Below are 56405 nucleotides of genomic sequence, written 5' to 3'. Positions count from 1 at the left end.
CCAGCCAGCGGGCAGGATGGCACTGAAATTGCCGTTGAAACTGTAATCGCTTTTCGCCGTCGGCAAGACCGATGGGCCGCTCATGCTGATGCTGCCCAGGTTGCTGCCATTGGCGGCGGTCGCATTCAAGGTCACTGCCGGGCTGGCCTGGCCCGCTTGCGCGGCCAGCACGGACACGCGCACGGCGGCTGGCTTGCCGCGCGTCAGGCGCAAGGCCGTATTGCTGGCGTTCAAATTCAGTACTTGCGCGAAATCAATGCTGCCCAGGGTAAAGGCCGACACCGTGCCCGCATTGACGGCGATGCGCGACGCGGCCGACAGCATCACGTTGCCCGTTGCCGCAGCTGGCGCGGACAGCAGCAGTTGGCTGGCACTGGCACTGACGATGACAGCCGGCGTATTGCCCACCGAGGCCGAGCTGACCTGGTCGAGATTGCTGCCCTGCACCGTCACCGACAAGGTCCCGCCGTTGACGGCCGAGCTGATCGACGTCACCGCCACGCTCGCCAAGACCGTATAGGTGTCGCTGCTGGCCACATCGTTGTAGGGACCGCGCACCATCAGCGCGCCTGTCGCTGCGCCCGCAGGCACCACCACGGTCACGCTGCTGGCCGTCTGGCTTTGCGGCGTTGCCGCCGCGCCATTGCCAAACTGCACCGCCGTCACGGCGCCCATGCCGCCGCCCGTGATCGTCACGCTGGAACCGGCACCGCCCGTCAATGGCGCAACGCTGCCCACGCTCAAGGGCAAGTACACATTGACGTTATAGCTGGTGGCCATCGTGCCGCTGGCGCTGACCAGGCTCAAGGCGCCCGTCACGGGCACGCCAGGCATGGCCAGGGTAACGCTGGTCTCGCTGACGGCACTGGTGGCAACGGTCACGCCCCCAACCTGGAAGGCCGTCACGCGGCCCAGGTTCGTGCCCGTGAGCACCAGGCTGCCACCAACAACGACATTCGCTGCCGAAACGGCTGTCACGGCAGGAATCAGGACGGGAGTACCCGAAGTGGTCGCCACCACCGTGTCGCTACCACCACCGCCACCACCGCCGCAGGCGGACAGGCCCAGCATGACAAACAATGCGACAAGCAGATAGTTTTTCATGGCTGACAACCAGGTTGATGCAGCGCGGTGCCGGGGAGGACACAAGATAAATGTGACATATTGGTGACTTTTGGTGAGAATTTAATTTCTAAGAACCAATATTATGGGTTAATTCGATTCCCAAATACAACTATTAATGCTTTTGATTCAATTGGTTTTGATAATAATGAAGATATCTGCTTGGCAAACTTTATTCTGAGAATTATTCCTCTCACTCTGCACTGGCTGAAATCGAATTTATTTTCCTTTGCAGCTATTGCCATTCAACTCATTAAAAATTGGCTGAAATCGCATAAATAATGTGGAAATTTTTCCACAGCCTAGAGGGCATATCTTCCCGCCAACCTTGGCGGAAGAATTAACGTTTCGAGTAAGATTTTCAGAAATGTAATTTTCAGGAGCAGGCGCGGCGGAAGGCGATGTGTTGCAAGAAGGCCTGCCGTGGGGCGAACGAGGGCTTTTGCTTAAAACCAAAGCAGCCTGATGCCGTATAATTTTAGACCCGGTGAAATCAGGCGATTGCCACCTTCTGCCTGCCCTACCCGGCCGGCAACTCCCCGTCAGCTGATCCTGCTGGCCCGCATCCGCCTCGTAAAGTCTTGTCGCCGCGCCGCCGCCCGTTTGCCTATTGAAAGCATGAAATGAACGATACCGTGATCCCCGCCATGTCCCCGACCGAAGCCACCTTGCGCGCCATTCTGGCGCAGCGGATCATGATCCTCGACGGCGCCATGGGCACGATCATCCAGCAATACAAGCTCGACGAGGAAGCCTACCGCGGTGGTCCCGCTGGCCGCTTCATCGATTTCGCCGCCCCGGCCGACAGTGGCGCGCGCGAACTGTTCGTCAAGGGCAATAACGAGCTGCTGACCCTGACGCAACCGCACATCATCCAGGAAATCCACGAGCGCTACCTGGCGGCCGGCGCCGACTTGATCGAAACGAATACCTTCGGCGCCACGACGATCGCCCAGGACGATTACCACATGGCCCACCTGGCCTATGAAATGAACGTGCAAGCTGCCAGGCTGGCGCGCGCCGCCTGCGACAAGTATTCCACGCCGGACAAGCCGCGCTTCGTCGCCGGCGCCCTGGGTCCCACGCCGAAGACGGCGTCGATCTCGCCCGACGTCAACGACCCGGCCGCGCGCAACGTCAGTTTCGACCAGCTGGTGGCCGCCTACCTGCAGCAGACGCAAGGCCTGGTGGAGGGCGGCGCCGACGTGCTGCTGGTGGAAACCATCTTCGACACCTTGAACTGCAAGGCGGCCCTGTTCGCCATCGACCTGTTCTACGAACAGAATCCGGACGTCGTGCGCCTGCCGCTGATGATTTCCGGTACCGTCACGGACGCCTCGGGACGCATTTTGTCGGGCCAGACCGTGCCCGCCTTCTGGAATTCCGTGCGCCATGCGAAACCGCTGACCATCGGCCTGAACTGCGCGCTGGGCGCCGCACTGATGCGTCCGTACGCGGAAGAGCTGGCCAAGATCGCCGACACCTTCGTGTGCATCTACCCGAACGCGGGCTTGCCCAACCCCATGAGCGACACGGGCTTTGACGAGTTGCCAGCCGACACGTCCGCCCTGCTGCGCGAATTTGCCGACGCGGGCTTTTTGAACATGGCGGGCGGCTGCTGCGGCACCACGCCCGAACACATCGCCGCCATCGGTGAATTGCTGTCGAAAAACACGCCGCGCACCGTGCCGGCCCCGTCGCACGACTTGCGCCTGGCCGGCCTGGAACCGTTCGTCGTCAATGACGAGTCGCTGTTCGTCAACGTGGGCGAGCGCACCAACGTCACGGGGTCGAAAGCGTTCGCGCGCATGATTCTCAACGAGCAATATGACGAGGCGCTGTCGGTGGCGCGCCAGCAAGTGGAAAACGGCGCGCAAGTGATCGACATCAACATGGACGAGGCGATGCTCGATTCGCTGGCGGCCATGACGCGCTTTCTGAACCTGATCGCCTCGGAACCCGATATTTCACGCGTGCCCATCATGGTCGACTCTTCGAAATGGTCGGTCATCGAAGCTGGCCTGAAGTGCGTGCAGGGCAAGGCCATCGTCAATTCCATCTCGATGAAGGAAGGCGAGGAAGAATTCCTGCGCCAGGCGAAACTGTGCCGCCGCTATGGCGCGGCCGTGATCGTCATGGCTTTCGATGAAAAAGGCCAGGCCGATACCTTCGAGCGCAAGATCGAGATTTGCGCCCGCGCCTACCATTTATTGATCGATGCGCTGGACTTCCCGCCGGAAGACATCATTTTCGATCCGAACATCTTTGCCGTCGCGACCGGCATCGAAGAGCACAACAACTACGCCGTCGACTTCATCAATGCCACGCGCTGGATCAAGGAAAACTTGCCGTACGCGAAGATATCAGGCGGCGTGTCAAACGTGTCCTTCAGTTTCCGCGGCAACGATCCAGCCCGCGAAGCCATCCATACCGTCTTCCTGTACCACGCCATCAAGGCCGGCATGACCATGGGCATCGTCAACGCCGGCATGGTGGGCGTGTACGACAACCTGGACCCGGAATTGCGCGAGCGCGTGGAAGACGTGGTGCTGAACCGCCGCGAAGACTCGACCGAGCGCATGATCGAATTTGCCGGCACCCTGAAGGCGGGTGGCAAGGCCGAGGCGCAAACCCTGGCCTGGCGCGAAGGTAGCGTGCAGGCGCGCCTGTCGCACGCGCTGGTGCACGGCATCACGCAGTTCATCGTGGAAGACACGGAAGAAGCGCGCCAGGAACTGCTGCACAATGGCGGACGCCCCATCCACGTGATCGAGGGCCCGCTGATGGCCGGCATGGACGTGGTCGGCGACCTGTTTGGCCAAGGTAAAATGTTCTTGCCGCAAGTGGTGAAATCGGCGCGCGTCATGAAACAGGCCGTGGCCCACTTGATTCCGTATATCGAGGAAGAAAAGCTGCTGGAAGAAAAGCGCACGGGCATCGTCGCCAAGCCCAAAGGCAAGATCATCATGGCCACCGTCAAAGGCGACGTGCATGACATCGGCAAGAACATCGTCACCGTCGTTCTGCAGTGCAATAACTTCGAAGTGGTGAACATGGGCGTGATGGTGCCGTGCTCGGAAATCCTCGCCCGCGCCAAGGTGGAAAACGCGGACATCATCGGCCTGTCGGGCCTGATCACGCCGTCGCTGGAAGAAATGGCGTATGTCGCCAAGGAAATGCAGCGCGACGAACATTTCCGCATGCTCAAGATTCCCCTCCTGATCGGCGGCGCCACCACCAGCCGCGCCCACACGGCCGTGAAGATCGCCCACAACTACGAGGGGCCCGTGATCTACGTGCCGGACGCCTCGCGTTCCGTTTCCGTGGCGCAATCTCTGCTGACGCCGGAGCAGCGCGACAAATACGTGGAAGACATCGAACTCGACTACGCCCGCATCCGCGAGCAGCATGCCAACAAGAAAGCGCTGCCCATCCTGCCGCTGGCGCAGGCGCGCGCCAACAAGATGATCGTGCCGTTCGACGGCCCGTGCACACCCGTGAAACCGAAGTTCATCGGCCGCCGCGTCTTTAAAAATGTCGACCTTGCCACCCTGGCCAACTATATCGACTGGGGCCCGTTCTTCCAGACCTGGGACCTGGCTGGCCCCTTCCCCGCCATTTTGACGGATGACGTGGTGGGCGACGCGGCCACCAAGGTGTATGCGGAAGGCCAGGCCTTGCTGAAAAAACTCATCGACGGGCGCTGGCTGACGGCCAATGGTGTCGTGTCCCTGCTGCCGGCAAATAGCGTCAATGACGACGATATCGAGGTGTACACGGACGATACGCGCAGTATCGTGGCGTTCACTTACTACGGCATGCGCCAGCAGGGCGTGAAACCCGTGGTCGATGGCGTGCAGCGTCCGAACCAGTGCCTGGCCGACTTCATTGCGCCGAAGGCATCGGGCGTGAAGGATTACATCGGCATGTTTGCCGTCACGTCCGGCCTGGGCATCGAAAAATACGAAAAACGCTTCGAAGATGCGCACGACGATTACTCGTCCATCATGCTCAAATCCCTGGCGGATCGCCTGGCCGAGGCCTTCGCCGAATACCTGCACGAGCGCGTGCGCAAGGATTTGTGGGGTTATGTGCCGGACGAGCACTTGAGCAATGACGACATGATCGGCGAGAAATACATGGGCATCCGCCCGGCGCCAGGCTACCCTGCCTGCCCCGAGCACACGGTCAAGAAAGAGATGTTCGAGGTCATGCAGGCCGAGGAAATCGGCATGCAGCTGACGGAATCGTATGCCATGTTCCCCGGCGCGGCCGTGTCCGGCTTCTATTTTGCCCACCCGGAGTCGAAATACTTCGTCGTCGGCAAGATCGGCATGGACCAGGTGGAAGACATGGCCAAGCGCCGTGGCGCCAGCATCGAGAACGTGGAACGCTGGCTGGCACCCAATCTGTCATGATATGCACAAGGCGCGCGGAACTTATCGCGCGCCGAAGCGCACTAACGCAGTATGCCGGTCGGCATGCTGCATGCCCGCTCCGGCCCGTTCCCCAACTGGCAAGGAGGATATATGGCAAACAATTTCAAACTCAAACGCTGGCAGGATCAAGTGATCCTGCTGCTGGGCCTGTGGCTCGTCGTCTCGCCCTGGGCATTTTCCTACCCGGAAGGCTCGCCGCAGATGCTCAACGCCTTTGTCTCGGGCCTCGTGATCGCCGTGCTGGCAGCCTTCGACCTGTACAAGACCTATTTCTGGGCCGTCGTCGTCAACCTGCTGGTCGGCGTCTGGGTGGCGGCCTCGCCATGGCTACTGCGGCTGGCCGATCAGCGCGCCGTCATGTGGAACGAGCTGCTCGTCGGTGTCGCCGTCGTCGTGCTGGCCCTGTGGGAACTGCGCACCGACCCCGAGCTGCACAAGCACTGGCCCGGTGCCGCCGTATAGCGGCGTTAAAAAACCCTGCCACGGCGACGCCGTGCAGGGTTTTTTAACGTTACGGGAGGCGTCAGTTACAGCGCATACCTCACCACATTGTCGCTCCATTCGTAGGCGGCCATTTCCAGCTCCACCAGGTCGTCCGGCGACATGGCCAGGTCGCGCAAGGTTGGCACGATCTCGCCTTCCATGTCTTCGATGCGCTCGATGCATTCGGCCAGGCGCAACAGGTCGCCGTAGAAGCCCTCGCGCGACAACAGCGCTTCGGCCACTTCATCGATGACTTCGATCTGGCTGAGGATTTCCGACATCGGCACACCGAACAGGGTATCCATCAGGGACATGATGCCCACCGTAAAGGCGATATCGGCCGAATGGGCATGGTTAGGGCGCAGTTTATGCGCCAGCAGCTCCAGCAAACGACCGCGCGTGGTGGCCAACATCAGCAGCGGCGTCATGCTATGGCCACGCTTGCTTGGTTCCGCGTACAGCATGATTTGCAGCCAGCGCTGCAACTGGCGGCGGCCCAGTACAGTCACGGCCTGACTCAGCGAATCGATGCGCTGGCGCGCGCCCACGGCCGGGGTATTGACCAGGCGCAGCAGGTTCAGGGCCAGCGACACGTCGCGCTTGATGGCCCGCTCGATATCCATATTGTCGGCTTCCGACGTCACCAGGGTCATCAGTTCCATGACGGCCAGTTGCGACGGAGACAGCTTCTTGCCCGTCATGATGGCAGGCTTGGCGAAATAATAGCCCTGGAAATAATCGAAGCCCAGGTCCAGGCCCGACTTGAATTCTTCGCGCGTCTCGACCTTTTCCGCCACCAGTTTCTTTTGTTCCCGCTTGAAACGGGGCGCCAGCGCAGCCAGCACTGTCGGGTCGACCGTGCTCATGTCCATCTTGACGTATTGCACCAGTGGCAACAGTTCCTGCACTTGCGACGTATCCGCGACGACATTTTCCAGCGCGAAAGTAAAACCATGGCCCACCAGTTCGCTGATGCGCGCACGCACTTCCGGCGTGACGGGCATCGATTCGACGATTTCCAGCACGACTTTTTCACGCGGCAGGAACACGAAGATGTCGCTCATGATCACGTCGGCATCGACGTTGACGAAACCGAGCGCGTCGCCGATGACCTTTTCCATGCCCAGTTGGGAAGCGTGGGCGATGACGGACGCCGTGGCGGACAGGTCGCTGGTGATGTTGGCGGGGCCGACCGGAGCGTTGCGGAATAGCAACTCATAGCCAAACAGGGCTTGATTACGGTCAAGAATAGGTTGTCGCCCCAGATAGAACTCGCGCACGCGCAAGGGCTTCGGGGTGATGTCATTACTGGAAATATCGATCATTAACTCTTCATCAATCACGTCGAGTGACACCGGCCGCGCCGCGCCCGCATCAAGGTTCACTATTGACAATACTTTAGCTGAATTCCGCCCGCGCTGTGGGTATTTTGGCAGCAATCAAGCATATTGTCGTCAACAAATTAGGCCACTGGCGTGTCTTGCACCATCCCGTCGACAAATAATTTCAATTCGCCCGGCGCAAACGCCGTCCATTGCTCATTCGTCGTCAGCGGCTGGGTAACGATCACGGCCACTCTGTCCTGGGGCGTCGTCACCTGGGAAAAGTCCACGCTCAGGTCTTCATCGGAGAGTTTAGCAGTTGGAAAAGGATGTTGTCGCACCAGATAGTGCAAGCTGGTCGAGCAATGGGCAAACAGCGCCTCGCCGCTCGACAGCATCATGTTGAAGGTGCCGTGGGCCGCGATGCTGGGCAACAACTCCGCCAAGGCGGCATGCAGTTGCGGCAACGCCGGCGGGGCATCGCCAAAGCGCGCGTGCAGTTCCTGCAGCAGGTAGCAGAAAGCCAGCTCACTGTCCGTGCAGCCGACGGGGCGGTAACTGCCCGTCAGCACGGGGTTGAATTCCTTCAAATCGCCATTGTGGGCAAAGACCCAGTAGCGTCCCCACAGTTCGCGCACGAAGGGGTGGCAGTTTTCCAGCGCCACCTGGCCTTGCGTGGCCTTGCGGATATGCGCGATGACATTGCGCGACTTGATGGGATAGCGTTTGATCAGCTCGGCCACGGGCGAGGCGATGGCCGCCTGGTGGTCGACGAAATGGCGCACGCCGGCGCCCTCGAAAAAGGCGATGCCCCAGCCGTCATGGTGGGTATCGGTATGGCCGCCGCGCATGGCGAAGCCAGTAAAACTAAAGACAATGTCCGTGGGGACATTGCAATTCATTCCGAGAAGTTGGCACATGGTCTGTTTGCAGCTGGATAACACAACCACCATACCATGCCGTCAGACGGATTGGTATGGTGGCGATAGCCATCAGACTAGTGCAACAGGACAGGCTGGCTCATGAGGGAATCATAGCTGCCCAAAAATTCATCGATCTCTTCCATGCTGGGTTCGCTGGCGATCAGTTCCGTGACGTCGCGGCGGAAGTTTTGGGCAAGGATGCCGGCGATAAACGTTTCCCGCTTGCCGCCCTTGTCGACGATTTCATAGCCGCCAAAGCGCAGGGCTTCCAGGTCGACGTCGGCGCCGAATTCCACGACGCTATATTGTTCGCTGTTATAGATCAGGTTCATTTTGCATCCTTCGCTCAAGCAGGAGAAGCTCCTGCGGTGTCAGAACAGAGGTGGGGTTCACACAGCGCCATTTCAAGCGGCCATGCCACCCTGCGGGCTACAGAGTTGTAACGAGATGCAAACTGCTATTGCCGTAAGTCGAACGAGAAATTGTCAGGCAAGCACTATGTCTGCTTGCAGCGCCAGCAGGGCATCGTAGGGACTGGCGGTGAGCCAGGTGCGCAGTTGTTCGATGTGCGAGGCGTCAGCCAGGCTGATGAACAAGTGTGCGGGTGGATGGCGCAGCAGACGATTCAATGTTACACGCAATACGAGATTGCCGCTGCAGCACAGGCAACCGGGCGCGATGCGCAACAGTTGCAATGGAAATGGTGGAGTAATGGAAACTTGCTCGGCCAGGTCGGCCAGGATGGCGTTGCCGTCAGCGAGGCCCTCAAGAATCACGGCGACCGGCTGGCCAGACGGCAAGGCTTGCGCGATAGCCGCTTCGCGCCCGGCGGCGCGTCCACCGCTGACCAAAGTCAGCGGCGTCGGACGCCGCACGGCTGCCGTCACAGGCTTTTCTTGGCCAGCTTGCCCGGTTCGACGCCCAGCTGTTTCAGCTTGCGGTACAAATGGGTGCGCTCGAGGCCCGTTTTTTCCGCCACGCGGGTCATGCTGCCGCCTTCGCGTCCCAGGTGGTGTTCGAAATACATGCGCTCGAACGCGTCGCGCGCCTCGCGCAGGGGCAAGTCGAACGACAGGTTGTAGCCATGGCCTTCGGCCACCGCCGGTACCGCGATGCCTGGGCGCACCATCAGCTGTTGCGGAGCACTGCCGCCAAAGCTGGGCACAGGATGGTTGCTTTCCTCGGCTATCACGGGTGCCACGGGACGCGGCGCCACACTCGGCGCTCGCACGGTTTCCTGTGCCCGCGTCAAGCCTTGCTGGACTGCCTTCAGCAGTTTTTGCAGGGCAATCGGTTTTTCCAGGAAGTTCATGGCGCCGATGCGCGTCGCCTCGACCGCCGTATCGATGGTGGCGTGGCCCGACATCATGATCACCGGCATGGTCAGCAAGCCGTCGCGCTGCCATTCCTTGAGCAAGGTGACGCCATCGGTGTCGGGCATCCAGATATCCAGCAATACCAGATCCGGCGCACCGGCGGCACGCGCTTCACGCGCCTGCTGCGCATTTTCGGCCAGCTGGATAGCATGTCCTTCGTCGCCCAAAATTTCCGAGAGCAACTCACGGATACCCATTTCATCATCCACTACGAGTATGTTTGCCATTCGTGTCTTGCCTTCCTCATTTCGCCGGCCCTCGCGCACAAGATGCACACGGCGGACAGCTATGATTTTATTAGTGTTTTAAATACTAAACCAGACCCTCACGCCAGGAATTCCTGGGCAGGAGTGTCGGGAGCTAACTTTAACAGCAAAATGACCACCGAAGCGCCATTGCCGTCGACCCGGTTCTCGATATCGATGCGTCCGCCGTGTTCATCGATAATTTTCTTTACCATCGCCAGGCCCAAGCCCGTGCCGCGCGCCTTCGAGGTCACATAGGGCTCGAAGGCGCGCGCCAGGATTTTTGGCGCAAAACCGGGACCATTGTCGCTGATGGCCAGCCGCACGGCGATATTCACGCCGCCGTCCGCACTGCGATAATGAATTGCTTCCGTCCTTACGTCAATCCGCGGATGCGCCGAGTCCGGCGGCAAGTCAGCCATGGCGTCCTGCGCGTTCTGCAGCAAGTTATGAATCACCTGGCGCAACTGGGTCGGATCGCCCATCACCATCGGCAGATTCGGCGCCAGCAGCGGGTGGATGATGTCGCCATCGTCGCCGCGCAGGTACAGGTTCAGTATCTCTTCGATCAGCTCGTTCAGGCGCAGCGGCGTGAGCACGGCCGGCGGCGTGCGCGCATAGTCGCGGAAGTCGTCGACCATGCGCTTCATCGCATCGACCTGCTTGACGATGGTGGTGGTGGCGCGGCTGAGCAGGTCGGCATCGGGCTGCTCCAGTTTGCCTTCGAGCTTCATCTGCAGGCGCTCGGCCGACAGCTGGATCGGCGTGAGCGGATTCTTGATTTCATGCGCCAGGCGGCGCGCCACCTCGCCCCAGGCGATCGAGCGCTGTGCGGAAATCACATCGGAAATATCATCGAACACGACGATGTAGCCGCTGCCGGACTCCAGCGGCAGGCGCGAACCGCGCGCCAGCAAGGTGATGTCATGCTCGTCGGCACTACTGCCCAGGCGGCGCGGAATTTCGATCTGGCGCTGCCAGTGCAGGCGCTGCTGGTTGCGGCCCGATGCCGATTGCGCGCTTTGCGCCGTGAAGGCGCTGATGATGGCGCCGCCAAACTCTTCCATTCCAACAATATTGGCCAGCGGCTGGCCCACCATGCTCATGCCCGAATGCTGCAAGATGCGCTCGACCGATTCATTGCAGGTCACCAGCTTGAAATCGCCGTCGAGCACCATCACGCCGGCCGACATGTTCGCCAGCACCGATTCCAGGTGGGCCTTGGCGTTTTGCAAGGCGGCGCGGTTGCTTTCCACGGCCGTGCGCGCATCGAGCAACTGGCGCGTCATGATATTGAACGACTGCGTCAGGGTGCCCAGCTCATCCTTGGTGGCGACGATGGGGCGCGGCGACAAATCGCCCTCGGCCACGGCGCGCGTGCCTTCGGCCAGCAGCAGCAGGGGCTGGGCCAGGTTGCCCGCAATCAGGAAAGCGCTGCCGATGGCGCCAAAAATGGCCAGTAGCAAGGTCAAGGTGAGGATTTCCATGTACATCTTGCGCAAGCCCACGCGCGCGACGAAACGTTCCTTGTATTCACTGTAGGCGGCGCGCAGCACTTCGCCATTCGTCGCCAGCTTGGGCGGCACCGATTGCAGCAGTTGCAGGTAGCGGGGCGAGACGGAAGGCCCCGGCACTGCCACCAGCACGCGCAGGCGCAGGCTGGCCGCCGTTTCCAGCGACGCTGGCAGGCCCGAGCGGAAACCGCCGCCGCCCGACTCCGTGCCATCGTCGTGCAACTCCAGGCCCCCTTCCGCGGAGGCATAGCCGGCCGGCGAGGCCGCCTGCACCAGCATGGCAGCCGTTGGCACGTCGGCCGCGCTATGCGGCCCGGCGCTGGCCAGCAGCACGCCGTCACTGCTGACAATCATGACATTTTGCATGCCCTCTTCGCGCAGCAGGCTGGTCAGCACGGCGGGGCCGGCCACCGGATCGGCGCCCAGTTCTTCGACGGCCTTGTGGCCCCGGTGGTCGAGCTCGACCAGCGCCGCATCGAGGCCGGCACGGCCCAGCTCAATCCCCGATTCCAGCGCCGCTTCGATCTTGACGTTGAACCAGGATTCGATGGAGTGGGAAACGAATTGCACTGACACGAGGAAAATCACCAGGCCCGGCAGGATGCCGACGGCGGCGAACAGCATCACCAGGCGCGTCATCAGCTTGGAGCCGAACTTGCCGCTCTTGTAGCGTGCGTACAGGCGGGCCAGGGAAATGCCCACCAGCGCCAGCAGGGACACGGCCACGGCCGCATTCAGGCCCAGCAGCCAGGTGTAGTAACGGTCGAAAAAGCCGGAATTGTCGGAAGCCGACGCCAGCAGGAACAGCAGGATACTGACAATGCCGCCGCCCACCACCAGCAGATAGCGCAATGCTTGACTCACTACTCCGCCGTATACAAGAAGGTTTTTTTATTCGAAGCCAGGCGCCAGTCGCTGTTATTGAAGGCATTGACCTGTATCGGCTTGGGCAGGTAATCGCGGTCCATACCCATGCGCAAGGTGACGTTATACGTCTGCCCCACTTTCAGCTCGCCGCGCCGCGCCACCAGCCAGCGGCTGGGACGGCGGATCAGGAACAGCGCGTCGTCGAGGGTGGGGAAGCTTTGCTGCAAGCCACCACCCGACACATGATACTGGCGCGTGAGCACGTTGTACGACAGCTTGCTGGTCTGGCGCGCCACGATGGCTTTTTCATCGAACCAGTACCAGCGGGGCCGGGTCAGTTCGATTTCCGTCGTGAAATACAGCGGCACGCCATGCTGTACCGCATCATCAAGGTCGTGATTGAGCTCGAAGGAATACGTGGCGGCCAGCTTGTAGCCCTCTTCGCTCGACTCGATGTAGGCACGGGTGATCTCGACCATATCGGCGGCATGCGCGCGTGGCATGGTACACGCCAGCATCAGCAGCAGGGCCAGGAGTCGGAAGAGTCGTGTTGTCACAAGTGTGCCGGTCGTGTCCGTAGGAAAAGGTTCGACGAATCGCTCAAGCCGCATTTTTTTGGAATAGCGCATAGAACAAACCGTCGTGGTCCTGCTCCGCGCTGCCGGTCGGCAACAGCTGGCCAGGCGCTGTCAATCGGGTCGCATTATTGCGCACCGCAAATGCCGCCGCCTGTGCCTCGGACTCTTGCGGCCACAATGAACATGTCACGAATAGCAATTTACCATCGGGGCGCAGCATCTGCCACAGGTTGTCCAGAATTTTGGAGGAAAGTGTTGCAAGTTGGAACGCGTCACCCTTGCGGCGCAACCAGCGGATGTCGGGATGGCGACGCACGATACCCGAGGCCGTGCACGGCACGTCGGCCAGGATGCGGTCGTACTGCTGGCCGTCCCACCACGCGCTCGATTGCGCATCCTGCGCCTTCAGGGTGGCGTCCAGGCCCAGGCGCTCGAGGTTTTCCGCGATGCGCGGCAGGCGCTTGGCATCCGCATCGATGGCCGTCACCTGCACGTCGGCCAGCTCGAGGATGTGGCAGGTCTTGCCGCCGGGCGCCGCGCAAGCGTCCAGCACGCGCATGCCGTCCTGCAGATCGAGCAACGGCGCGGCCAATTGCGCGCCAGCATCCTGCACGGAGACGACGCCCTGCTCGAAGCCGGGGATCAGCGCCACGCCGATCGGCTTGTCCAGGCGCACGGCGAATGGTCCCACCTGGCGCGCGGCAATGCCCGCCTCGGCCAGCACGGCCAGGTACGCTTCAACCGTGCTCTTGCGGCGATTCACGCGCAAGGTCAATGGCGGCACGGCATTGCCGGCCGTCAAAATGGCTTGCCAGTCGCGGGGATAGGCCAGGCGCAGCGAGTCGATCCACCACTGCGGATAATTCCATTGCGCCAAAGGTTGCTGCAGGGCCGCTTCCAGCAAGGACTTGCGCTCGCGCAAGAAGCGGCGCAGGACGGCATTGACCATGCCCTTGGCGTGCGCCAGGTCAGGGTGCGAGGTGGCCACCGTGACGGCCTGGTCGACCACCGTGAATTCTTCGTACGGCTGTTCGCCCGGCTCGGCCGACATCAGGGACAGCGCGCAGCACAGCAGCGCGGCCAGCATCGGCGGCTCGGGCGCCTTCGACGTCATCAGGCCAACCAGAGTTTCGCTGCGGCCCAGCTGGCGCATGGTACGGTAGGAAATATCCTGGATGGCGCCGCGCGCCTGCGGGCTGGCGTTCGATTGCGTAAACACCTTGGCCAGCGCCTGCGGCAGGGCCGTGCCCGTGCGCACTTGCGCCACGGCATTGGCCGCGCCCAGCAGGCAAAACGCCAGCGAGTCGGCGCGCAAATCGGGTTGGAAGCCTGGCTGCAAGACCGGTTTCAGGTCGGGATGGTAGCTGGGACGCAATTTCGGTGCGGCAGGAGCCTGGCCTGGCGCCGGCTTGGTTTTCAATTTCAGCGTGGGGCGCTTGTTCATAGTTATCCGGTGTGGCTGCGCGCGGCGGGCTGCATGGTGGCAAAGGCGCGGCCGCGCGTCATCAATAAAGGGTCGATTGTAGCGTTTGTGGCGCCCTCTGGCCCAAGCGATTGCAGCGATACCTGTAAATTGCGGCAAAAAACTGCATATATACAAGCAGAATGCGCCATGCTGATGTTTTCATGCACCAACATAAGCATGCTGTCCTGATAATATCGTGAAATGCGCCGGCACGGGAACACTGCCGGCCAGCGTATTGTTCCCGGCAGCAAACCAGTATAATTAAGCCAGTGTGGGCGGCTTGGGTACTTGCCGTCCGTTTTGCTTTTTGATTCATTCTATTCATTCTTAACGCGGTTCCGCCGCCATCCTGCTCATGCTCGCCCAACAGAAACAAGAAATCATCGCCCTGTTCCAGGCCGCCCTCGCTCCCGTCCTGGCCGGCACTTCGCTTGAGCCTACCGTGGTGCTCGAGCGACCACGCGATGCATCGCATGGCGACGTCGCCTGCAATATCGCCATGCAACTGGCCAAGCAGCTGAAACAGAATCCCCGCGAACTGGCGCAAACCATCGTCAGCGCCGTGCTGGCCAACCCGGCCGGCAAGGGCCTGGTCGAGGCAGTGGAAATTGCCGGTCCCGGCTTCATCAACGTGCGCGTGTCCGCCGCCGCCAAGCAGGCCGTGGTGAAAACCATCCTGAGCCAGGCCGACAGCTATGGCCGCAGCACGGCAGGCGCCGGCAAGCAAGTCATCCTGGAATTCGTCTCGGCCAACCCGACCGGTCCGCTGCACGTGGGCCACGGCCGCCAGGCAGCCTTGGGCGACGCCCTGTCTTCGCTGTTCGACGCGCAAGGCTACCAAGTGACGCGCGAGTTTTACTATAACGACGCGGGCGTGCAGATCCAGACCCTGGCCAACTCCGTGCAGGCGCGTGCGCGCGGCTTCAAGCCGGGCGACGCCGAATGGCCCGAGTCCGCCTACAACGGCGACTACATCGCCGATATCGCCAACGACTTCAAGGCCGGCAAGACGGTCTCGGCCAGCGATGGCCAGCCAGCTTCGGCGAATGGTAACGTGGAAGACATCGATTCGATCCGCCCGTTCGCCGTCACCTACCTGCGCAACGAGCAAGATATCGACTTGCAAGCCTTCGGCGTGAAGTTCGACAATTACTATCTGGAATCGTCGCTGTATGCGGACGGCAAGGTCAATAGCGCGGTCGAAACCTTGATCAAGGCGGGCCACACCTACGAGCAGGATGGCGCGCTGTGGCTGCGCACCACCGACTTCGGCGACGACAAGGACCGCGTCATGCGCAAGACGGACGGCACCTACACGTATTTCGTGCCGGACGTCGCCTATCACCTGGTGAAATGGCAGCGCGGCTTCGTGCAGGCCATCAATATCCAGGGCAGTGACCACCACGGCACCATCGCGCGCGTGCGCGCCGGCCTGCAAGCGGTCGACATGGGCATCCCGCAAGGCTACCCCGACTATGTGCTGCACAAGATGGTCACCGTCATGAAGGACGGCGAAGAAGTCAAGATTTCGAAGCGCGCCGGCTCCTACGTGACCGTGCGCGACCTGATCGAATGGTCGGGCGGCGGCGACATCGCCAAGGGCCGCGACGCCGTGCGCTTCTTCCTGATCTCGCGCAAGGCCGACACGGAATTCGTCTTCGACGTCGACGTGGCGCTGAAAACCACCGATGAAAACCCGGTCTATTACGTGCAGTACGCGCATGCGCGCATCTGCCGCATCCTGGAAAACTGGGGTGGCGATGCAAGCACGGTCGCCAACGTCGATCTGTCCCCACTGACGGCACCGACCGAAGCGACCCTGCTGGCGACCCTGGCCGCCTACCCGGAAATGCTGGCGCGCGCGCAAGCGGAACTGGGACCGCATCAAGTCGCCTTCTACCTGCGCGACCTGGCCGCCAACCTGCACAGCTTCTACTTCGCCGAAAAAGTGCTGGTCGAGGACGAAGCCGTCAAGATGGCCCGCCTGGCCCTCGTCATCGCCGCGCGCCAGGTGCTGCGCAACGGTCTGGCACTGATCGGCGTGTCCGCGCCAAACAAAATGTAATCGCGAAGGTCTAACAGTCAATGAATCACGCCTCCCGTTTCTCTTCGACCCGGCGCCAGCAGGGCAATACCCTGGTCGGCATCATCATCGGCCTGGTCATCGGCCTGGGCATCGCCGTGGTGGTCGCCCTGGTGATCACCAAGGGTGCCTCGCCCTTTACCGACAAATCGGGCAAGGCCGGCAAATCGGCCGAACCGACGGCCGGCCAGATCGCCGACCCGAACAAGCCGATGTACGGCAACAAGGAAGCTGCCAAGGAAGCGGCGCGCGACTTCTCCAAGGAGCCACGCGAGATCGTCACGCCGACGCAGCCTGCTGCGCCGGCACCTGCTCCTGCGCAGCAGCCGAAGGCGCCGCCGCCGGACGCGCTGCAGGAACTGATCGGTACATTGAAGGACAAGCCGGCGCCGAAAACGCCAGCGGCAGCACCGGCAGCACCCGCGCCGCAAGCCAAGGCCGACGTGAAAGAGGCGAAGGCCGATGCAGCCAGCGACAAATGGATTTATTATCTGCAGGCCGGCGCCTTCCATGACATGTCGGACGCCGAAAGCACGCGCGGCAAACTGGCGCTGCTCGGCTTCGAAGCGGCCATCAGTGACCGCAGCACCGACGCCGGCGTGCTGCACCGCGTGCGCATCGGACCGTTCAACCAGCTCGAAGCGATGAACCGCGCGCGCACCAAACTGTCTGAAAACGGCATCGATGTCGCCGTCGTCCGCAACCAAAAATAAGGAACCAGCATGCGTTTTCTGAAGAAAATCCTGTTCGCCGCCGCCCTGTGCACTGCCGCCATGGGCGCATCGGCCTCGCCGGCCGAGCCGAAGAACGGCGTCGAGTACGAAACCCTGGCCACGCCGCAGGCGACGGAATCGGGCAAGAAAATCGAAGTGACGGAATTCTTCGCTTATTACTGCCCGCATTGCAACGTACTTGAACCGCAACTGGCGGCCTGGGTCAAGAAACAGGGCGACAACATCGTCTTCAAGCGCGTGCACGTGTCGCGCGATGACAGCGTGGCGCCGCAGCAGCGGCTGTTCTTCACCCTGCAAGCCATGGGCCTGGTCGACAAGCTGCACACCGGCGTCTTCCACGCCATGCACGTGGAACGCAACCGCCTGAACACCGACGACGCCGTCTTCGATTTCGTCGCCAAGCAGGGCGTGGACCGCCAGAAATTTATCGACACCTACCGTTCGATGGGCGTCTCGGCCCGCGTGCGCCGGGCGGATGCCATGATGCAGGGCTATAACGTGACGTTCTGGCCCATGATCGCCATCGATGGCCGCTACATCACCTCGCCTTCGCAGGCCGATCAGGGCAGCAAGTCGGCCAAGAACGAAGAGCAGCTGAACGCCCAGGCTTTGAGCGTGATGGACGTGCTGGTCGCGAAAGCCAAAGCGGAAAAGAAATAAGCATGGCCACTTCCCTGGCGCGCCCGGGCATCGCCTGATGCAACGCGTTTTCATCACGGGCGCGTCGAGCGGACTGGGCGCCGCCCTGGCGCTGCAGTACGCGCGCCAGGGCGCCCAACTAGGCTTGCTGGCCCGCCGCGGCGACACCTTGCAGCAACTGATCGCTTCCCTGCCCCACCCTGAACTCCACCGCGCCTACGCCGTCGATGTGTGCGACCACGCCGCCCTGAAAAGCGCGGCCGATGACTTTATCGCCGGCGCCGGCGGCATCGACGTCGTCATCGCCAGCGCCGGCGTGTCGTACGGCACCTTGAGTGAACACGCGGAAGACCTCGACGCCTTCGCGCGCCTGATGGCCATCAACGTCACGGCCACCGTCGCCACCTTCGCGCCCTTCATCGCAGCCATGAAAAGCCAGGCCAACGGACGCCTGGTGGGCATCGGCAGCGTGGCCGGCATCCGTGGCCTGCCCGGCGCCGAAGCCTACAGCGCCTCGAAGGCGGCCGTCATCAGCTACTGCGAATCGCTGCGCCTGGAACTCAAACCGGCAGGCGTCAAGGTCGTCACCATCACGCCCGGCTACATCGACACGCCGATGACGCGCCACAACGCCTACCGCATGCCTTTCCTGATGCCGGCCGAAAAATTCGCCGTGCGCGCCGCGCGCGCCATCGCCGATGGCGACAGCTACCGCGTGATCCCGTGGCAGATGGGCGTCGTCGCCAAGCTGCTGCGCGCGCTGCCCAATGCCATCTACGACCTGGCCTTCGCCAACGCGCCGCACAAGGCGCGCAGCAAGCCATCCGGCGACAGCCAGTAAAACCAAGCTCTCCCCATGACGAAGCACTCAGACCTGAACAGCGCGGCCATCGCCGCCCATTGCGCCACGGGCGCCTCCCACGTGACCATCGAAGTGGTCGACGAAACGGGATCGACCAACGCCGACCTGCTGGCGCGCTGCGCCACACTGGCCGGCCCCACCCTGCGCATCGCCGGCCAGCAGACGGCCGGACGGGGACGTGCCGGGCGGCCCTGGGTGTCGCAGCCGGACGCCAGCCTGATGTTCTCGCTGGCCTGGCGCTTCAAGGGACCGCTGCATCAGCTGGTCGGCCTGCCGCTGGCCGTCGGCGTGGCGCTGGCCGAAAGCATGACGGCGCTGGGCGTGCCGGTGCAGCTGAAGTGGCCGAACGACCTGCTCAAGGATGGCCACAAACTGGCTGGCATCCTCGTCGAGACGCAGCAGGCGACCGACGGCGGCGTGTGGGCCGTCATCGGCTGCGGCATCAATCTGCTGATGCCCGATGCGCTGGAACGGCAGATCGGCCGCAGCGTCTCTGCCGTGCCCTGGCTGGCGCAGATGGAGCGCAATACCCTGGTGGCGGCCTTGCTCAGCCGCCTGGCCGGCGTGCTGGCCGAATTCGACGATACGGGCTTTGCGCCATTTACGGAGCGCTGGAACACGCTGCATGCGTGGCAGGGGCAGCACGTGAAAATTCTCGACAACGGCCAGTTGCTGCAGCAAGGCGTGGCGGCCGGCGTGGACCAGCTGGGCCGCCTGCTGCTGCGCACCGATGGCGGCCAGCAGGAAATCATGTCCGGCGATGTGTCCTTGCGCCTGACCGGGGAGTAAGCGCATGCTACTGCTGATCGACGCCGGCAATACGCGCATCAAATGGGCGCTCGTGACCGCCGATAGCCCCCTCGGCGGCTGGCTGGCCAGCGGCACCGTCACGCACGCGCAGATCGATACGCTGGCTGCGCAGTGGGAGACACTCGCCATCAATGAGGCGCTGCTGTCGAACGTGGCAGGTACCGTCATCGGCACGCGCCTGCGCGCCATGCTGCCGGTAATGCCCCATGACTTCGTCTCGCTGCCGCAGCTGGCCGGACTGACGAACGCCTACCGCGTGCCGTCGCAACTGGGCTGCGACCGCTTTGCCGCCGCCATCGGCGCGCAGGCGCTGGCGCCTGGCCAGGCCGTCATCGTCGCCAATTGCGGCACAGCCACCACCATCGACGCCATCACGGCCGATGGCGTTTTCCTCGGCGGGATGATCTTGCCAGGACTGGGATTGATGGCCAGCTCGCTGGCGCGCAACACGGCGCAACTGCCGCAAATCGCCAGCGACGCCGTGCTGCCGGCCGGCTTTGCCGACAACACGGACGACGCCATCCTCTCCGGCTGCCTGGCGGCGCAGGCGGGCGCCATCGAACGGGCCGTGCGCATGCACGGCGCCAGCGCCTGCCTGCTGTCGGGCGGCGCCGCACCGCGTATCGCACCGGCCCTGGCGCTGGCGGTGCCGCTGCAACTGGTGGACAATATCGTCATGCTCGGCCTGCAGGCGGCCGCGCGCGCCGGGGCCGCAGGAACACAAGGAAACCACGTATGCTGAAATTCGTCTTCTGGCTGCTGGCCGGCGTCAACCTGCTGGTGCTGGCCATCGGCCAGGGCTATCTGGGCAGTTTTCGCACCGAGACGCGCGAACCGGCGCGTCTGAAAAACCAGCTGCAGGCGGGCAAGCTCACCTTGCTGACGCAGGAGCAGGCCACGGCGCCCGCCGCGCCGGCTGCTGCCGACGAGGGCGCGACGCCGGCGGCGGCCGCACCGGCGACGGCGCCATCGTATGCCTGCACGGAAGTGGGCAATTTCCTGCTGGCTGACGGGCGCCGCTTTGAAGCGCAAGTGGCGGCGCTGGACCTGGGCGACCGCCAATCGCGTCGCAACGTAGCCGGCCAGGAGGTTTCCAGCTATATGGTGTACATCCCGCCGCAGGGCAGCAAGGAAGGCGCCGACCGCAAGGCCGGCGAATTGAAGCAGCTGGGCGTGACGAATTACTTCATCATGAACGAAAGCAGCCCGCTGCGCTGGGGCATTTCACTGGGCGTATTCAAGTCGGAAACCAGCGCGCAAAGCCAGCTGGCATCGCTCAACAAACAGGGCGTGCACAGCGCCCGCGTCGCGCCGCGCTACAGCGCCGGCAAGCAGCTCGCCTACCAGTTCCGCGACCTCGACGCCACCACACGCGCGCGTCTCGAGAAGATCAAAACGCAATTCCCTGAACAGGAACTGCGCAACTGCAAATAAGCACCTGACTAAACCTACTGCGCGTCGCGCTTTGCGGCCTGCGATGCTCGCTGTGCTCCAGCACAGCTGCGCTTCTTAGCCACAAATCGCTGCCGCTCGCTACGGTTTTATCAGGCGCTTTGCGCCGTCAGGCGCGCCTATCGCTGGATCACGATGGGCTTGATACCAGTCGATTCCGGTAAATTCGCCGCCGCGCGCGCCGCATCGGCGCGGCTGGAGAATGGTCCGCCGTACAGGCGGAACAGGTTACCAGCCTGCACCACGCCCAGGGTCCCCAGGGCTGCCGCGTACGGCGCCAGGCGCGAACGTCCCGATTCCGCATTGTCGGCGCGCGTGTAAGCGCCCAGCTGCAAATAGAAGCCGCTGGCCAGCGCCGCCGGGGCCGGCATGGCGACCGTCGCATCGACGGGCAGCATCTGCGTCGACACTTCCGGCTGCACTACGGCGCCCGTTTCCACGGGCGTGTCGATGGAGATCGCCACCACGGAAGGCACCGGTTTTGGCGCCGCACGGGCCGCCAGGATGGCATCGATATCGGCTGGCAGCAGCCGTTCGACCACCACCTGGTGGCTGCCCTTGCCCAGGAAGCCCAGTTTCAGCGCCGCCGTGTAGGACACGTCGATGACGCGCGTGGCGTGGAAGGGACCGCGGTCATTGATGCGCACGATCACCTGCTCGCCGCTGTCGATGCTCGTCACGCGCGCATACGACGGAATCGGCAAGGTCGGATGGGCCGCCGTCATCTTGTACATATCGTAGATTTCACCCGACGAGGTGCGCTGGCCATGGAATTTCTTGCCATACCAAGTGCCCGTGCCCTTCTGCTTGAATGGTTCATTGTCGGTAATCGGCGTATACGTCTTGCCGAATACGACATACGGACGGTTCGAGCGCGTGGAATATGGCTCGTTGCGCACTTCCGCGTCGGGCACGTCGCGCAGGTTGGCCGGCGGATTGTCGCCCGGACCATCGTCCTTGTAGTAGCCGCCGCGCCCGGAGCCGGCCGCCGGCAATACCGGCAAGGTGGGATCCTGGCGCACGGGCACCTTGACCTTGCCGCCGGATGGCAGCGGCACATTATTCGATGCGGGCTTTTGCGGCGTGGTGCCGCAAGCGGCCAGGGTCAGCAAAGCGGCCAGGCTCAGCCCGCGCATGGCGAAGGTATCGAAAGGCGCGCGCATCAGGTCTGCACCAATTTGCGATGGCGCTGAATGCTCATCAGGATACCGGTGGCCACGCCCAGGGTCAGCAGCGCGGTGCCGCCATAGCTGAGGAATGGCAAGGGAACGCCGACCACCGGCACGATGCCGCTGACCATGCCCATGTTGACGAAGGCGTAAGTAAAGAAAATCATAGTGATCGCTCCTGCCAGCAAACGAGTGAAAAAACTGGGGGCGTTGGCGGCGATCATCAGCCCCCGTCCCACCAGCAGCAAATACATCAGCATCAGGATCAAGTTACCGACCAGGCCGAATTCCTCGGAATACACGGCAAAAATAAAATCGGTCGTGCGTTCCGGAACAAACTCCAGGTGGGCTTGCGTGCCGTGTGTCCAGCCCTTGCCCGTCATGCCGCCGGAACCGATGGCGATGATGGACTGGATGATATGGAAGCCCTTGCCTAGCGGGTCCTTGGTCGGGTCGATCAGCATCATCACCCGGTCGCGCTGGTAATCATGCAGATGCGACCAGGCGATCGGCAGGCAGGAAACAAAGGTGATCAGCAAGCCGGCCAGCACCTTCCACGACAGGCCTGCCAGGAAAATGACGGTAAAGCCGGCCGCCACCACCAGCAGCGCCGTGCCAAGATCGGGCTGGCGCGCGATCAGATAGACGGGCGCCAGCAACAGCACGGCCGCCATCAGGAACGATTTCCAGCGCAGGGCGCCCGCATTGTGCTGGAAGAACCAGGCCAGCATCAGCGGCGTGGCGATCTTCAGGAATTCGGAGGGCTGGATGTCGATCACGCCGATATGCAGCCAGCGCCGCGCACCGAGCTTGATGGTGCCGAACAGCGCCACGGCCACCAGCAAGATCACCGACACCGTATATGCGGGCACGGCGATGCGCATCATCATCTGCGGCGTGACATTGGCCGCCACCCACATGACGAAAAAGCACAGCAGGATGTTGCGCAGGTGGTCTTCGATCTTGCCCGGGATGCCGATGCTGGCCGAATACAGGGTCAGCAGGCTGGTGCTGAGCAGCATCAGGATGATGATCATCAGCGGCGGATCGAACACCGCCAGATAGGGTTTGGCGCGCCGCCACAGCGAGCGCCTCTCGTTAATGGGCATGTGCTTCCTTATTGCCTGGCAGGTACCGCCGGGGCGGCCTGCTCGTCAGTGATTTCTTCCAGGGTGCGCACTTCGTCGACATCTTCCTTGGGCACCTTGGTGGTGTCCTTTTCCTTGTCGCTCGGGCGCTTACCCAGCAAGTAGTAGTCGAGCGCCTTGCGTGCGATCGGCGCGGCCACGCCGGCGCCGAAGCCCGCGTTTTCCACCACGATGGCAATCGCGATGCGCGGCTTGTCGGCCGGCGCAAAGGCCGTAAACAAGGCGTTGTCGCGCAGGCGTTCGGCCAGCAGCTTGGCATTGTACTTCTCGTTTTTCTTGATGCCCACCACCTGCGCCGTACCCGTCTTGCCACCCACCGTGTACTGCACGCCGGTGAAGATGCGCGCGGCAGTGCCGCCCTGCTCGCTGGTCACGCCCACCATGGCGCGCTTGATGGTGTCGATGTTTTCCTGCTTGAGCGCGATGCGGTAGCTTTCCTTGGGCACCGTCAGGGTGCGCGCGCGCGTGGCGGCGTCTTCGATGATCTTCACCAGATGCGGTTTCATCACCACGCCGTTGTTGGCCAGGTTGGCCGTCGCGTGGGCGATCTGCAGCGGCGTGTAGGAATTGTAGCCAGAGCCGTTACTCACCGAAATCGTATCGCCGCCCACCCATTTTTTCTGCTGCGGCGTCTTGAAGCGGTTGCGCTTCCATTCCGTCGACGGCAGCACGCCCGTCTTTTCGTTATTCAGGTCGATGCCCGTCAACTGGCCGAAACCGAACGGTTTCATGAAGTCGTGAATGGCGTCGATGCCCATGTCGCGGCCCAGTTGGTAGTAATAGGTATTGCACGAAACGACGATGGACTTGTGCATGTCCACCGTGCCATGGCCGCCCACCTTGTCGTCGCGGAAGGTGTGGCCACCGAGGATGAAGAAACCGGGATCGGAAATCGACTGGCTCGGCGTGCGCTTGCCCAATTCGAGCGCGGCCAGCGCCATGAAGGGCTTGAAGGTCGAGCCGGGCGCGTAGGTGCCGGACAGGGGACGGTTGACCATCGGCCGGTCCAGCGAGGTATTGAGTTCGTTCCAGCTTTGCTGGTCGATACCGTCGACGAACAGGTTGGGGTCGTAGCCTGGCTTGGACACGTAAGCGAGGATGTCGCCCGTGGCCGGGTCGATGGCCACGGCCGCGCCGCGCCATTCGCCGAACGCTTCCTCGACCACTTTTTGCAGTTCGATGTCGATCGACAGGATCAGGTTATTGCCAGGGGTGGCCGCCGTGCGCGACAAGGTGCGCATGGCGCGACCGCCGGCCGATACTTCCACTTCTTCGTAGCCGGTGGTGCCATGCAGCTGCTTTTCGTAGCTTTTTTCCAGGCCTTCCTTGCCGATATGGTCGGTGCCGTTGTAGTTGGCCGCGTCCTCGCCCTCTTCCAGCGCCTTGGCTTCACTACGGTTGATGCGGCCGATGAAGCCCACCACGTGCGATGCTACCTCGCCCATCGGATACTGGCGGAACAAGCGCGCCTGCACCTCGACGCCGGGGAAGCGGAAGCGCTGCGCCGTGAAGCGCGCCACTTCCTCGTCCGTCAGGCGCGTGCGCAGCGGTACGCTGACGAAGTTCTTCGACTCTTCAAGCAGCTTCTTGAAGCGGCGGCGGTCCTTGATGTCGATCTGCACCAGGGTCGACAGCTCGTCGATCACGGAATCGAGGCTGGCGCTCAATTTCGATGGCGTGATTTCCAGGGTATAGGCCGAATAATTGCGCGCCAATACCACGCCGTTGCGGTCGAGGATCAGGCCGCGCGTGGGCACGATGGGTACCACGGCGATGCGGTTGTCCTCGGCCTTGGTCGCGTAGTCCTCGTGCTTGATCACCTGCAGCCAGATGAAACGCGCCAGCAGCAGCGAAAAGCAGACGAAGACGAGCGCGCCCAGGATGGTCAGGCGCATGCGGAAGAAATGCAGTTCGCGCTCGGTGTTCTTAAGTTCAGTCATGGCAGGCGCTCGTCAGATCGGCCGGTTATGGTCGCGGTCCACGGCGCGGCGCTGCGGTGCCAGCAAGACCCACGTGACGACGGGCCACAGGGCGACGGCGACGAAGCTCTCGATGAAATTGAGCCAGCCGGGGAAGCGGCCCGAGACGATCAAACGCGTCAGCAATTGCAACGCCTGCGTCAGCAGCAGCAGCGGCAGCACGTGCAGCGCCTGCGTCAGGATGGGGAACCACAGCACGCGACGGTGCATCATGATGGCGAAATACGACAGCAAGGTATAGGCCAGCGCATTCTCGCCCAGCAGGGTCGAATCGTGCACGTCCATCATCAGGCCCATGAAGAACGCCACGCCGATGCCGACCTTGCGCGGCTGGTGTATGCCCCAGAAAACCAGCACCAGGGCGACGAAATCGGGCACGCCGACGAACTGCCCCCATGGCAGCAGATTCAGCAGGAAAGCGCACAGCAGTGAAAACCCGATGAACAGGGGGCTGACCGGCAACAGGATGTAATGCGGGCGGTTCATCGTGTCGCTTCCTTCGGTGGCACGGCGGCAGGTGTTGGTACGGCGGCAGGCGCAGCCGGTTTCGGCGCGGGGCCGGCAGGCGGTTTCGCGGCCGGCGCGGCGGCCGTATTGGTGGCCGGTGGTGTCGCAGCGGCGGCGGCAGGCTCCTTGGCCGGATCCTTGATCGGCGCCATCTTGCCGGCGATCTTGCGGCCCGTCTTGACATCTTCAGCGGGCGGGCGCGGTGGGATCTCGGGTGACGTCATCAAGATGAGCAGCTGGGTATTGCGTTCGATGCCAGCCAGCGGCTGGCACACGACACGGCCGAACGGGCCATGCGCATTGCGCTCGACCAGAGTCACGCGCGCCACAGCCAGGCCGGCCGGGTACAGGCCGTCGAGGCCCGAGGTAATGACGATATCGCCGATCTGGATGTCGGCGCTGGGGGCCGTAAAGCGCAGCTCCATGGTGCCGGACTTGCCGCGGCCGATGGCCACGCTGCGCACGCCATTGCGCAGCAGCTGCACGGGAATGGCCTGCTCTTCATCGGTCAGGAGCGTCACTTCGGAGGTGAATGGGAACACGCGCGTGACCTGTCCCACCACACCCAGGTTGTCGATCACGGGGCGGCCCAGTTCGACGCCATGCTGAATGCCCCGGTCCAGCACGATCTTGCGCGTGGCCGAATCGCGCGTGTCATACAGCACTTCGGCCATCATGGTCTTGACGGGGACGCGCTCGCGCGCTTCCATCAACTTGCGCAAGTGATTGTTTTCAACGATGTTGAGCTGCGCCTGCTGCATGATCTGCGCCGAGGCGATCTGTTCGTGCTTCAGGTCGCGCACCTGTTTTTCCAGGGCGGACAGCGAAGAGAAGTAATTACCGACACCGAACGCCACATCGCGCGGCACCAGGGCCGCCATCTGCACCGGATACAGCACGGTGCCGACGGCCTGGCGCACGGCCGTCAGCGCGTGCATGCGCGAATCGACCAGCAGCAGGGCGATAGAAATGCCGGCGAACACCATCATCTTGACGCGGGCAGAGGCGCCTTGTTTGAAAAGTGGCGGAGGACTGTATTCCATGACTTCCAATAATCAGGCCAGGCGCAGTGCGCCAACGTGCAGGCCCCGGTCAGACGCCGGCGCCAAAACCAAAAAAAGGCCGGAGATGGTTTCCGGCCCTTCTGTCAGATTATTCGTAGGAGAAGATCGAGCCGAGCTTGTCCATACGTTCCAGGGCCATCCCGGAACCACGCACCACGCAGGTGAGCGGATCCTCGGCCACCAGCACAGGCAGGCCGGTTTCCTCCATCAGCAGGCGGTCCAGGTCGCGCAGCAGTGCGCCGCCGCCCGTCAGCATCATGCCTTTTTCGGCAATATCGGCGCCCAGTTCCGGCGGCGTCTGTTCCAGCGCGTTCTTCACGGCCGAGACGATGTTGTTCAGCGGGTCGGTCAGCGCTTCGAGGATCTCGTTGCTGGAGATGGTGAACGAGCGCGGGATGCCTTCGGACAGGTTGCGGCCCTTGACTTCCATTTCCTTCACTTCCGAACCAGGAAAAGCCGAACCGATGGCCTTCTTGATGGCTTCAGCCGTCTGTTCGCCGATCAGCATGCCGTAGTTGCGGCGGATGTAGTTGACGATGGCTTCATCGAACTTGTCGCCGCCCACGCGCACGGAACCCTTGTAGACCATGCCGCCCAGCGAAATGATGCCCACTTCCGTGGTGCCGCCGCCGATGTCGACCACCATCGAGCCGGTCGCTTCCGACACGGGCAAGCCCGCGCCGATGGCCGCCGCCATCGGTTCTTCGATCAGGTACACCTGCGAGGCGCCGGCGCCCAGGGCCGATTCGCGGATCGCGCGGCGTTCGACCTGGGTCGAACCGCACGGCACGCAAATGATGATGCGCGGCGAAGGACGGAAGAATTTCGAGTCGTGCACCATGCGGATGAATTGCTTGAGCATCTGCTCGGTCACGGTGAAGTCGGCGATCACGCCATCTTTCATCGGACGAATCGCTTCGATATTGCCCGGCACCTTGCCCAGCATCTGCTTGGCTTCCTTGCCGACTGCCTGAATGGTCTTCTTGCCATTCGGACCGCCTTCCTGGCGGATGGCGACGACGGACGGTTCGTCCAGGACGATACCGAGGCCGCGCACATAAATAAGGGTGTTGGCCGTGCCCAAGTCAATGGCCAGATCGGTGGAGATATACCTGCGTAAAAAACCAAACATGAGTGTCCTGTAGCGCATCGAGCTGCGCAAAAGCTGTTTATGGGGAGTTTCAAAGCGGGCGCTTTCAGGCACCCTGAAAATCCATGAAGGCGATTTTCCCGGGTTTCGCTTGGCGCTTGCGCAATCTTTTCTATGCTGCGGCAGCAGTCCATCGGCGCCGACAACGCATTAACCCGCCATTCTACCTTATAATTTGAATGCGATTTGCTCAAAAACCATGGAAAAGTGCGACTCTTGCGGCCGCGACTTACGCGGCATTCCTCGACTTTTGTGAGCAAAAAAGCAGCAAATACCCGCGTTTTATCAAAACGCCAACTTAATACTCATGCGCGTCACTCCGCGCCATTCGCCATGTCCCTGACACTATCCGACGTAAAACGCATCGCCCACCTGGCACAACTTGAAATGGCCGACGATCAGGCCGTCACGTCGTTGGCCCAATTGAACAAGATTTTTGCACTGGCGGAACAAATGCAAGCCGTCAATACCGATGGCGTGGCCCCCCTGAGCCACCCGCTGGCCGCCCACATGGACAATATCGCCCTGCGCCTGCGCGAGGACGTCGCCACGGAACAGAACCGCCGCGACGCCTACCAGGCCGTGGCGCCGAAAGTCCAGGATGGACTCTATCTGGTGCCAAAAGTGATCGAGTAACTGCGCCGCTCCATGCTGTTGCCTTCCCGTCGAATATCAAAATAGAAACGCCATGCATACAAAATCCATCAAACAGTTGTCCACGCTTTTGCAGAACAAGGAAATTTCCGCCGTTGCGCTGGCGACGCATTTCCTCGACCGCATCGAAGCGGACAACTCGAACGCCTTTTTGCACGTCGACCGTGCCCTGACCCTGGCGCAAGCTGCCGAAGCGGATGCACGCATCGCCGCCGGCACGGCCACGCCCTTGACGGGCGTGCCGATCGCGCACAAGGACTTGTTCGTCACTAAAGGCTGGCGCACGACGGCCGGCTCGAAAATGCTGGCCGACTACGCCAGCCCGTTTGACGCCACCGTGGTGGAAAAATTCCAGGCGGCCGGCATGGTCACCCTGGGCAAGGTCAATTGCGATGAATTCGCCATGGGTTCCGGCAACGAGAATTCGGCCTTCGGCGCCGTGCAGAATCCGTGGGACAAAAACGCCGTGCCAGGCGGCTCGTCCGGCGGCTCGGCCGCCGCCGTTGCTGCCGGCCTGACGCCGGCAGCAACCGGTACCGACACGGGCGGCTCGATCCGCCAGCCAGCCGCGTTTTGCGGCATCACCGGCATCAAGCCGACGTATGGCCGCGTCTCGCGCTTCGGCATGATCGCCTTTGCCTCGTCGCTGGACCAGGGCGGCCCGATGGCCCGCTCGGCCGAAGACTGCGCCCTGCTGCTGACCGCCATGGCCGGCTTCGACGAACGCGATTCGACCAGCCTGTCGCCGGAACAGGGCGGCGTGGCGGAAGATTTTTCGCGCAGCCTTGATGAACCCCTTACGGGCTTGCGCATCGGCGTGCCGCGCGAGTACTTCGGCGAGGGCCTGGCCAAGGACGTGGAAGCGGCCGTGCGCGGCGCACTGGCGCAATATGAAAAGCTGGGCGCCACCCTGGTCGACATCTCGCTGCCGAACACGGCCCTGTCGATTCCCGCCTACTACATGATCGCCCCGGCCGAAGCGTCGTCGAACCTGTCTCGCTACGACGGCGTGCGCTACGGCCACCGCGCGGCCGAGTACAAGGATTTGCAGGACATGTACAAGAAGTCGCGCGCCCAGGGCTTCGGCCCGGAAGTGCAGCGCCGCATCATGGTCGGCACCTATGTGCTGTGCCACGGCTACTACGATGCCTACTACCTGAAGGCGCAAAAGATCCGCCGCCTGATCGCGCAGGATTTCGACGCCGTGCTGAATGGCCCGAACGCCGTCTGCGACGTCATCATGGGACCGGTCGCGCCGACTGTCGCCTGGGACCTGGGCGACAAGACGGATGACCCGGTGGCGAACTACCTGGCCGACATCTACACACTGTCGACCAGCTTGGCCGGCCTGCCCGGCATGTCGATCCCTTGCGGCTTTGGCGATGGCGAGAAAAACAGCAAGCGCCCCGTCGGCCTGCAAATCATCGGCAATTATTTTGGCGAAGCCAGGCTGCTGAACATCGCCCACCAGTTCCAGCAAGTGACGGACTGGCATACGCGCAGCCCTGCAGGCATTTAAGAAAAAATTCGCGCCGCCCAGGTGGCGCCACCAAAAAATAAGCGAGAACACTATGCAATGGGAAGTCGTCATCGGTCTTGAGAACCACGTACAGCTCACGACCGAATCCAAAATTTTCAGCGGTTCGCCGATCAAGTACGGCGCCGAAGCCAACACGCAAGCCAGCCCCGTCGACCTGGCGCTGCCAGGCGTGCTGCCGGTGATGAACAAGCAGGCCGTCGACCGCGCGATCCGCTTCGGCCTGGCCGTCGGTGCCACCGTGGCGCCACACTCGGTCTTCGCGCGCAAAAACTATTTTTATCCGGATTCTCCCAAGGGCTACCAGATCAGCCAGTTCGAAGACCCCGTCGTCATCGGCGGCGCCCTGACCTTCGGCTATGAAAAGGATGGCGAATTCGTCACCAAGACGGTGAACCTGACGCGTGCCCACCTGGAAGAAGACGCCGGCAAGTCCCTGCATGAAGACTATGCGGGCATGAGCGGCATCGACTTGAACCGCGCCGGCACGCCGCTGCTGGAAATCGTCTCGGAACCGGAAATCCGCAGCGCCGCCGAGGCCGTGGCCTATGCCAAGGCGCTGCACTCGCTGGTCATGTGGCTGGGCGTTTGCGACGGCAATATGCAGGAAGGCTCGTTCCGCTGCGACGTCAACGTTTCCGTGCGCCCCGTCGGCCAGAAGGAATTCGGCACCCGCTGCGAGATCAAGAACCTGAACTCCTTCCGCTTCATCGAAGAAGCCGTGCACGTCGAAGTACGCCGCCAAATCGAACTGATCGAAGAAGGCGGCAAGGTCGTGCAGGCGACGCGCCTGTACGATCCGGACCGCAAGGAAACGCGCGAAATGCGCAGCAAGGAAGACGCCCAGGATTACCGCTACTTCCCGGATCCTGACTTGCCGCCGCTGGTCATCTCGCAAGCGTGGATCGATACCGTCAAGGCCTCGATGCCGGAACTGCCGGCCGCCATGCGCGCCCGTTTCATCAGCGAATACGCGCTGCCGGACTACGATGCGCTCGTGCTGACGCAATCGAAAGCCATGGCCACCTATTTCGTCGCCGTGGTCGACAAGGCCGGCAAGGAAAACGCCAAGGCCGCCGCCAACTGGCTGATGGGCGACGTATCGTCGACCCTGAACCGCGAAGGCGTGGACCTGGACGACGCGCCCGTCTCCGCCGCGCAGCTGGCCGCCATGCTCAAGCGCATTGCCGACGGCACGATCTCGAACAAGGCGGCAAAGGAAGTCTTCGCCGGCATGTGGGAAGCCAAATCGAACGACGAGCACCTGGTCGACGCCATCATCGATGCCAAGGGCTTGAAGCAGATCTCGGATTCGGGCGCCCTGGAAGCCATCGTCGATGAAGTGCTGGCGGCGAACGCCAAGTCAGTGGAACAGTACCGTGCCGGCAAGGAAGCGGCCATCAACGCGCTGATCGGACAAGCCATGAAGGCATCCAAGGGCAAGGCCAACCCGGCCCAGCTGACGGAACTGCTGAAGGCCAAGCTAGCGGGATAATTCCCACGCCCCCAAGAAAAAGACGCCGCGGCGTCTTTTTTTCTGCCTGGCCGCTCCACGCATAAACAAGCTTGTCTAGTTTTTCCCCATGCCTGTAAGGCACTGATGCGGCATATAAAATTAAAGTATACATTTCTGTCTACAACGATTAATCTAGCTACATTGAAATTCCAGCAAGAGGAAAAACAGCATGGCCAAGACTCCCGATATCCCGAAACCAACGGCTGCCGAGCTCGATCTGCTGCAAGCACTGTGGCCGCTGGGCGCCGCCACGGCCAAGCAGGTGCACGAGGCGATGACGTTGGCCAAGCCTGCCATCACGTATGGCACCGTGCTGCGCCTGATGCAGATCATGCATACCAAGGGCTTGCTGATTCGCGATGCAAGCCAGCGTTCGCACGTGTATGCGCCGGCCCAGGCGCAGGACAGCCTGCAGACGAATCTGCTCAAGGAATTGATGCAAAAAGCCTTTGCCGGTTCGGCCAAGGCGCTGGTGCTGGCGGCACTGCGCACGGGTGTGTCGCGCGCCGAACGCGAAGAGATAGAAAAAATGCTCAAGGACGATCAATCATGAGCGGCTTCGTGCCAGCGCTGGGCTGGACCCTGCTGCATTTCCTGTGGCAAGGCTTGCTGATCGGCTGCGCCACGGCGCTGGCGTGGGCAGTCTTGCGCAATGCGCGTCCCGAGGCGCGCTACGCCGTCGGTTGCGGCGCACTGCTGGCATGCCTGGCATGGCCGGCAGTGGGCTTGTATTTGCGCCTGGCCGATGGTGATGCCACGGGTGCCATGTTCTCCAGCACCTTGCTGCCGACCGCACTGCTCATGCCCACGACCCTTCCAGACCTGGACCTGCTTCTTCGCGCCATCGTCGGCGTCTGGGCCCTATGCGCCGCAGTGCTGGCCGTGCGCATGGCACTGGGCATGCTATGGATAGAGCGCAGCGCCAGCAAGACGGACGCCGCACATGGACAACTGCAGACAAGGCTGTCGCGCATGGCGCAGGATGCCGGCGTGGCGCGGCCCGTGGGCCTGCGCGTACTCGACAACATCGCCAGCCCGCTCACGGCCGGCATCTGGCGCCCCATGGTGCTGGTGCCTGCAGCGCTGATCACCGGCATGCCGCCGCACCTGCTCGATGCGCTGCTGGCGCACGAACTGGCACACATCCGGCGCCACGATTATCTGATCAACCTGCTGCAAAACGCCATCGAGGCGCTGCTGTTCTTCCACCCTGCCGTCTGGTGGATCTCTCGCGGCGTGCGCCTCGAACGCGAACATATTGCAGATGATTTCGCAGCAAGACAACTGGGCGAACCGCGGCGTCTGGCTCTTGCACTCTCGGAACTGGAACGTCTCCAGTTCTCAACCCACCACCTGGCCCAGGCGGCCAACGGAGGAGATCTTATGTCACGTATCAAACGATTGCTGCGCCCTGCACCACAAACCCTGAACTGGAAAGCGGCCGTGCCGCTGCTGGCACTGGCCGGCGCCTGCCTCGGCATCTACGGCCAGGCCGTCGCCGCCGACAGCGCTCCCGTGCTGGAACGTCGCCCCGTCATCGACTTTGGCGTCTGCGGCAAACCGGTCTATCCAGCCGCATCGCTACAGGCGAAAGAAGAGGGCACGGTCAACATGTCCTTTGACGTCAATGCCTCCGGCAAGGTATTGGGCTCGAGCGTGGTCAAAAGCAGCGGCCATCCGGCCCTCGACGAAGCGGCGCGCAGCGGCATTGCCAAGTGTACGTTCAAGCCTGCCCTCGCTGGCGGCAAGCCTGTCAGCGCCAGCGTCAAGGTGCAATACGTCTGGAGCCTGAACTAATTCAGGAGCGGCGGCTCGTCGCAGCATTGCAGCAGCGGTGCCGCCGCCCGCTTGCGGGTATGATCATGGATTCTTCCACGCACCTGTGAATCCGCCATGAACAAGATCAAGACCGGCCTGGTCGGCTACGGCTTTGCCGGCTCCACCTTCCACGCTCCCGTGCTGTCTACCATCGATGCCCTGGAGCTGGCCGCCGTCGCCTCCAGCAAGCCGGACCTCGTGCACAAGGATTGGCCGAACGCCACCGTGTATGCGGATGCGGCGCAACTGTTTGCCGATCCGTCCATCGAGCTGGTCGTCATCGCCGCACCCAACGAGGCGCATTTCAGCCTGGCGCAAGCGGCCCTGCAGGCGGGCAAGCACGTGGTGGTCGACAAGCCCTTCACCATTTCCAGCGCCGAAGCGCAGAGCCTGATCGCCCTGGCGCAAGAGCGCAAGCTGGTGCTCAGCGTGTACCACAACCGGCGCTGGGATGGCGACTTCCTGACCCTGAAAGCGCTGCTGGCGCAGGGCACGCTGGGGCGCATCGCCAGCGTCGAATCGCATTTCGACCGTTTCCGCCCCGAAATCCGCCAGCGCTGGCGCGAGTCCGGCGCACCGGGCGGCGGTTTGTTGTACGACCTGGGTCCGCACATGCTGGACCAGGCCATGCAGCTGTTCGGCCAGCCGGAAAAGCTGTACGCAGATATCGCCCTGCAGCGCGATGGCGCGCAAGCCGTCGACTATATGCACATCGTGCTGTACTACGACCGGCTGCGCGTGGTGCTGCAAGCCGGTTGCCTGGTAAAGGCGCCGACGGCGCGCTTCGCCGTGCATGGCGACAACGGTAGTTTCGTGAAGTTTGGCCTCGACCCGCAGGAAGATGCCTTGAAGGCGGGCGGCAGGCCGGGACAGCCCGGCTGGGGCGTGGACCCCGTGCGCGGCGCGCTGCACCTGGGTGCGCAGCCGGACGGACATGTTGAACACCTCGAGATGCAGGCGGGCCGCTACCAGGACTTTTACCAGGGCATGGCCGACGCCATCCGCCACGGCGCACCGGCGCCCGTGGCAGCCGAAGATGCGGCGGCAACGATACGCCTGATCGAACTGGCGCTGCAAAGCGCCGCCGAAGGACGCGTGCTCACGGCCAGCTGATTCGATGTCAACCGACCGAGGTCAGTTGATGACGAAGGCCAGCACCACGGCGCCCAGCGCCAGCAGGGCCAGGCCGCAAATGAACAGCAGTTCACCCCACCATTCGTAGCGCAAGCGCGACTGGCCGGGGCGCAGCGACATGAACGAGAGCACGGCGCTGACGAGAAAGACGATGGCATCGACGGCGAGCAGCTTGTCGATGGCCACGCGCACCTCGCCGCGCGGCGCCAGGTGCCCGATCGACAGCACCGTCATGCATACGCCGACCATCGTCGCCGACGTGGGCAGGATATGCGCCGACAAGCCCCGTTCGGGCGCCTTGCCGTCGCCTGGCATCAAGGCCGGCCCTGATTCGTTCCCGCCGGCCAAACCAGCTCCACCCGCGTGGACGATCCCGCCTTGACCCGCACCTTGCGTTCCAGTGACTTGCCGGCCAGCGTCGCGTGCAGGCTGTAGCTGCCCGGCGACAGTTTCGCCAGCAGGAACGGTCCGCTGGCCGTCGTTTCCAGCGCCAGCACGCCCTTGGCGTCGCGTATCTCGAGCTTCACGTCGGAGGCAAATTCCGCCTTGCCCGCCGCCTGCACGGAAAACACGAGACTCAGGGGCCATTGCCGGCTGGCGCTCTTGATGGCGGTCGACTCCTCAAGGCCGATGCCGCCGCTCAGGTACTCCACCGCCCCGCTCTTCTGCACGGGCGGCAGAGCGCTGTCGGTTTGGGCCTGCGCCGCACTTCCCAGCAACAGCCCTGCGGCCAGCATCGCCGCCGCCAGGCCCAGGGTACCGCGTCTGTTTGATGCCATCTCACTCTCCTCATGTCGGTTGAATCAAGATAGGAAGCGCAGCTTAAACAGGGCTTAGCCCCACATCAGCGCCGGCGCATGGCCTCGGCAATTTTCTGGTCCGTCTTGTACTGGCTCAGCGCATACACGGCCCAGATCGTCGCTGGCAGCCAGCCGATCAAGGTGATTTGCAGGATCAGGCAAATGATGCCCGCAATGGGGCGGCCGATGGTGAAAAAGGTCAGCCACGGGAGTAACAGGGCAATCAGCAAGCGCATCGTTCATTCCTTGAGTATTCCCCTGTGCCGCGGGGACCGGGCCGGCGCACCGGCGGTAAAATCAATTTATCCGATTATAACGATACCTGGCCCTCAAGCCGGCACGGGTGCCAGCAGTTTTTCCATCCAGGCCAGGATGGCGGCAAAGATCACGTCACGGTTCACTTCATTGAAATTCTCGTGGTAATTGGCCGGATAGTAGTGATAGTCGAGCAAGCCCTCGGGCACGCTGCGCAGCAGGCTTTCCGTGGCGCGGCTGTTGGCCAGCTTGTCGTCGCCCGCCACCACGGCGAACAGGGGGAAGCGCCAATCCGACAAGCCGCCCGCCAATTCCTTTTGCGCCGACGTCAAGGCATGGGCAAAGCGCACCGACGCTGCACTGGCGCGGATGCCGTCGCGCTCGTCCTGGAAATGGCGCGCGGTGATGGTTTGATCATGCGTCAGCAGCATGGTCAGATTCCCCAGCGGCACCTTCATCGTGGGGTAGCGCTGCGCCAGCCAGCCGGACAGCATCTGCAGCACCTTCGGCACGGGAATCGCGTTCACGTAATACGGCGATGAAATCACAAACCCCTTGATGGCCGGGTCGCCCGCAAAGCGCCGCAGCCCCAGGTGCGTGGCGATCAGGCCGCCCATGGAGTGGCCCATGACAAAAATCGGCACACCCGGATACGCCTGCTTGACCCAGGCAAGGAACAGCTCCTCGTCGTCGAGGAAGGCCTCGAACGAAGGGACATCGACCTTGCGCTTGCCATCGTGGCCCACCATGTCGAAGCTGACGGTGGCGATGCCGTGCTGGCGGAAGGTCAGCGCCGGCGTGACGTAGTCGCCCGCATGCGCCATGCCGCCGTGGATCGCCAGGATCACGGCGCGGGGGTGGTGTGGCTGTGGCGGCTGCCAGATGTGGATGGGCCGCTCGACCTGGTCGCTGCACAGCAGGCTGGCCATCTTGTCTTCTGAAAAACGCATCGCTGCTCCTGTCATGCCCTGTCACGCTTTCAGATGATCGATCAACTGGCGCGCATACAGGGGTAATTCACTGAACTGGCGCACGCAGATCGTCAGATTGCGTACCGACCAGGGATCGGATAATTCCAGGCAGCGCAGCGCCATCGTCTGCTGGCAGCGGCTGGCCGCCGCCAGCGGCACCACGCTGATGCCCACGCCGCTGGCCACCATGCGGCAGACAGCATCGAAACTGCGCAGGCGCACGCGCACCTTCAACGGACGCCCCAGGCGCGCCGCGTGCATGCCCAGGTACTGCTGCATCGCGCTGTCGTCGGCCAGGCCGATGAAATCGTGATCAAGAACGCTGGCAAAATCGACGACGCCATCCTGGCCGAGCGCGCGGTGATGCACGCCGTCGGCTGCGGCGATGACCACCAGCCGGTCGGGGCGAAACAAGAACGTCTGCAAGCCGCGCATGTCGACCGAATCGGACACGATGCCCATGTCGGCCAGCCCTTCCGAGACGGCCTTGACGATATCGTAACTGAGGCGCTCTTCCAGGTCGATGGTCAGGTTCGGATGGCGGTCGAGAAAAGCACCGAGCGCCTCGGGCAAAAACTCGCTGAGCGCGGCTGTATTGCACAGCAGCCGCAACTGCCCTTTCAAGCCGCGTGCAAATTCACCGAGTTCGCCGCGCATTTTTTCCATTTGCAGCAGCACCAGGCGCGCGTGATGCAGCAAGGTCTGGCCCACGGGGGTCGGCTCGACGCCGCGCCGCCCGCGCAGCAGCAGGGGCATGCCCAGCATCTCTTCCATGCCGCGCACGCGCGCACTGCTTGAGGCCAGCGCCAGGTGGCTGCGCGCGGCCCCCGCCGTCAGGCTTCCCGCCTCCACCACGTTGACAAACAGCTGCAAGTCGACCAGATCAAAACGCATGGCAGCTCTCCTTTTTGCCATCTTATCAGCCTTCGTATTTTACTTAGGCTAACTCAAAATAATCCACCTTGGCGAAAGTCCCGGGTGAGCGCAGAATCCACGCAAAATCACTGTGGAATAAAAAAGATGGAGACGTCATTCCTGCTGGCAGTCGGCGCCAGCTTCCTCGTCGCTGGCTTCGTCAAGGGCGTAGTCGGATTGGGACTGCCGACGGTGGCCATGGGCACGCTCAGCCTTGTCATGCCGCCCGTGCAGGCGGCGGCCCTGCTGATCGTGCCATCGATGGTGACGAATGTCTGGCAGCTGGCGGCCGGCCCAGGCCTGTGCGCCCTGCTGCGGCGTCTGTGGCCCATGCTGGCCGGCGTCATGACCGGCACCCTGGCGGGCGGCGCCCTACTAGCGGGCGACAGCGGCGCCTGGGCCGTCGTCGCGCTGGGCGTGGCGCTGATGCTGTACGCGCTGGCGGGATTATTCTCGCTGCAGCTGCGCGTGCCGGCACGGCACGAAGCCTGGCTGGGGCCCGTGGCAGGCGCGGTGACGGGCTTGGTGACGGCGGCCACGGGCGTCTTCGTCATCCCCGCCGTGCCGTATCTGCAGGCACTGGGGCTGGCGCGCGATGCGCTGGTGCAGGCGCTGGGCCTGGCGTTTACGGCATCGACCGTGGCGCTGGCGGCCAGCCTGGCCTTGCACGGCGACTTCAGCCTGGGCGCGGCGGGCGCTTCCGCGTATGCGCTGCTGCCGGCGCTGGCCGGCATGCTGGCCGGCCAATGGCTGCGCGGGCGCATCGCGCAGCAAGTATTCAAACGATGTTTTTTTGTCGGCCTGTTCGCCCTGGGCCTGCATGCGGCGCTCAAACCATGGCTGGCGTGATGCAGATAGACTGGCAAGGGGACAGCGCGCTGTGTGCGTGGATCGACGGCCAGCAGGTGGCCATGCTTGACATCAGCAAGTGCGCGAACGGGGTGACGGTGAACATGCTGTTCGTGAAACCGCCGTTCCGGCGGCGCGGCATCGGTGGCGCGCTGTTGCGGCGGCTGTTGCAATGCCACCCGCAAGCTGCCATCGCCTGCAGCGACCCGCGGTTGCGGGCGCTGCTGGAAAAAACTACTTAAATGCCATACCTGGTGCGGTAGGCGGAAACGGCTTCTTTATGTTTCAGCAGTTCCGGATCGGCACCAGCGCCATTCAGGTAGCCGAACAAATCGTCCAGGTTGCCGATCGAGATGACAGGGATGCCATACTGTTTCGACACTTCCTGCACCGCCGAACTTGGCGACAGCTGGCCGTCCGGGCCGGAACGCTCCATGCGGTCCAGGGCGATCAGCACGGCGCATGGCTCGGCGCCGGCGGCGCGTATCATGTCCACCGATTCGCGTACCGAGGTACCGGCCGAGATCACATCGTCAATGATGACAACTTTGCCATGCAGCTTGGCGCCGACGATGGTGCCGCCTTCGCCATGGTCCTTGGCTTCCTTGCGGTTGAAGGCGAACGAAGTGTTGCGGCCCTTGCCGGCCAGCGCCACGGCGGTGGCCGACGCCAGAGTGATGCCCTTGTAGGCGGGGCCGAACAGCATGTCGAATTCGACGCCCGAGTCGAGCAGGGTCTGCGCGTAGAACTGCGCCAGCTCGGCCAGGGTGGCGCCGTCATGGAACAGGCCCGCATTGAAGAAGTACGGCGACTGACGCCCGGCCTTGGTGGTGAACTCGCCAAACCGCAAGACTCCCTTGGATACTGAAAACGCGATAAACTGCTGGCGTAAATTATTCACATTAGCCTCATTTTTTAAAAGTGCCTGTATTTTAATCCGCGCGCACCGGCGAGACAATCGCCATGCCGCGCCCGCCGGCCCCGTCCAGCGCCCTTTCACTCTAGACCTATGCCAAAAATTATCTCCGCCAACCTGAACGGCATCCGTTCCGCCGCCAAAAAAGGCTTTTTCAACTGGATGGGCACGCAGACGGCCGATTTCATCTGCGTGCAGGAATTGAAGGCGCAGCTGCCCGACATGACGCCGGAATTCCTCAATCCGCACGGCTACCATGGCCATTTCCACTATGCCGAGAAAAAAGGCTATTCCGGCACGGGCGTGTACAGCAAGGTCGAACCGGATGCCGTGCATATCGGCTTCGGCAGCCCTGAATTCGACGCCGAAGGCCGCTACGTGTGCTGTGATTTTGGCAACCTGTCCGTCATTTCCGTGTACTGCCCGTCCGGTTCGTCCGGCCCGGAGCGCCAGGAGGCCAAGTTCCGCTTCATGGAACTGTTCCTGCCGCACCTGCTGGAATTGAAGGCGCTGGGCCGCGAAGTAGTCATCTGCGGCGACTGGAATATCGCCCACCACGAAATCGACCTGAAAAACTGGAAGGGTAACAAGAAAAATTCCGGCTTCCTGCCGGAAGAGCGCGCGTGGCTGACGCGAGTCTTCGACGAAGTGGGCTTTGTCGACGTGCACCGCGGCCTGGACAAGCGCGAAGACCAGTACACGTGGTGGAGCAACCGGGGGCAAGCCTACGCGAAGAACGTGGGCTGGCGCATCGATTACCACGTCGCCACGCCCGGCATCGCGGCGCAGGCGCATACGGTCAGCGTCTACAAGGACGAGCGCTTCTCCGACCACGCGCCCCTGATCATCGATTACACCATCAAGGCGTAAGCATCGCTACAGGCTGCGCCGGCTTTCAAAATGGCGCGGCTCGCCGCTCAAAGGGTCGGTGAAATCGATCGCGCGCGCCAGCAACTGCAGCGGGTGCGACATGTCGTCTTCCTTGCACGGCAGGGCCACCGGGTAAAACGCATCGTTGACGATGGGGATACCCAGCGCGGCCAGATGCACGCGCAGCTGGTGCTTGCGCCCCGTGTGCGGCTGCAGCCGGTACAGGTTCACTTCGCCGCGCTCTTCGATCACGTCGATGACGGTTTCCGAGTTCGGCTCCCCCGCTTCCTCGCGCATGAGAAAAAACTGCGCGCCCTCGACCATGTGGCTGCGGTAGGTAAATGGAAAATCGCGGCCATCGAGACGAGGCGCCAGCGCCTCATACGTCTTGCGCACTTCGCGGCGCTGGAACAGCGATTGGTAGGCGCCACGACTGGCTATCTGGCGCGAAAAAATCACCACACCGGCCGTCTCGCGGTCGAGGCGGTGAATCGGCGTCAGCTCGGCGCAGTCCAGGTTTTTCTTCAGGCGCGTCAGCAGGGTCTCCTGCACGAAGCGCCCGGCCGGCGTCATGGGCAGAAAATGCGGCTTGTCGACCACCACCAGGTGTTCGTCCTGGAACAGGATCTCTTCCAGGAACGGGATCGGTGCTTCGCGTTCCAGCTCGCGGTAGTAAAAAATGCGCATGCCGCGCCGGTATGCGCTGTCCGGTCCAAGCACGGCGCCGTCGCCGTTGACCACGTCGCCGCGCGCCATGCGGTCCTGCCATTGCGCCGCGCTGATCTGCGGATAGCGCTCGAGCAGAAACGACAGCATGTCCGGCCACTGCCCTTCCGGCAGCCACAGATAGCTGGCCGCGACACCGTCGCGCATGGGCAAGGGTGCGGCGGTGTGGCGGTTCGACATCCTAGCGCTGCGCGATGGCGTTGCTGCGGTAGGGCGGCAAGGCATCCACGCTGACGCCCTTGCTGCGCGCGTACAGGGGCAGCACTTGCGCCATATGGCTGTTCATCTGCGAGATGCGGTCGCTGCCCGACGGGTGCGTCGAGAGGAATTCCGGCGGCGCGCCCTTGCTGACTGCCGCCATCTTCTGCCACAGCGCCACGCCGGCGCGCGGGTCGAAACCAGCGCGCGCGGCCAGGTCCATGCCGATCAGGTCCGCCTCGCGTTCATCGTCGCGCGAAAACTTCAGCATCACGCCCTTGGCCGCCATATTCGTGGCAGTGCTGGTCAGATTCGGGTCGACGCCGAGCCAGGCCGACAGGCCGGCGCCGGCCAGCTTGGCGCCAACGGCGGCCAGGTTACCCTTGCCTGCCTGCGCCTGCGAGTGTTCGCGCAAGGCGTGCGAAATTTCATGCCCCATGACGACGGCCACTTCATCGTCGGTCAGGTTCAGCTTGGTGATAATGCCGCTGTAAAAAGCGATCTGCCCGCCCGGCATGCAAAAGGCGTTGACCTCGTCCGAGTTGAGCAGGTTGATCTGCCAGTTCCAGTTTGCCGCCGCCTCGTTCCAGCGCGTGGCGAACGGGATGATGCGCTGGGCGATGGCGCGCAGGCGTTTGACCTGTGGATCGCTGTCCGGCACCAGCGCATTTTTTTCCTTCGCTTCGTTGACCAGCTGCGTATATTGCTGCTTCGATTGTGCATTGAAATCGGCGCCGCCGGCAAAGATGCGCGAGGTCGACAAAGGACGCACCTTGATGCCATCCTGTACCGTCGCCTGCTGGGCGTGGACGGACAGCGGCGCCAGTGCGGTGGCCGCGCACAGGCTGGCCAGGACGGTGTAACGTTTAAGGGATATTGGTGCCATTGGCAGACCTCCATGGAGCGATTTTAGGCAGCATCATCATGGCCGGGAAAGCCAGGAAGAAGCAAACGATGAAAAACGAGAACCAGCCCAGTTCGGCGACCAGAAAGCCCACCGAGGCGTTGATCAGGGTGCGCGGCACGGCGCTCAGGCTGGAAAACAGCGCATATTGCGTGGCCGTGTAGCGCGGGTCCGTGGTGCGCGACAAGAACGCGACAAAGGCTGCCGCACCCAGGCCCAGGCTGGCGAAAGCTTCAAAACCGATCACGGCGCTCAATAACATGGTATTCGGCCCCACCTGCGCCAGCCAGGCAAAGCCAAGAATCGCGATGGCCTGCAGCGCGCCGAACACCCACAGGCCCCGGTTGATGCCCAGCTTGAGCATCCATATGCCGCCCACCACGCCGCCGGCCAGGCTGGCCCAGAAACCCGTGGTATTGGCGGCCAGACCGATCTGCGTCATGCTGAAACCCAGGTCGAGATAAAACTTCGTTGCCAGCGCCGTGGCCATGCTGTCGCCGATTTTGTAGAGTAAGACGAAAGCGAGGATCCACATTGCGTTACGCCAACCATCGCGCGCGATGAATTCCTGGAATGGCAGAATGATCGCTTCGCGCATGGTCTTCGGCGGCGAGCCATACACGGTCGGCTCCCTGATCAGCAAGGTGCAGACCAGGCCAGGCAACATGAAGGCGGCCGTAATCCAGAAGACGGGCTGCCATGGCATGCGGTCGGCCAGGATCAGCGACAGCGCACCCGGCACCATGCCCGCCACCTTATACGCGTTGACGATGACGGCGGCGCCCAGTCCCTGCTCGTTATCGGAAAGGATTTCGCGCCGGTAGGCATCGATGACGATGTCCTGGCTGGCCGACAGGAAGGCGACGCCGCCGGCGGCCGCCGCGATCAAACCGATCTGCGTGAGCGGGTCCAGCATGCCCATGCCGCCGATGGAAAAGAACAGCGCCACTTGCGTCAGTGCCATCCAGCCGCGCCGGCGTCCCAGCCCGAGGATGCGGTAGCGGTCCATCAAAGGCGCCCACAGGAATTTCCAGATATACGGGAACTGCACCAGGGCGAACAGCCCCAGCGCCTTGACGTTCAAGCCCGACTTGGCCAGCCATGCCTGCAACAAATACAAAAGGATGAACAGGGGCAGGCCGGAACTGAAGCCCAGCACCAGCACGGCCAGCATGCGGCCATTGGCATAGGAACGCCATCCTGGCGCCGGGCTTGTGGTCATCAATGCACCGCTTTTTTACGCAGGCGGAAGACGGCCAGGTCGCCGCGCAGGTTCGGCAGCACGGAGACCATCTTGCCTTCGGCCAGGGCCACGCATTCGATCACTTCCAGGCCGCATTCCTCGGCCAACTCGCGGAAATCGTTGATGGTTGCGCAGCGCACGTTGGGCGTGTCGTACCACTGGTAGGGCAGCGATTTCGACACGGGCATGCGCCCTTTCAGCAATGCCACGCGGTGCGGCCAGTAGGCGAAGTTGGGGAACGAGACGATGGCCTCGGCGCCCACGCGCACGATGTCGCGCAACAGCGGCTCGACCTGCTTCATCATCTGCAGCGACGACAGGCACAGCACCGTGTCGAAGCTGTTGTCACCAAAGATGGCCAGGCCTTTTTCCATGTCTTGCTGGATCACGTTCACGCCGCGCAGGGTGCTGGCCAGCACCTTGTCGTCGGCGATCTCGATGCCGTAACCGCTGCACTCCTTGTCGCTTTGCAGGTACTGCAGCATCACGCCTTCGCCGCAGCCCACGTCCAGCACATGCGCGTTGTTCGGCACCCAGTGGGCGATGAAGGCCAGGTCGGGGCGCAGTGCGCTCAATTCGTCAAAAGTCATGCGGTCTCCTTCGCGCCCTGGCGGACGGCGGTGTGCTGTGCTGCGGCGGGCAAGCCCGCCCCGATATCGTTCCATACCTGGCCATAGTAGGCGCGCACCATGTTCATGTAGCGCGCATCTTCCAGCAGGAAGGCGTCGTGGCCATGCGGCGCGTCGATTTCCGCATACGTGACCTGGCGGCGGTTGCACACCAGCGCCTCGACGATTTCGCGGCTGCGCTCGGGCGAGAAGCGCCAGTCGGTGGAGAACGAGGCGAGGAAGAACTTGGCCTTCGTGCCCGACAGGGCCTTGGCCAGGTCGCCGCCATGCGCGCGCGCCGGATCAAAGTAATCGAGCGCCTTGGTGATCAGCAGATACGTGTTGGCGTCGAAATATTCGGAGAACTTGTCGCCCTGGTAGCGCAGATATGATTCGATCTCGAAATCGATGCCGAAGCCGAATTTATAGTCGCCCGTCTGCGCCGGATCGCGCAGCTTGCGGCCGAATTTCTCAGCCATGTCGTCATTCGACAGATACGTGATGTGGCCCACCATGCGCGCCACGCGCAAGCCGTTCTTCGGCACCACGCCATGGGCATAGAAGTCGCCACCACGGTAATCGGGGTCGGACAGGATGGCCTGGCGCGCCACGTCGTTGAAGGCGATATTTTGCGCCGACAGCTTGGCCGTCGAGGCGATCACCACGCAGTGGCGCAAGCGCTCGGGGAACATGATGCTCCACGCCAGCGCCTGCATGCCGCCCAGCGAGCCGCCCATCACGGCGGCGAACTGGCGGATGCCCAGTTCATCGGCCAGGCGCGCCTGCGCGCTGACCCAGTCTTCCACCGTGACGACGGGGAAAGAGGCGCCATACGGCTTGCCGGTGGCGGGATTGGTGTGCATGGGCCCCGTCGAACCGAAGCAGGAACCCAGGTTGTTGACGCCGATGACGAAGAATTTGTTGGTGTCGAGCGGCTTGCCGGGACCGACCATATTGTCCCACCAGCCCGTGCTTTTCGGCTCATCGGCATACACGCCGGCCACGTGGTGCGAGGCGTTCAGGGCGTGGCAGACCAGCACCGCGTTCGATTTGTCGGCGTTCAGGGTGCCGTAGGTTTCATACATCAACATATAGTCCCGCAGCGATGCTCCGCTTTGCAGCTGCAGGGGTTGCGCAAAATACATGGTTTGCGGCGAAACGATTCCAATGGATGACATGTGTGTCGGTTTATAAAAAGGGGTGGCCCCACGGGCCATGGTCGATGCAGCACCGCGATGATAGGTCCTGCAACTTTAGCATCAGGAACCATCTTGCCGCGCGCGATGTGTCCTGATGCTGATATGGTGACAGTTTACATGAGCTGCAGTTGCCGGACGGCTTCCGCGATCACATTTGGTTCCATCGAACGCAGAATTTTGCGCATTTGTGGTGCAATCAGGCCCAGATCGCTGTTGAGGATCTCTTGCTTGACCGCCAACAGTTGCGCCGGATGCATGGAAAACTCGCGCAGCCCCATGCCCAGCAGCAAGCGCGTGAGCTTCACGTCGCCCGCCATCTCGCCACAGACGGCCACGTCGATGCCCGCCTTGTGGCCGGCCGCGATCGTCATGGAGATCAGTTGCAGCACGGCCGGGTGCAGCGGATTGTACAAATGCGCCACTTCGTAATCGACTCGGTCGATGGCCAGGGTGTACTGGATCAAGTCATTCGTGCCGATCGACAGGAAATCCATGCGCTTGACGAACATGGGCAGGGCCAGCGCGGCGGCCGGAATCTCGATCATGGCGCCCACTTCAACCGTGTCGTCGAACTTGACGCCCTCCTCGCGCAGGCTGGCCTTCGCTTGCGCGATCATGGCCAGCGACTGGTCGATCTCGAAGGCATGCGCCAGCATGGGAATCAGGATGCGCACCTTGCCGAAGGCCGAGGCGCGCAGAATGGCACGCAGCTGCGTCAGGAACAGCTGCGGCTCGGCCAGGCAGTAACGGATGGCGCGCAAGCCCAGGGCGGGATTCAAAGCCGTATGATCGGACTGGTCGAGCGGCTTGTCGGCGCCGATGTCGAGCGTGCGGATGGTCACCAAGCGCCCTTTCATCGACTGCACCGTGTTGCGGTAAGCCTCGAACTGCTCGTCCTCGGTAGGAATCTTGTGGGCGCGGCCCATGAACAGGAATTCGGAGCGGAACAGGCCTACGCCACTGGCACCCGACTCCAGCGCAAACGCGCAATCCTCGGGCAATTCGATATTGGCCAGCAGGGTGACGGGCGTGCCGCATCTGGTCACGGCTGGCGTCTTTTTCAGCTTGCCCAGCTTCTTGCGCGCGCGCTGCATGGCCACCTGGCGCTCGCGGTACTGCTCCAGCACCAGCGCGCTGGGGTTGGCAATGACCACGCCGGCGTCGCCGTCGATGATCAGCCAGTCGTCCTGATCGATCAGCATCGACGCCTGCGACATGCCGACGGCGGCCGGGATATCCAGGCTGCGCGCGACGATGGCCGTGTGCGAGTTCTGTCCGCCCACGTCGGTGATGAAGCCGATGAAGGAGCGGTCGCGGAACTGCAGCATGTCGGCCGGGGAGATGTCGTGCGCGACGACGATCATCTGCGCCAGCAATTCATCGTCGGCCGCCACCTTGGGCAGCAGCTGTTCGGTGCCAAGCAAGACCTTCAGCACGCGCTCTGCCACCTGCTGGATGTCGGCCTTGCGCTCGCGCAAATACGGGTCTTCGATTTCGTCGAACTGGGCCGACAATTCATCGATCTGCGTCAGCAGCGCCCATTCGGCGTTGTAGTGACGCGAACGGATGATGTCGAGCGGCGCTTCGGCGATCAGCGGGTCCGACAGGATCAGCGCATGCACGTCGATGAACGCGCCCAGTTCCGTGGGCGCGTCTTTCGGCAACTCGTTCCACAGGGTTTGCAGTTCCTTGTGGACGGCGGCGATGGCGTTTTGCAAACGCTGGACTTCGGCTTCGATCTGTTCCTGGGCGACCAGGTAGTGTTTGACGTCAAGGGCGGCCGGCGCCAGCAGATGCGCGCGGCCAATGGCGATACCGCGGGAGACCGGGATGCCGTGGAGCGTGAAAGATGCCATGGGGTGACCTGTCGGAATGCGGCTGCGGCTGCGTTCGGCGAGCATTACTCGCCTTCGCCAAACCTGTCATTAATCAGGGCGGTGAGGGCATCGACACATGCCATCTCATCATCGCCCTCGGCTTCCAGGGTCACTTTCGCGCCCTTGCCGGCGGCCAGCATCATCACGCCCATGATGGATTTGGCGTTGATGCGGCGCGCGTTGCGGGTCAGCCAGACGTCGCTCTTGAACTTGGCGGCGAGCTGGGTAAATTTGGCGGAGGCGCGTGCGTGCAATCCCAGCTTGTTGATGATTTCGAGTTCTCTTTGAATCATTTTTGTATGGTCTCTATCCCTGAATGCACTACGCTGATGACAATCTTGGCCTATAAAACCCGCCGCCTTCAGGGCGGCGGCCATGCACTTCCTTATTCGCCCACGCGGATGCGGTTATCGACGCGCACGGCGCCGCTTTGCGCACCGGCCAGCGCCATCTCCACCACCACGTCGAGCGTGTCGCGGCGATACGTGATGGCGCGCAGCAGCATCGGCAGGCTGATGCCGGCGATGACTTCCACCCGCCCCGCATCGGCCAGCTTGTTGCAGCAGTTCGACGGCGTGCCGCCCTTCACGTCGGTAATCACCAGCACGCCGGAGCCATCGTCGAGGCGGCAGATGGCGTCCGACGCCAGCTTTTGCACTTCCGCCAGGTCCTGGTCGGCGACGACGTCGATGGCTTCAAAACGTTCCGTTGGCCCCCGAAACACATGCGCGCAAGCGGCGATGAACGCCTGTCCCAGCGGTGCATGTGTCATGAGCAAAATCCCTACCATAGTCATTTCACCTTCTAGCGCTGCTGCGCTTGCGCAACGCCGTGCTCGACGGCGTCGACAAACATGGCCGCCACGTCAAACCCCGTCTGCTGCATGATTTCCTGGAAGCAGGTCGGGCTGGTGACATTGACTTCCGTCAGATAGTCGCCGATCACGTCCAATCCTACCAGCATCAGGCCACGCGCGGCCAGGATCGGGCCCAGCTTTTCTGCGATTTCCAGGTCGCGCGCCGTCAAGGGCTGCGCCACGCCCGTGCCGCCGGCCGCCAGGTTGCCGCGTACTTCGCCCGCCTGCGGGATGCGCGCCAGCGAAAACGGCACCGGCTTGCCGCCGATGACGAGGATGCGCTTGTCGCCCTTGTCGATGTCGGGGATAAACCGCTGCGCCATGATGGTCTGCGCGCCGTTCTCGCTCAAGGTCTCGATGATGGCGCCCAGGTTCAGGCCATCGGCCTTGACGCGGAAGATGCCCGTGCCGCCCATGCCGTCGAGCGGCTTGAAGATGACGTCCTGGTGCTTGGCGTGGAAGGCGCGCAGGCGCGCTTCGTTCGACGTCACCAGGGTCGGCGAGGTGAATTCGGAAAACTGGGCGATAGCCAGCTTTTCATTGTTGTCGCGGATGGCGGACGGCTTGTTGAAGACGCGCGCGCCCTGCTTTTCCGCCAGTTCCAGCAGATACGTGCCGTACACGTATTCCATGTCGAACGGCGGGTCCTTGCGCTCGATGATGGCGTCCAGGGTCGACAGGCGCACTTCTTCGGTGGAGACCACCTTGTACCAGTCGTGTTCGTCGCCCGTCAGCTCGATGTGTTTGACCAATGCCGTGACGATGCCCTCTTCCAGCGCCATGTCCTTCTGTTCGAAGGCATACACGGCGTGGCCGCGTTTGGCCGCCTCGCGCATCATGGCGAAGGTGGAATCTTTGTAAGTCTTGAAGCCTGCCAGCGGGTCGGCAAGGAATGCAATTTTCATGGTGCGTCCAATCGGGGAGCCTGGATAAGGAATGCTTGATTCTAGCCGAGATCGCCAGGCGCGGTAGTCGCCACGCCCGGCAAGCCTCCGTGATGGATCAATACACCTCGGGATTCGGGTCCGTGCGCTCCATTTCCAGCGACGCGGCCAGCAAGGCCAGGCGCGCCACCACGCCATACACATAGAAGCGGTTCGGCGCGGCCGTGCCCGGCTTGGCCTTCAAGTCCGGCACCGCATGCTGCTGGGCAAACGCCAGCGGCACGTACTGCGAGCCGGGCGCGTTCAGGTTCTGGTCCACGCCCCGCTCCGCGTGCACGCGGTAAAAGCCGCCCACCACATAGCGGTCGATCATGTAGACGACAGGCTCGGCCACCGCATCCTTGATGCTTTCGAAGGTGGGCACGCCTTCCTGGATGATCACGTCGGTGACGACTTTACCGTCCTTGACGATGGACATCTTGTCGCGCTGCTTGCGCGACAGGTCGCGCACTTCGCTGGCGTCGCGCACCGTCATGATGCCCGTGCCATACGTGCCCGCATCGGGCTTGACGATGACAAATGGCTTTTCCTTGATGCCGTATTCCTTGTATTTCTTGCGGATCTTGGCCAGCAGCACGTCGACGCTGGCGGCCAGCGCGTCTTCGCCCTCGCCTTCCTGGAAGTTCACGTCGCTGCACTTGGCGTGGAAGGGGTTGAGCATCCACGGGTCGACATCGATCATCTTGCCGAATTTTTTCACCACTTCATCGTAAGCCGTGTAGTGGTTGCTCTTGCGGCGCAAGGCCCAGCCCGCATGCAAGGGCGGCAGCAAGCTTTGCTCATGAATATTTTGCAAGATATCGGGGATGCCATCCGACAAGTCGTTATTCAGCAGAATCGTGCACGGGTCGAAATCCTTCAATCCCAGGCGGCGGCCATTGTTCAGGCGCACGAGCGGCTCGATGACGAGCATGTTGCCATCTGGCAACGCCAGCGGCGTCGGTTGAGTGATCTCGGGCGACCAGGAGCCGAAGCGCACATGCAGACCCGTCTGGCGGAATATCTGCATCAATCGCGCCACGTTCTGCAGGTATTGCGGCGTGGTGTTGTGCAATTCCGGCACGATCAGCAGGTTGCGGGCGTCCGGGCAATACTTGTCGATGGCAGCCATGGCCGCCTGCACGGACAAGGGCAGCATTTCCGTGGCCAGGTTATGAAAACCGCCAGGGAACAGATTGGTATCGACAGGCGCCAGCTTATAGCCCGCATTACGCAAGTCTACCGAGCAATAAAAGGGCGGCGTGTGCTCTTGCCACTCCATGCGAAACCAGCGCTCAATGGCCGGCGTCGCGGCCAGAATCTTTTTTTCGAGGTCGAGCAGCGGTCCGGTCAGGGCCGTGACGAGATGGGGAACCATAGTTACATCCTTAAATTATGTGCAGTATTCAAAAAAGCACACAGAACTGCCGACTATATTACCGTGTAAGTACCCCAAATCGGGGCAAAAGCCTTGTTTTAAAGACCTTTTCCATTCCCACAACGAAAAAAAGGCGCCTCGGTGAGGCGCCTCTCCAGCCGGACATGCTGCGCCGGGGCGCGGGCATGCCAGATAATTGCTATTTAGCCATGGTAAGCCTGCTCGCCGTGGCTGGTGATATCGAGGCCTTCGCGCTCTTCTTCTTCCGGTACGCGCAGACCGATGACGATGTCGACCAGCTTGTAGGCGATGACGGAGACGACGGCAGACCAGATGATGGTGGTGCCGACGGCTTGCGCCTGTACCCACACCTGGTGGCCGATCGAGTACGGATCCGCCGACATCTTGTTGGTGACATAGTCGAAGATGCCTTGACCGCCCAGTTGTGGTGCAGCAAACACACCCGTCAGCAAGGCACCGAGGATACCGCCCACGCCATGCACGCCGAACACGTCGAGCGAATCGTCGGCGCCGATCAGGCGCTTCAGGCCATTCACACCCCACAGGCAGATGACACCGGCCAGCAAGCCGATGACCAGGCCGCCCATCGGGCCGACAAAGCCTGCCGCCGGGGTGATCGCCACCAGGCCGGCCACGGCGCCGGAAGCGCCACCGAGCATGGAGGGCTTGCCTTTGCTGATCCACTCGCCAAACACCCACGACAGGGTGGCGGCAGCCGTTGCCAGCAAGGTGTTGACGAAGGCCAGGGCAGCCACGTCGCCCGCTTCCAGCGAGGAACCGGCATTGAAACCGAACCAGCCCACCCACAGCAGCGACGCGCCGATCATGGTCATCGTCAGCGAGTGCGGTGCCATCGATTCGCGGCCGTAGCCGACGCGCTTGCCGATCATGATGGCGCCCACCAGGCCGGCGACAGCGGCGTTGATGTGCACCACGGTGCCGCCGGCGAAGTCCAGCGCGCCTTTTTGCCAGATCCAGCCAGCCTTCAGGGCTTCGCTGGCCGAGGTGGCGGCGTTGGTGATCAGGTCAGGACCGGTCCAGAACCACACCATGTGGGCGGCTGGCAGGTAGGCGAACGTGAACCACAGCACGACGAAGGCCAGCACGGCGGCAAACTTGGCGCGCTCGGCAAAGGCGCCGACGATCAGCGCACAGGTGATGGCGGCAAACGTGCCCTGGAAGGCGACAAAGACGAACTCGGGAATGACGACGCCCTTGCTGAAGGTGGCGGCGGCGGCAAACGTGCCCTTGGCCGGATCCCAGATACCGTTCAGGAACAGGCGGTCGAAGCCACCGAAGAAGGCGGTTTTTTCCGTGAAGGCGATCGAGTAGCCATAAATACACCACAGCACGATAACCAGCGCGAAGACCATGAACACTTGCATCAGCACCGACAGCATGTTCTTCGAGCGCACCAGGCCGCCGTAGAACAGGGCCAAGCCGGGGATCGTCATCAAGATCACCAGCAAGGTGCTGATCATCATGAAACTAGTGTCGCCCTTGTTGGCGACGGGCGCGGCGGCTGGCGCAGCAGCGGCCGGGGCCGGAGCGGCGGCCACCGGTGCTGCTGCGTCAGGAACCGGCGTGACGGCGGGGGCGGCGACGGCCGTGGTCGTGGCCGCCTCCGTCTTGGCGGGAGCATCGGCAAAGCTCGGCGTGGCAATGCCAAACGCACACAGGCAGGCTATCCCGGCGAGCAATTTTGTTATATTTTTATGCATCAATATTCCCCTTAGAGCGCTTCGTTGCCGGTTTCACCGGTACGGATGCGGATGACCTGTTCCAGGTTGTAGACGAAAATCTTGCCATCACCGATTTTACCGGTACGCGCGGCACCTTCGATCGCTTCGATGGCCTGGTCGACAATGGCGTCATCGACGGCCGCTTCAATCTTGGTCTTTGGCAAGAAATCAACGACATACTCGGCGCCACGGTAGAGTTCCGTGTGACCTTTCTGGCGGCCGAAACCTTTCACTTCGGTGACGGTAATGCCTTGCACATTGATAGCCGACAAGGCTTCGCGCACTTCGTCCAGTTTGAACGGTTTAATGATTGCTGTAATCATTTTCATGGCAGTCTCGCTTAAAAGGTTTTGGACACGGTCAGCACGAGACCGGATTTCGCCAGGTTCTTGCCGTTCGGTGCCAGCGACGTGATATTGGCTTTAACGGCGGCCAGAGCCACGGTCACTACGCCAAAATCCTTGGTCACGCCGATCTTGTAGTCGCTGTAGCTGAGGGAATCGTTGTGCTCGACCTTCTGACGCCCCGCATGCAGGTTCAGCATGTAGCCATCATGCACCTCGACGTTGGCGCCCACGTCTAGGTAGCCGCTGTTCTTGCTGTCGGCAACACCGAACAAATTGGTGGTCGAATGCGAGTACTTGATATAGACCGGGCCGTAGCCGAGCTGGCCGTACAGCTCGAACGTGTTGGCATTGGTGCTCAGTCCATTCGAGGGATAGAAATAGTACAGGCCGCCCACGTCATAGGTAAAATCCTTGCTGATCTCGCCCCGCTTGCCGCCGTAGATATCCCATTCCAGATTGGTATCGCCGCCGCCGTCCTTGATCCATTTGATGCTCGACAGCCAGGTGCCCACATACAGGCCCGTTGGGTTATGGGTATAGTCGGCACCACCGCTGATGGCCGGTTTCAAGCGGCTTTGCGAGATGCCGCGGTAACGGTAGTCGCTGGTCAGCGCCACGTTGTAGCTCACCACGTTATCAGGTACTGCTTCGGCCGCAGCAGGCGCCGCCACTGCATCCTGAGCCATGGCGCTACCGCACATGGCAGTCATGGCCAGCGTCAACGCTGCAGCTAAAGTCATGTTCTTGGACAGATTCTTCATGGCGATTCCCTTTTATTGAACTTTTAAAGCGGTTGAGGTTTAAAATCTTGGCTGGAGATCACAAAGCGTTCATCACTTCTTTAGCAGAATACGTGCCAGCTCTCTTGCCACCTTGACAGGTGCATTTCCGTCCATACATACCCTGCACACCGCCAGGAATGCGGATACGGACTGCTGAAGCACGATGAAGCGCCCAGTTTCGCACCAGATTAACGCCGCTGTGCACCGCAATGGTGCGATGCACAGGCCGCACCATAAAAGGACTGACCATGGACATGAATACCTTCTTTAACGACTTGCAAGGCAAGATCCATCAAGCCATCGAAAACTCGCCGGCCAAGGATATCGAGAAAAACGTGAAATCGATGATGACCCAGGGCTTTGCCCGCCTCGATCTCGTCACGCGCGAGGAATTCGATATCCAGGCGCAAGTGCTGGCCAAGACCCGCGCCAAACTGGACGCACTGGAGTTGCGCCTGATCGAACTGGAAACGCGCCTGAACGAGTCCAAGGCGTAAGCTGCGGCCGGCAAGGCCCCGTTATTGACGGCCTTGCTGGCATACCTCAAGCCTGATGGCGTTGCAAGCGCTAGACTGATCCTGCCCGCGCCCGCGCCACAGGGGAGTCTGATGAGTCTGGCCGTCCTGAAAAGCCGCGCCCTGGCCGGCATGGAGGCGCCCGAGGTAAGTGTCGAAGTCCACCTTGCCAATGGCTTGCCTTCGTTTACGATTGTCGGTCTGCCGGATACGGAAGTGAAGGAATCGCGCGACCGCGTTCGTGCCGCGCTGCAAAACTGCGGCTTTGACATGCCGGCACGGCGCATCACGGCCAATCTGGCGCCGGCAGACTTGCCCAAGGAATCGGGCCGCTTCGACTTGCCCATTGCGCTGGGCATCCTGGCCGCCTCCGGCCAGTTGCCGGGCGACCAATTACACCACTATGAATTCGCGGGCGAACTGTCGCTGTCGGGCCAGTTGCGCCCCATCCGCGGCGCCCTTGCCATGACCTTTGCCATGCAGCGCAGCCAGGCGGGTGCGCCACGCGCCTTCATCCTGCCGCAGGCGAACGCGGACGAGGCGGCTCTCGTCAGCGATGCCTGCATCTATCCTGCCCACAGCCTGCTCGAGGTCTGCGCGCATTTCGCCGCACACGCCAGCCAGACTGCCCTGCAACGCCACCGGCCCGTACTGGCAGCGCACGCTTTTCCCTATCCCGACTTTGCCGACGTGCAAGGGCAGCAGCAGGCGCGACGCGCACTGGAAGTGGCGGCAGCGGGCGGTCACAACGTCCTGATGGTGGGGCCGCCTGGCGCCGGCAAGACCATGCTGGCCAGCCGCTTCCCCGGCGTACTACCGCCCATGAGCGATGAAGAGGCGCTGGAATCGGCTGCCGTGCATTCGCTGGGCGGCAACTTCAAAGTTGAGCATTGGAAACGCCGCCCCTATCGCGCCCCACACCAGACGGCGTCCGGCGTGGCCCTGGTGGGCGGCGGCAACGTGCCGCGTCCGGGAGAAATCTCGCTGGCACACTGCGGCGTGCTGTTTCTCGATGAAATCGCCGAATTCCAGCGCCGGGTGCTCGATGTGCTGCGCCAACCCATGGAATCGGGCGTTATCAGCATTTCACGCGCGGCCCGCCAGGCCGAGTTTCCTGCGCGTTTTCAATTGATCGCCGCGATGAATCCCTGCCCGTGCGGCTATCTGGGGCACGCTTCCGGCCGTTGCCGCTGTACGCCAGACGCCGTACTCCGCTATCACAATCGCCTGTCCGGCCCGTTGCTCGACCGTATCGACCTGCAGATTGAAGTGGCCGCCATGCCGCTGGCGGCGCTGGGGCGACATGCAGGCGCCGGCGAAAGTACGCAAGCCATCGCCACCCGGGTAGCGGCAGCCTTCGCCTTGCAGCTGGCACGCCAGGGAAAATCAAACCAGCGCTTGAGCAACGTGGAAATCGAACAGCATTGTCGCCTGGAACCACATGGCGAACAGTTGTTGCATGGCGCTATGACGCGCCTGCATTGGTCGGCCCGCACCTACCACCGGGTACTGCGCGTGGCGCGCAGCATCGCGGATCTGGCGGACAGCGCCGCCATCACGCCGCCGCATGTCGCCGAAGCGATCCAGTACCGGCGCGTGCTGCGCGAGATATAAGGCGGCCAGTGACCGCCACACGTGCACGATTGCGCGTGAATGACGGCGCTGCTACCATCTGCTGATGAAAAAACCATCACTTGCCCTCTTTCTGGCTACGTTCGCGGCCGCCAGCATCCTGTCCGCCTGCAGTCCGAAATTCGACTGGCGCGACTATCGCAGCCCCGACGCCCAGTTCACGGCCCTGTTTCCAGGCAAGCCGGCCGTGCTGACACGCGAGATCGATCTCGATGGCAAGAAAGTCAGCCTGACCATGGCGGCCAGCGAAGTCGATGGCGCTACCTTCGCCATCGGCAGCGCGGTGCTCGACAGTGTGGAACAGGCACAGGCGGCCCTGCCCGCCATGAAGACGGCCCTGCTGAAAAATATCAGCGGCAACGTGCGCAGCGAAAAACTGGCCTCGGCTGCCAGCAGCACGGCGGCAGGCAGCCATCAACGCAGTTCGCTGAGCGTCGAAGCGACGGGCACGCAGCAAGGCAAGCCCGTCTTGCTGGTCGGGCGTTTTGTGGCGCAGGACAAACGTATCTTCCAGGTCATCATTCTTGGTGAAGAAAGCAAGCTATCGCGTGACACCATCGACACCTTCATGGACTCAGTCAAACTGGATTAAGACTTAACGATCGCTTAAACGGGTGTTTTCACGCTCAGCCAGCCCTTGTAAATACGTGCGTTGTCCAACAGATGGCCGTATCCGGCTTGCAAATATGCAATCCGGGTAATCGGACGGCCTGTGCGACATTTCAAGTCGTGATATTGTTTCGACACTAACAACAAGTTTCAGAAAGCGCTTATGTTGATCTCATTCAAATCCAAATCTTCCCCTGAAGTGCTGATGTACCAGGAACATGCCCAGCGTATCCTCGACATCCTGCACAAGAATCCCACGCGCGGCGTCATCACGCCAGCGGAAGCGGGCGATGCCCTGGCCTTGCTGGAAAAAGAAGTCGCGGAAAGCAAACTGCATCCGGAAAATGACATCGAACACGATGCGCATACGCCGGAAACGCTGGAAGATGGTGAAACGGGCGCACATGCGCGCGCGCAGAAAGTGCATTTTTCACAGCGCGCCTATCCGTTGATGGAAATGCTGCGCGCGGCCAAGGCGGAAGGTGAAAGCATCACCTGGGGCATCTAGTGCGATGAATGCTGCAGACGAAAAAAAACCCCGCACCTAGCGGGGTTTTTTTATATAACAAGCCTGACGATAACCTACTTTCACACTGGTTGCAGCACTATCATCGGCGCAAAGTTGTTTCACGGTCCTGTTCGGGATGGGAAGGGGTGGGACCAACTTGCTATGGTCATC

At 62.3% G+C, this 56405-nt stretch carries 56 protein-coding genes and 1 rRNA gene (1 of these 57 running past the window's edge); 22 read left to right on the top strand and 35 right to left on the bottom strand.

Features of this window, described 5'->3' with window-relative positions; genetic code table 11:
- Nucleotides 1-1104 carry the 5' end (the start) of an IPT/TIG domain-containing protein gene (locus ACQ4WY_RS23420; RefSeq protein ID WP_436506133.1) on the bottom strand. Its footprint begins 1371 nt before the window's first position, so only the first 1104 of its 2475 coding nucleotides appear in the window; its start codon is at nt 1102-1104; its stop codon lies off the left edge, out of view.
- A 641-nt stretch (nt 1105-1745) separates the two neighbouring features.
- Here ACQ4WY_RS23420 and metH point away from each other — a divergent pair.
- Together metH and ACQ4WY_RS23410 are read left to right on the top strand one after the other, a co-directional pair.
- A complete protein-coding gene (metH, locus tag ACQ4WY_RS23415) occupies nt 1746-5540 on the top strand; it encodes a methionine synthase (protein ID WP_436506132.1) in 3795 nt (1264 codons plus the stop codon).
- Between the two features lie 111 nt (nt 5541-5651).
- Nucleotides 5652-6023, top strand: coding sequence for an SPW repeat protein (locus tag ACQ4WY_RS23410; RefSeq protein WP_436506131.1), 372 nt, complete (start codon nt 5652-5654; stop codon nt 6021-6023).
- Nucleotides 6024-6088: 65 nt separating this feature from the next.
- Here ACQ4WY_RS23410 and ACQ4WY_RS23405 read toward each other — a convergent pair whose 3' ends face one another.
- The 8 genes from ACQ4WY_RS23405 to rsmB all read right to left on the bottom strand — a co-directional run bounded on the left by ACQ4WY_RS23405 (nt 6089) and on the right by rsmB (nt 14313).
- Nucleotides 6089-7369 (bottom strand): EAL and HDOD domain-containing protein, encoded by a 1281-nt coding sequence (locus ACQ4WY_RS23405; protein WP_353658939.1) that lies wholly within the window; start codon nt 7367-7369, stop codon nt 6089-6091.
- Between the two features lie 137 nt (nt 7370-7506).
- A complete protein-coding gene (locus ACQ4WY_RS23400; RefSeq protein WP_353658940.1) occupies nt 7507-8286 on the bottom strand; it encodes a class II glutamine amidotransferase in 780 nt (259 codons plus the stop codon).
- 77 nt (nt 8287-8363) lie between these two features.
- Nucleotides 8364-8621, bottom strand: a complete 258-nt coding sequence (locus ACQ4WY_RS23395) for a BTH_I0359 family protein (RefSeq protein WP_071079509.1) — start codon at nt 8619-8621, stop codon at nt 8364-8366.
- 153 nt (nt 8622-8774) lie between these two features.
- On the bottom strand, nt 8775-9176 hold the full coding sequence (locus ACQ4WY_RS23390; protein ID WP_436506130.1) for a CobW family GTP-binding protein: 402 nt from the start codon (nt 9174-9176) through the stop codon (nt 8775-8777).
- A complete protein-coding gene (locus ACQ4WY_RS23385; RefSeq protein WP_353658942.1) occupies nt 9173-9892 on the bottom strand; it encodes a response regulator in 720 nt (239 codons plus the stop codon). The genes ACQ4WY_RS23390 and ACQ4WY_RS23385 overlap by 4 nt, the downstream gene beginning before the upstream one ends.
- 98 nt (nt 9893-9990) lie before the next feature.
- The gene (locus ACQ4WY_RS23380; protein ID WP_436506129.1) at nt 9991-12288 is read right to left on the bottom strand and encodes a sensor histidine kinase; all 2298 of its coding nucleotides are present in this window, start codon (nt 12286-12288) and stop codon (nt 9991-9993) included.
- Nucleotides 12288-12794, bottom strand: coding sequence for a DUF4390 domain-containing protein (locus tag ACQ4WY_RS23375; protein ID WP_226938932.1), 507 nt, complete (start codon nt 12792-12794; stop codon nt 12288-12290). The genes ACQ4WY_RS23380 and ACQ4WY_RS23375 overlap by 1 nt, the downstream gene beginning before the upstream one ends.
- Nucleotides 12795-12891: 97 nt before the next feature.
- Nucleotides 12892-14313, bottom strand: coding sequence for a 16S rRNA (cytosine(967)-C(5))-methyltransferase RsmB (gene rsmB / locus ACQ4WY_RS23370; protein WP_099665534.1), 1422 nt, complete (start codon nt 14311-14313; stop codon nt 12892-12894).
- 376 nt (nt 14314-14689) lie between these two features.
- Between rsmB and argS the strand changes: the two genes are divergently transcribed.
- From argS to ACQ4WY_RS23335, 7 genes are read left to right on the top strand one after another with little or no spacing between them, the layout of a single operon-like run.
- Complete coding sequence (argS, locus tag ACQ4WY_RS23365; protein WP_353658944.1) at nt 14690-16399, top strand: arginine--tRNA ligase; 1710 nt, start codon at nt 14690-14692, stop codon at nt 16397-16399.
- Nucleotides 16400-16419: 20 nt separating this feature from the next.
- Entirely contained in the window at nt 16420-17130 is a 711-nt protein-coding gene (locus tag ACQ4WY_RS23360; protein ID WP_436506128.1) for an SPOR domain-containing protein, read from the top strand.
- Nucleotides 17131-17139: 9 nt separating this feature from the next.
- The gene (locus tag ACQ4WY_RS23355; protein ID WP_436506127.1) at nt 17140-17811 is read left to right on the top strand and encodes a thiol:disulfide interchange protein DsbA/DsbL; all 672 of its coding nucleotides are present in this window, start codon (nt 17140-17142) and stop codon (nt 17809-17811) included.
- Between the two features lie 37 nt (nt 17812-17848).
- A complete protein-coding gene (locus ACQ4WY_RS23350; RefSeq protein WP_436506126.1) occupies nt 17849-18631 on the top strand; it encodes an SDR family oxidoreductase in 783 nt (260 codons plus the stop codon).
- Nucleotides 18632-18646: 15 nt separating this feature from the next.
- Nucleotides 18647-19441 (top strand): biotin--[acetyl-CoA-carboxylase] ligase, encoded by a 795-nt coding sequence (locus ACQ4WY_RS23345; RefSeq protein WP_436506125.1) that lies wholly within the window; start codon nt 18647-18649, stop codon nt 19439-19441.
- A 4-nt stretch (nt 19442-19445) separates the two neighbouring features.
- Nucleotides 19446-20204 (top strand): type III pantothenate kinase, encoded by a 759-nt coding sequence (locus ACQ4WY_RS23340; RefSeq protein ID WP_436506124.1) that lies wholly within the window; start codon nt 19446-19448, stop codon nt 20202-20204.
- Nucleotides 20198-20896, top strand: a complete 699-nt coding sequence (locus ACQ4WY_RS23335; RefSeq protein WP_436506122.1) for an SPOR domain-containing protein — start codon at nt 20198-20200, stop codon at nt 20894-20896. The genes ACQ4WY_RS23340 and ACQ4WY_RS23335 overlap by 7 nt, the downstream gene beginning before the upstream one ends.
- A 137-nt stretch (nt 20897-21033) precedes the next feature.
- Here the strand turns inward: ACQ4WY_RS23335 and ACQ4WY_RS23330 are convergent, their stop codons facing one another.
- The 6 genes from ACQ4WY_RS23330 to ACQ4WY_RS23305 form a co-directional block, all read right to left on the bottom strand.
- On the bottom strand, nt 21034-22077 hold the full coding sequence (locus ACQ4WY_RS23330) for a septal ring lytic transglycosylase RlpA family protein (protein ID WP_353658951.1): 1044 nt from the start codon (nt 22075-22077) through the stop codon (nt 21034-21036).
- A complete protein-coding gene (gene rodA, locus ACQ4WY_RS23325; RefSeq protein WP_099379982.1) occupies nt 22077-23192 on the bottom strand; it encodes a rod shape-determining protein RodA in 1116 nt (371 codons plus the stop codon). The genes ACQ4WY_RS23330 and rodA overlap by 1 nt, the downstream gene beginning before the upstream one ends.
- A gap of 8 nt (nt 23193-23200) precedes the next feature.
- A complete protein-coding gene (gene mrdA / locus ACQ4WY_RS23320; RefSeq protein WP_353658952.1) occupies nt 23201-25171 on the bottom strand; it encodes a penicillin-binding protein 2 in 1971 nt (656 codons plus the stop codon).
- A 12-nt stretch (nt 25172-25183) separates the two neighbouring features.
- Complete coding sequence (gene mreD / locus ACQ4WY_RS23315) at nt 25184-25696, bottom strand: rod shape-determining protein MreD (protein WP_353658953.1); 513 nt, start codon at nt 25694-25696, stop codon at nt 25184-25186.
- Nucleotides 25693-26760 carry a rod shape-determining protein MreC gene (gene mreC, locus ACQ4WY_RS23310; RefSeq protein WP_436506121.1) on the bottom strand — a complete coding sequence of 356 codons (1068 nt, stop codon included), beginning with the start codon at nt 26758-26760 and terminating at the stop codon, nt 25693-25695. The genes mreD and mreC overlap by 4 nt, the downstream gene beginning before the upstream one ends.
- Before the next feature lie 109 nt (nt 26761-26869).
- Nucleotides 26870-27913 carry a rod shape-determining protein gene (locus tag ACQ4WY_RS23305; protein WP_010393186.1) on the bottom strand — a complete coding sequence of 348 codons (1044 nt, stop codon included), beginning with the start codon at nt 27911-27913 and terminating at the stop codon, nt 26870-26872.
- Nucleotides 27914-28264: 351 nt separating this feature from the next.
- Between ACQ4WY_RS23305 and gatC the strand changes: the two genes are divergently transcribed.
- The 6 genes from gatC (at nt 28265) to ACQ4WY_RS23275 (ending at nt 34569) form a co-directional block, all read left to right on the top strand.
- A complete protein-coding gene (gatC, locus tag ACQ4WY_RS23300) occupies nt 28265-28567 on the top strand; it encodes an Asp-tRNA(Asn)/Glu-tRNA(Gln) amidotransferase subunit GatC (RefSeq protein ID WP_070222787.1) in 303 nt (100 codons plus the stop codon).
- A 52-nt stretch (nt 28568-28619) separates the two neighbouring features.
- A complete protein-coding gene (gene gatA / locus ACQ4WY_RS23295) occupies nt 28620-30104 on the top strand; it encodes an Asp-tRNA(Asn)/Glu-tRNA(Gln) amidotransferase subunit GatA (protein ID WP_436506120.1) in 1485 nt (494 codons plus the stop codon).
- A 37-nt stretch (nt 30105-30141) separates the two neighbouring features.
- Complete coding sequence (gatB, locus tag ACQ4WY_RS23290) at nt 30142-31617, top strand: Asp-tRNA(Asn)/Glu-tRNA(Gln) amidotransferase subunit GatB (protein WP_353660899.1); 1476 nt, start codon at nt 30142-30144, stop codon at nt 31615-31617.
- Nucleotides 31618-31807: 190 nt separating this feature from the next.
- Entirely contained in the window at nt 31808-32191 is a 384-nt protein-coding gene (locus ACQ4WY_RS23285; RefSeq protein WP_436506119.1) for a BlaI/MecI/CopY family transcriptional regulator, read from the top strand.
- Nucleotides 32188-33435: a TonB family protein gene (locus ACQ4WY_RS23280; protein WP_436506118.1), complete on the top strand. Its 1248-nt coding sequence runs from the start codon at nt 32188-32190 to the stop codon at nt 33433-33435. Before ACQ4WY_RS23285 ends, ACQ4WY_RS23280 begins: the two co-directional genes overlap by 4 nt.
- 96 nt (nt 33436-33531) lie before the next feature.
- Nucleotides 33532-34569 carry an oxidoreductase gene (locus ACQ4WY_RS23275; RefSeq protein ID WP_436506117.1) on the top strand — a complete coding sequence of 346 codons (1038 nt, stop codon included), beginning with the start codon at nt 33532-33534 and terminating at the stop codon, nt 34567-34569.
- Between the two features lie 21 nt (nt 34570-34590).
- Here the strand turns inward: ACQ4WY_RS23275 and ACQ4WY_RS23270 are convergent, their stop codons facing one another.
- From ACQ4WY_RS23270 to ACQ4WY_RS23250, 5 genes are all read right to left on the bottom strand, one after another.
- Nucleotides 34591-34905: a hypothetical protein gene (locus ACQ4WY_RS23270; protein WP_426089311.1), complete on the bottom strand. Its 315-nt coding sequence runs from the start codon at nt 34903-34905 to the stop codon at nt 34591-34593.
- On the bottom strand, nt 34905-35369 hold the full coding sequence (locus ACQ4WY_RS23265; protein WP_436506116.1) for a carboxypeptidase regulatory-like domain-containing protein: 465 nt from the start codon (nt 35367-35369) through the stop codon (nt 34905-34907). The genes ACQ4WY_RS23270 and ACQ4WY_RS23265 overlap by 1 nt, the downstream gene beginning before the upstream one ends.
- A gap of 65 nt (nt 35370-35434) precedes the next feature.
- Nucleotides 35435-35626: a YqaE/Pmp3 family membrane protein gene (locus ACQ4WY_RS23260; RefSeq protein ID WP_034749384.1), complete on the bottom strand. Its 192-nt coding sequence runs from the start codon at nt 35624-35626 to the stop codon at nt 35435-35437.
- Nucleotides 35627-35719: 93 nt separating this feature from the next.
- Nucleotides 35720-36595, bottom strand: a complete 876-nt coding sequence (locus tag ACQ4WY_RS23255) for an alpha/beta fold hydrolase (protein ID WP_436506115.1) — start codon at nt 36593-36595, stop codon at nt 35720-35722.
- Nucleotides 36596-36616: 21 nt separating this feature from the next.
- Nucleotides 36617-37510 (bottom strand): LysR family transcriptional regulator, encoded by an 894-nt coding sequence (locus ACQ4WY_RS23250; protein WP_034749390.1) that lies wholly within the window; start codon nt 37508-37510, stop codon nt 36617-36619.
- Between the two features lie 126 nt (nt 37511-37636).
- Here ACQ4WY_RS23250 and ACQ4WY_RS23245 point away from each other — a divergent pair, with 126 nt between their 5' ends.
- Nucleotides 37637-38380, top strand: coding sequence for a sulfite exporter TauE/SafE family protein (locus ACQ4WY_RS23245; protein ID WP_436506114.1), 744 nt, complete (start codon nt 37637-37639; stop codon nt 38378-38380).
- Nucleotides 38368-38622: a GNAT family N-acetyltransferase gene (locus ACQ4WY_RS23240; protein ID WP_353658961.1), complete on the top strand. Its 255-nt coding sequence runs from the start codon at nt 38368-38370 to the stop codon at nt 38620-38622. The genes ACQ4WY_RS23245 and ACQ4WY_RS23240 overlap by 13 nt, the downstream gene beginning before the upstream one ends.
- Here the strand turns inward: ACQ4WY_RS23240 and pyrE are convergent.
- The gene (pyrE, locus tag ACQ4WY_RS23235; RefSeq protein ID WP_035824465.1) at nt 38619-39281 is read right to left on the bottom strand and encodes an orotate phosphoribosyltransferase; all 663 of its coding nucleotides are present in this window, start codon (nt 39279-39281) and stop codon (nt 38619-38621) included. The two genes, ACQ4WY_RS23240 and pyrE, sit on opposite strands and share 4 nt — an antisense overlap.
- A 108-nt stretch (nt 39282-39389) precedes the next feature.
- Here pyrE and ACQ4WY_RS23230 point away from each other — a divergent pair, with 108 nt between their 5' ends.
- Complete coding sequence (locus ACQ4WY_RS23230) at nt 39390-40166, top strand: exodeoxyribonuclease III (RefSeq protein ID WP_436506113.1); 777 nt, start codon at nt 39390-39392, stop codon at nt 40164-40166.
- Between the two features lie 6 nt (nt 40167-40172).
- Here ACQ4WY_RS23230 and ACQ4WY_RS23225 read toward each other — a convergent pair whose 3' ends face one another.
- The 13 genes from ACQ4WY_RS23225 to ACQ4WY_RS23165 form a co-directional block, all read right to left on the bottom strand.
- Entirely contained in the window at nt 40173-41072 is a 900-nt protein-coding gene (locus ACQ4WY_RS23225; protein ID WP_436506112.1) for a pseudouridine synthase, read from the bottom strand.
- Between the two features lies 1 nt (nt 41073).
- A complete protein-coding gene (locus ACQ4WY_RS23220; protein WP_436506111.1) occupies nt 41074-41976 on the bottom strand; it encodes a M48 family metallopeptidase in 903 nt (300 codons plus the stop codon).
- Nucleotides 41957-43216, bottom strand: coding sequence for an AmpG family muropeptide MFS transporter (locus tag ACQ4WY_RS23215; protein WP_070278331.1), 1260 nt, complete (start codon nt 43214-43216; stop codon nt 41957-41959). Before ACQ4WY_RS23215 ends, ACQ4WY_RS23220 begins: the two co-directional genes overlap by 20 nt.
- Nucleotides 43216-43827 carry a methionine biosynthesis protein MetW gene (gene metW / locus ACQ4WY_RS23210; protein WP_070222822.1) on the bottom strand — a complete coding sequence of 204 codons (612 nt, stop codon included), beginning with the start codon at nt 43825-43827 and terminating at the stop codon, nt 43216-43218. Before metW ends, ACQ4WY_RS23215 begins: the two co-directional genes overlap by 1 nt.
- Nucleotides 43824-45023, bottom strand: a complete 1200-nt coding sequence (metX, locus tag ACQ4WY_RS23205; RefSeq protein ID WP_436506110.1) for a homoserine O-succinyltransferase MetX — start codon at nt 45021-45023, stop codon at nt 43824-43826. The genes metW and metX overlap by 4 nt, the downstream gene beginning before the upstream one ends.
- A 134-nt stretch (nt 45024-45157) precedes the next feature.
- The gene (ptsP, locus tag ACQ4WY_RS23200; RefSeq protein WP_436506109.1) at nt 45158-46900 is read right to left on the bottom strand and encodes a phosphoenolpyruvate--protein phosphotransferase; all 1743 of its coding nucleotides are present in this window, start codon (nt 46898-46900) and stop codon (nt 45158-45160) included.
- A 44-nt stretch (nt 46901-46944) separates the two neighbouring features.
- The gene (locus ACQ4WY_RS23195; RefSeq protein ID WP_436506293.1) at nt 46945-47214 is read right to left on the bottom strand and encodes an HPr family phosphocarrier protein; all 270 of its coding nucleotides are present in this window, start codon (nt 47212-47214) and stop codon (nt 46945-46947) included.
- A gap of 92 nt (nt 47215-47306) precedes the next feature.
- Nucleotides 47307-47711, bottom strand: a complete 405-nt coding sequence (locus ACQ4WY_RS23190) for a PTS sugar transporter subunit IIA (protein WP_035824452.1) — start codon at nt 47709-47711, stop codon at nt 47307-47309.
- Nucleotides 47712-47725: 14 nt separating this feature from the next.
- Nucleotides 47726-48682: a glutathione synthase gene (gshB, locus tag ACQ4WY_RS23185; protein ID WP_436506108.1), complete on the bottom strand. Its 957-nt coding sequence runs from the start codon at nt 48680-48682 to the stop codon at nt 47726-47728.
- A gap of 97 nt (nt 48683-48779) precedes the next feature.
- Nucleotides 48780-50078 (bottom strand): glutamate--cysteine ligase, encoded by a 1299-nt coding sequence (gene gshA, locus ACQ4WY_RS23180; protein ID WP_092803594.1) that lies wholly within the window; start codon nt 50076-50078, stop codon nt 48780-48782.
- 203 nt (nt 50079-50281) lie between these two features.
- Nucleotides 50282-51820, bottom strand: coding sequence for an ammonium transporter (locus ACQ4WY_RS23175; protein WP_353658966.1), 1539 nt, complete (start codon nt 51818-51820; stop codon nt 50282-50284).
- Between the two features lie 11 nt (nt 51821-51831).
- Nucleotides 51832-52170 (bottom strand): P-II family nitrogen regulator, encoded by a 339-nt coding sequence (locus ACQ4WY_RS23170; protein WP_010393464.1) that lies wholly within the window; start codon nt 52168-52170, stop codon nt 51832-51834.
- A gap of 11 nt (nt 52171-52181) precedes the next feature.
- The gene (locus ACQ4WY_RS23165) at nt 52182-52949 is read right to left on the bottom strand and encodes a TorF family putative porin (RefSeq protein ID WP_353658967.1); all 768 of its coding nucleotides are present in this window, start codon (nt 52947-52949) and stop codon (nt 52182-52184) included.
- Nucleotides 52950-53218: 269 nt separating this feature from the next.
- On the opposite strand from ACQ4WY_RS23165, the gene ACQ4WY_RS23160 reads away from it, so the two are divergent.
- From ACQ4WY_RS23160 to ACQ4WY_RS23145, 4 genes are all read left to right on the top strand, one after another.
- Entirely contained in the window at nt 53219-53467 is a 249-nt protein-coding gene (locus ACQ4WY_RS23160) for an accessory factor UbiK family protein (protein WP_046683506.1), read from the top strand.
- Nucleotides 53468-53578: 111 nt separating this feature from the next.
- Nucleotides 53579-55099, top strand: a complete 1521-nt coding sequence (locus ACQ4WY_RS23155; protein ID WP_436506107.1) for a YifB family Mg chelatase-like AAA ATPase — start codon at nt 53579-53581, stop codon at nt 55097-55099.
- Nucleotides 55100-55163: 64 nt separating this feature from the next.
- Nucleotides 55164-55709: a hypothetical protein gene (locus ACQ4WY_RS23150; RefSeq protein ID WP_436506106.1), complete on the top strand. Its 546-nt coding sequence runs from the start codon at nt 55164-55166 to the stop codon at nt 55707-55709.
- 180 nt (nt 55710-55889) lie between these two features.
- Entirely contained in the window at nt 55890-56234 is a 345-nt protein-coding gene (locus ACQ4WY_RS23145; RefSeq protein ID WP_436506105.1) for a DUF1840 domain-containing protein, read from the top strand.
- A gap of 61 nt (nt 56235-56295) precedes the next feature.
- Here the strand turns inward: ACQ4WY_RS23145 and rrf are convergent.
- A 5S ribosomal RNA gene (gene rrf, locus ACQ4WY_RS23140) occupies nt 56296-56405 on the bottom strand; the annotation flags it as partial.

The sequence above is a fragment of the Janthinobacterium salmonicoloratum genome (genome assembly GCF_051380845.1).
Classification (GTDB): domain Bacteria; phylum Pseudomonadota; class Gammaproteobacteria; order Burkholderiales; family Burkholderiaceae_D; genus Janthinobacterium; species Janthinobacterium lividum_F.
Note: the sequence above shows the minus strand (reverse complement) of the source record. Positions and strands in the feature narration are given on the sequence as shown.

Bases quoted from the DNA above. Each gene is read 5' to 3' on its own strand.
- ACQ4WY_RS23265 (WP_436506116.1), bottom strand. From the start codon at position 35,369: ATGGCATCAAACAGACGCGGTACCCTGGGCCTGGCGGCGGCGATGCTG.
- ACQ4WY_RS23410 (WP_436506131.1), top strand. From the start codon at position 5,652: ATGGCAAACAATTTCAAACTCAAACGCTGGCAGGATCAAGTGATCCTG.
- mreC (WP_436506121.1), bottom strand. From the start codon at position 26,760: ATGGAATACAGTCCTCCGCCACTTTTCAAACAAGGCGCCTCTGCCCGC.
- ACQ4WY_RS23405 (WP_353658939.1), bottom strand. From the start codon at position 7,369: ATGATCGATATTTCCAGTAATGACATCACCCCGAAGCCCTTGCGCGTG.
- mreD (WP_353658953.1), bottom strand. From the start codon at position 25,696: ATGAACCGCCCGCATTACATCCTGTTGCCGGTCAGCCCCCTGTTCATC.
- metH (WP_436506132.1), top strand. From the start codon at position 1,746: ATGAACGATACCGTGATCCCCGCCATGTCCCCGACCGAAGCCACCTTG.
- ACQ4WY_RS23260 (WP_034749384.1), bottom strand. From the start codon at position 35,626: ATGCGCTTGCTGATTGCCCTGTTACTCCCGTGGCTGACCTTTTTCACC.
- ACQ4WY_RS23285 (WP_436506119.1), top strand. From the start codon at position 31,808: ATGGCCAAGACTCCCGATATCCCGAAACCAACGGCTGCCGAGCTCGAT.
- gatC (WP_070222787.1), top strand. From the start codon at position 28,265: ATGTCCCTGACACTATCCGACGTAAAACGCATCGCCCACCTGGCACAA.
- argS (WP_353658944.1), top strand. From the start codon at position 14,690: ATGCTCGCCCAACAGAAACAAGAAATCATCGCCCTGTTCCAGGCCGCC.
- ACQ4WY_RS23400 (WP_353658940.1), bottom strand. From the start codon at position 8,286: ATGTGCCAACTTCTCGGAATGAATTGCAATGTCCCCACGGACATTGTC.
- ACQ4WY_RS23230 (WP_436506113.1), top strand. From the start codon at position 39,390: ATGCCAAAAATTATCTCCGCCAACCTGAACGGCATCCGTTCCGCCGCC.
- ACQ4WY_RS23215 (WP_070278331.1), bottom strand. From the start codon at position 43,216: ATGACCACAAGCCCGGCGCCAGGATGGCGTTCCTATGCCAATGGCCGC.
- rsmB (WP_099665534.1), bottom strand. From the start codon at position 14,313: ATGAACAAGCGCCCCACGCTGAAATTGAAAACCAAGCCGGCGCCAGGC.
- gshB (WP_436506108.1), bottom strand. From the start codon at position 48,682: ATGAAAATTGCATTCCTTGCCGACCCGCTGGCAGGCTTCAAGACTTAC.
- metW (WP_070222822.1), bottom strand. From the start codon at position 43,827: ATGACTTTTGACGAATTGAGCGCACTGCGCCCCGACCTGGCCTTCATC.
- ACQ4WY_RS23385 (WP_353658942.1), bottom strand. From the start codon at position 9,892: ATGGCAAACATACTCGTAGTGGATGATGAAATGGGTATCCGTGAGTTG.
- ACQ4WY_RS23175 (WP_353658966.1), bottom strand. From the start codon at position 51,820: ATGCATAAAAATATAACAAAATTGCTCGCCGGGATAGCCTGCCTGTGT.
- ACQ4WY_RS23360 (WP_436506128.1), top strand. From the start codon at position 16,420: ATGAATCACGCCTCCCGTTTCTCTTCGACCCGGCGCCAGCAGGGCAAT.
- gshA (WP_092803594.1), bottom strand. From the start codon at position 50,078: ATGGTTCCCCATCTCGTCACGGCCCTGACCGGACCGCTGCTCGACCTC.
- ACQ4WY_RS23225 (WP_436506112.1), bottom strand. From the start codon at position 41,072: ATGTCGAACCGCCACACCGCCGCACCCTTGCCCATGCGCGACGGTGTC.
- ACQ4WY_RS23395 (WP_071079509.1), bottom strand. From the start codon at position 8,621: ATGAACCTGATCTATAACAGCGAACAATATAGCGTCGTGGAATTCGGC.
- ACQ4WY_RS23375 (WP_226938932.1), bottom strand. From the start codon at position 12,794: ATGCCACGCGCGCATGCCGCCGATATGGTCGAGATCACCCGTGCCTAC.
- ACQ4WY_RS23250 (WP_034749390.1), bottom strand. From the start codon at position 37,510: ATGCGTTTTGATCTGGTCGACTTGCAGCTGTTTGTCAACGTGGTGGAG.
- ACQ4WY_RS23155 (WP_436506107.1), top strand. From the start codon at position 53,579: ATGAGTCTGGCCGTCCTGAAAAGCCGCGCCCTGGCCGGCATGGAGGCG.
- ACQ4WY_RS23150 (WP_436506106.1), top strand. From the start codon at position 55,164: ATGAAAAAACCATCACTTGCCCTCTTTCTGGCTACGTTCGCGGCCGCC.
- ptsP (WP_436506109.1), bottom strand. From the start codon at position 46,900: ATGGCATCTTTCACGCTCCACGGCATCCCGGTCTCCCGCGGTATCGCC.
- ACQ4WY_RS23190 (WP_035824452.1), bottom strand. From the start codon at position 47,711: ATGGTAGGGATTTTGCTCATGACACATGCACCGCTGGGACAGGCGTTC.
- ACQ4WY_RS23270 (WP_426089311.1), bottom strand. From the start codon at position 34,905: ATGCCAGGCGACGGCAAGGCGCCCGAACGGGGCTTGTCGGCGCATATC.
- ACQ4WY_RS23355 (WP_436506127.1), top strand. From the start codon at position 17,140: ATGCGTTTTCTGAAGAAAATCCTGTTCGCCGCCGCCCTGTGCACTGCC.
- ACQ4WY_RS23240 (WP_353658961.1), top strand. From the start codon at position 38,368: ATGGCTGGCGTGATGCAGATAGACTGGCAAGGGGACAGCGCGCTGTGT.
- ACQ4WY_RS23330 (WP_353658951.1), bottom strand. From the start codon at position 22,077: ATGCGCGCGCCTTTCGATACCTTCGCCATGCGCGGGCTGAGCCTGGCC.
- rodA (WP_099379982.1), bottom strand. From the start codon at position 23,192: ATGCCCATTAACGAGAGGCGCTCGCTGTGGCGGCGCGCCAAACCCTAT.
- ACQ4WY_RS23255 (WP_436506115.1), bottom strand. From the start codon at position 36,595: ATGCGTTTTTCAGAAGACAAGATGGCCAGCCTGCTGTGCAGCGACCAG.
- ACQ4WY_RS23160 (WP_046683506.1), top strand. From the start codon at position 53,219: ATGGACATGAATACCTTCTTTAACGACTTGCAAGGCAAGATCCATCAA.
- ACQ4WY_RS23245 (WP_436506114.1), top strand. From the start codon at position 37,637: ATGGAGACGTCATTCCTGCTGGCAGTCGGCGCCAGCTTCCTCGTCGCT.
- ACQ4WY_RS23345 (WP_436506125.1), top strand. From the start codon at position 18,647: ATGACGAAGCACTCAGACCTGAACAGCGCGGCCATCGCCGCCCATTGC.
- ACQ4WY_RS23165 (WP_353658967.1), bottom strand. From the start codon at position 52,949: ATGAAGAATCTGTCCAAGAACATGACTTTAGCTGCAGCGTTGACGCTG.
- metX (WP_436506110.1), bottom strand. From the start codon at position 45,023: ATGTCATCCATTGGAATCGTTTCGCCGCAAACCATGTATTTTGCGCAA.
- ACQ4WY_RS23145 (WP_436506105.1), top strand. From the start codon at position 55,890: ATGTTGATCTCATTCAAATCCAAATCTTCCCCTGAAGTGCTGATGTAC.
- ACQ4WY_RS23340 (WP_436506124.1), top strand. From the start codon at position 19,446: ATGCTACTGCTGATCGACGCCGGCAATACGCGCATCAAATGGGCGCTC.
- ACQ4WY_RS23170 (WP_010393464.1), bottom strand. From the start codon at position 52,170: ATGAAAATGATTACAGCAATCATTAAACCGTTCAAACTGGACGAAGTG.
- ACQ4WY_RS23220 (WP_436506111.1), bottom strand. From the start codon at position 41,976: ATGGCACCAATATCCCTTAAACGTTACACCGTCCTGGCCAGCCTGTGC.
- ACQ4WY_RS23275 (WP_436506117.1), top strand. From the start codon at position 33,532: ATGAACAAGATCAAGACCGGCCTGGTCGGCTACGGCTTTGCCGGCTCC.
- gatA (WP_436506120.1), top strand. From the start codon at position 28,620: ATGCATACAAAATCCATCAAACAGTTGTCCACGCTTTTGCAGAACAAG.
- ACQ4WY_RS23280 (WP_436506118.1), top strand. From the start codon at position 32,188: ATGAGCGGCTTCGTGCCAGCGCTGGGCTGGACCCTGCTGCATTTCCTG.
- ACQ4WY_RS23335 (WP_436506122.1), top strand. From the start codon at position 20,198: ATGCTGAAATTCGTCTTCTGGCTGCTGGCCGGCGTCAACCTGCTGGTG.
- ACQ4WY_RS23195 (WP_436506293.1), bottom strand. From the start codon at position 47,214: ATGATTCAAAGAGAACTCGAAATCATCAACAAGCTGGGATTGCACGCA.
- ACQ4WY_RS23350 (WP_436506126.1), top strand. From the start codon at position 17,849: ATGCAACGCGTTTTCATCACGGGCGCGTCGAGCGGACTGGGCGCCGCC.
- mrdA (WP_353658952.1), bottom strand. From the start codon at position 25,171: ATGACTGAACTTAAGAACACCGAGCGCGAACTGCATTTCTTCCGCATG.
- ACQ4WY_RS23305 (WP_010393186.1), bottom strand. From the start codon at position 27,913: ATGTTTGGTTTTTTACGCAGGTATATCTCCACCGATCTGGCCATTGAC.